The sequence below is a fragment of the Kitasatospora sp. NPDC033851 genome (genome assembly GCF_055576085.1).
Genome location: NZ_JBVIRL010000003.1, coordinates 192,381 through 247,907 on the forward strand (window position 1 = coordinate 192,381; position 55,527 = coordinate 247,907).

General features: G+C 73.2%; 51 protein-coding genes, 2 tRNA genes and 1 pseudogene (2 of these 54 running past the window's edge). 20 read left to right on the forward strand and 34 right to left on the reverse strand.

Going from position 1 to position 55,527, the window contains the following annotated elements; all coding sequences use genetic code 11:
- Both ACZ51D_RS07650 and ACZ51D_RS07655 read left to right on the forward strand, forming a co-directional pair.
- Positions 1-200, forward strand: partial view of a DUF3152 domain-containing protein gene (locus tag ACZ51D_RS07650; protein WP_465661557.1) — the end only. 592 nt of this gene lie to the left of the window's left edge; 200 of the gene's 792 nt are visible here — the last part of the coding sequence; its start codon lies beyond the left edge, outside the window; the stop codon is at positions 198-200.
- Positions 201-304: 104 nt separating this feature from the next.
- Positions 305-1,006, forward strand: coding sequence for a hypothetical protein (locus ACZ51D_RS07655; protein ID WP_465615349.1), 702 nt, complete (start codon positions 305-307; stop codon positions 1,004-1,006).
- Between the two features lie 3 nt (positions 1,007-1,009).
- Here the strand turns inward: ACZ51D_RS07655 and ACZ51D_RS07660 are convergent, their stop codons facing one another.
- The 4 genes from ACZ51D_RS07660 to purS form a co-directional block, all read right to left on the reverse strand.
- Positions 1,010-1,825 carry a maleylpyruvate isomerase family mycothiol-dependent enzyme gene (locus ACZ51D_RS07660; protein WP_465615351.1) on the reverse strand — a complete coding sequence of 272 codons (816 nt, stop codon included), beginning with the start codon at positions 1,823-1,825 and terminating at the stop codon, positions 1,010-1,012.
- 67 nt (positions 1,826-1,892) lie between these two features.
- On the reverse strand, positions 1,893-4,148 hold the full coding sequence (purL, locus tag ACZ51D_RS07665; protein ID WP_360502373.1) for a phosphoribosylformylglycinamidine synthase subunit PurL: 2,256 nt from the start codon (positions 4,146-4,148) through the stop codon (positions 1,893-1,895).
- Positions 4,148-4,825 carry a phosphoribosylformylglycinamidine synthase subunit PurQ gene (gene purQ / locus ACZ51D_RS07670; protein ID WP_465615353.1) on the reverse strand — a complete coding sequence of 226 codons (678 nt, stop codon included), beginning with the start codon at positions 4,823-4,825 and terminating at the stop codon, positions 4,148-4,150. Before purQ ends, purL begins: the two co-directional genes overlap by 1 nt.
- Positions 4,822-5,076 (reverse strand): phosphoribosylformylglycinamidine synthase subunit PurS, encoded by a 255-nt coding sequence (gene purS, locus ACZ51D_RS07675; RefSeq protein WP_030232982.1) that lies wholly within the window; start codon positions 5,074-5,076, stop codon positions 4,822-4,824. The genes purQ and purS overlap by 4 nt, the downstream gene beginning before the upstream one ends.
- A 468-nt stretch (positions 5,077-5,544) precedes the next feature.
- Between purS and ACZ51D_RS07680 the strand changes: the two genes are divergently transcribed.
- From ACZ51D_RS07680 to ACZ51D_RS07710, 7 genes are all read left to right on the forward strand, one after another.
- Positions 5,545-5,862 carry a histone-like nucleoid-structuring protein Lsr2 gene (locus ACZ51D_RS07680; protein ID WP_030056585.1) on the forward strand — a complete coding sequence of 106 codons (318 nt, stop codon included), beginning with the start codon at positions 5,545-5,547 and terminating at the stop codon, positions 5,860-5,862.
- A 164-nt stretch (positions 5,863-6,026) separates the two neighbouring features.
- A tRNA-Gly gene (locus tag ACZ51D_RS07685) sits at positions 6,027-6,099 on the forward strand.
- 39 nt (positions 6,100-6,138) lie between these two features.
- Positions 6,139-6,211: transfer RNA gene (locus ACZ51D_RS07690), tRNA-Gly, on the forward strand.
- 175 nt (positions 6,212-6,386) lie between these two features.
- Complete coding sequence (locus ACZ51D_RS07695; protein WP_465615356.1) at positions 6,387-7,412, forward strand: ABC transporter ATP-binding protein; 1,026 nt, start codon at positions 6,387-6,389, stop codon at positions 7,410-7,412.
- The gene (locus tag ACZ51D_RS07700) at positions 7,409-8,239 is read left to right on the forward strand and encodes an ABC transporter permease (RefSeq protein WP_465615358.1); all 831 of its coding nucleotides are present in this window, start codon (positions 7,409-7,411) and stop codon (positions 8,237-8,239) included. The genes ACZ51D_RS07695 and ACZ51D_RS07700 overlap by 4 nt, the downstream gene beginning before the upstream one ends.
- A gap of 90 nt (positions 8,240-8,329) precedes the next feature.
- Positions 8,330-9,562 (forward strand): sensor histidine kinase, encoded by a 1,233-nt coding sequence (locus ACZ51D_RS07705; RefSeq protein ID WP_465661559.1) that lies wholly within the window; start codon positions 8,330-8,332, stop codon positions 9,560-9,562.
- Between the two features lie 13 nt (positions 9,563-9,575).
- Entirely contained in the window at positions 9,576-10,199 is a 624-nt protein-coding gene (locus tag ACZ51D_RS07710) for a response regulator (RefSeq protein ID WP_465615362.1), read from the forward strand.
- Positions 10,200-10,232: 33 nt separating this feature from the next.
- Here the strand turns inward: ACZ51D_RS07710 and ACZ51D_RS07715 are convergent, their stop codons facing one another.
- The 4 genes from ACZ51D_RS07715 to purD all read right to left on the reverse strand — a co-directional run bounded on the left by ACZ51D_RS07715 (position 10,233) and on the right by purD (position 16,481).
- Entirely contained in the window at positions 10,233-11,132 is a 900-nt protein-coding gene (locus ACZ51D_RS07715; RefSeq protein ID WP_465661561.1) for a phosphoribosylaminoimidazolesuccinocarboxamide synthase, read from the reverse strand.
- A 111-nt stretch (positions 11,133-11,243) separates the two neighbouring features.
- A complete protein-coding gene (locus ACZ51D_RS07720; RefSeq protein ID WP_360502551.1) occupies positions 11,244-12,782 on the reverse strand; it encodes a N,N-dimethylformamidase beta subunit family domain-containing protein in 1,539 nt (512 codons plus the stop codon).
- Between the two features lie 331 nt (positions 12,783-13,113).
- Entirely contained in the window at positions 13,114-14,697 is a 1,584-nt protein-coding gene (locus tag ACZ51D_RS07725) for a hypothetical protein (protein ID WP_465661563.1), read from the reverse strand.
- 536 nt (positions 14,698-15,233) lie between these two features.
- Positions 15,234-16,481 (reverse strand): phosphoribosylamine--glycine ligase, encoded by a 1,248-nt coding sequence (purD, locus tag ACZ51D_RS07730; RefSeq protein ID WP_465661565.1) that lies wholly within the window; start codon positions 16,479-16,481, stop codon positions 15,234-15,236.
- Positions 16,482-16,849: 368 nt separating this feature from the next.
- Here purD and ACZ51D_RS07735 point away from each other — a divergent pair, with 368 nt between their 5' ends.
- Positions 16,850-17,635, forward strand: a complete 786-nt coding sequence (locus tag ACZ51D_RS07735) for an SLATT domain-containing protein (RefSeq protein ID WP_465615365.1) — start codon at positions 16,850-16,852, stop codon at positions 17,633-17,635.
- Positions 17,636-17,690: 55 nt separating this feature from the next.
- Here ACZ51D_RS07735 and ACZ51D_RS07740 read toward each other — a convergent pair whose 3' ends face one another.
- The 3 genes from ACZ51D_RS07740 to ACZ51D_RS07750 form a co-directional block, all read right to left on the reverse strand.
- Positions 17,691-18,338, reverse strand: coding sequence for a hypothetical protein (locus tag ACZ51D_RS07740; RefSeq protein ID WP_360502397.1), 648 nt, complete (start codon positions 18,336-18,338; stop codon positions 17,691-17,693).
- Positions 18,339-18,455: 117 nt separating this feature from the next.
- A complete protein-coding gene (locus tag ACZ51D_RS07745; protein ID WP_465661567.1) occupies positions 18,456-19,520 on the reverse strand; it encodes a GntR family transcriptional regulator in 1,065 nt (354 codons plus the stop codon).
- A 181-nt stretch (positions 19,521-19,701) separates the two neighbouring features.
- Entirely contained in the window at positions 19,702-20,499 is a 798-nt protein-coding gene (locus tag ACZ51D_RS07750; RefSeq protein WP_465615369.1) for a carbon-nitrogen family hydrolase, read from the reverse strand.
- Between the two features lie 173 nt (positions 20,500-20,672).
- Here ACZ51D_RS07750 and ACZ51D_RS07755 point away from each other — a divergent pair, with 173 nt between their 5' ends.
- On the forward strand, positions 20,673-21,494 hold the full coding sequence (locus ACZ51D_RS07755; RefSeq protein ID WP_360502404.1) for a maleylpyruvate isomerase family mycothiol-dependent enzyme: 822 nt from the start codon (positions 20,673-20,675) through the stop codon (positions 21,492-21,494).
- A gap of 94 nt (positions 21,495-21,588) precedes the next feature.
- Here ACZ51D_RS07755 and ACZ51D_RS07760 read toward each other — a convergent pair whose 3' ends face one another.
- The 3 genes from ACZ51D_RS07760 to ACZ51D_RS07770 all read right to left on the reverse strand — a co-directional run bounded on the left by ACZ51D_RS07760 (position 21,589) and on the right by ACZ51D_RS07770 (position 25,758).
- Positions 21,589-22,938, reverse strand: a complete 1,350-nt coding sequence (locus ACZ51D_RS07760) for an MFS transporter (protein ID WP_465661759.1) — start codon at positions 22,936-22,938, stop codon at positions 21,589-21,591.
- Positions 22,939-23,136: 198 nt separating this feature from the next.
- The gene (locus tag ACZ51D_RS07765) at positions 23,137-24,369 is read right to left on the reverse strand and encodes a M64 family metallopeptidase (RefSeq protein ID WP_465661569.1); all 1,233 of its coding nucleotides are present in this window, start codon (positions 24,367-24,369) and stop codon (positions 23,137-23,139) included.
- Between the two features lie 165 nt (positions 24,370-24,534).
- Positions 24,535-25,758, reverse strand: coding sequence for a benzoate/H(+) symporter BenE family transporter (locus tag ACZ51D_RS07770; RefSeq protein ID WP_465615376.1), 1,224 nt, complete (start codon positions 25,756-25,758; stop codon positions 24,535-24,537).
- A 206-nt stretch (positions 25,759-25,964) separates the two neighbouring features.
- Between ACZ51D_RS07770 and ACZ51D_RS07775 the strand changes: the two genes are divergently transcribed.
- A complete protein-coding gene (locus ACZ51D_RS07775; RefSeq protein ID WP_465661570.1) occupies positions 25,965-26,918 on the forward strand; it encodes an LPXTG cell wall anchor domain-containing protein in 954 nt (317 codons plus the stop codon).
- Positions 26,919-26,997: 79 nt separating this feature from the next.
- Here ACZ51D_RS07775 and ACZ51D_RS07780 read toward each other — a convergent pair whose 3' ends face one another.
- From ACZ51D_RS07780 to pdhA, 3 genes are read right to left on the reverse strand one after another with little or no spacing between them, the layout of a single operon-like run.
- The gene (locus tag ACZ51D_RS07780) at positions 26,998-28,434 is read right to left on the reverse strand and encodes a dihydrolipoamide acetyltransferase family protein (RefSeq protein ID WP_465661572.1); all 1,437 of its coding nucleotides are present in this window, start codon (positions 28,432-28,434) and stop codon (positions 26,998-27,000) included.
- Positions 28,435-28,448: 14 nt separating this feature from the next.
- The gene (locus ACZ51D_RS07785) at positions 28,449-29,423 is read right to left on the reverse strand and encodes an alpha-ketoacid dehydrogenase subunit beta (RefSeq protein WP_465615382.1); all 975 of its coding nucleotides are present in this window, start codon (positions 29,421-29,423) and stop codon (positions 28,449-28,451) included.
- Positions 29,423-30,577 (reverse strand): pyruvate dehydrogenase (acetyl-transferring) E1 component subunit alpha, encoded by a 1,155-nt coding sequence (gene pdhA / locus ACZ51D_RS07790; RefSeq protein ID WP_465615383.1) that lies wholly within the window; start codon positions 30,575-30,577, stop codon positions 29,423-29,425. The genes ACZ51D_RS07785 and pdhA overlap by 1 nt, the downstream gene beginning before the upstream one ends.
- A gap of 401 nt (positions 30,578-30,978) precedes the next feature.
- Here pdhA and ACZ51D_RS07795 point away from each other — a divergent pair, with 401 nt between their 5' ends.
- Both ACZ51D_RS07795 and ACZ51D_RS07800 read left to right on the forward strand, forming a co-directional pair.
- Positions 30,979-31,662 carry a response regulator gene (locus tag ACZ51D_RS07795; RefSeq protein WP_396289914.1) on the forward strand — a complete coding sequence of 228 codons (684 nt, stop codon included), beginning with the start codon at positions 30,979-30,981 and terminating at the stop codon, positions 31,660-31,662.
- Between the two features lie 125 nt (positions 31,663-31,787).
- On the forward strand, positions 31,788-32,828 hold the full coding sequence (locus ACZ51D_RS07800; protein ID WP_396289935.1) for a phosphotransferase: 1,041 nt from the start codon (positions 31,788-31,790) through the stop codon (positions 32,826-32,828).
- Positions 32,829-32,833: 5 nt separating this feature from the next.
- On the opposite strand, the gene ACZ51D_RS07805 is transcribed toward ACZ51D_RS07800, so the two are convergent.
- From ACZ51D_RS07805 to ACZ51D_RS07850, 10 genes and pseudogenes are all read right to left on the reverse strand, one after another.
- A complete protein-coding gene (locus tag ACZ51D_RS07805) occupies positions 32,834-34,573 on the reverse strand; it encodes a protein kinase domain-containing protein (protein ID WP_465615387.1) in 1,740 nt (579 codons plus the stop codon).
- A 112-nt stretch (positions 34,574-34,685) separates the two neighbouring features.
- Positions 34,686-36,116, reverse strand: a complete 1,431-nt coding sequence (locus ACZ51D_RS07810; protein ID WP_360502427.1) for a protein kinase domain-containing protein — start codon at positions 36,114-36,116, stop codon at positions 34,686-34,688.
- A gap of 279 nt (positions 36,117-36,395) precedes the next feature.
- Positions 36,396-37,010 carry a bacterial proteasome activator family protein gene (locus ACZ51D_RS07815; RefSeq protein ID WP_360502428.1) on the reverse strand — a complete coding sequence of 205 codons (615 nt, stop codon included), beginning with the start codon at positions 37,008-37,010 and terminating at the stop codon, positions 36,396-36,398.
- 215 nt (positions 37,011-37,225) lie between these two features.
- Positions 37,226-37,996, reverse strand: a complete 771-nt coding sequence (locus ACZ51D_RS07820; RefSeq protein ID WP_465615390.1) for a hypothetical protein — start codon at positions 37,994-37,996, stop codon at positions 37,226-37,228.
- A 172-nt stretch (positions 37,997-38,168) separates the two neighbouring features.
- Positions 38,169-39,146, reverse strand: coding sequence for an NAD(P)H-quinone oxidoreductase (locus ACZ51D_RS07825; protein WP_465661575.1), 978 nt, complete (start codon positions 39,144-39,146; stop codon positions 38,169-38,171).
- A 48-nt stretch (positions 39,147-39,194) separates the two neighbouring features.
- Positions 39,195-40,241: a potassium channel family protein gene (locus ACZ51D_RS07830; RefSeq protein ID WP_465661576.1), complete on the reverse strand. Its 1,047-nt coding sequence runs from the start codon at positions 40,239-40,241 to the stop codon at positions 39,195-39,197.
- A gap of 22 nt (positions 40,242-40,263) precedes the next feature.
- Positions 40,264-41,448, reverse strand: a complete 1,185-nt coding sequence (locus ACZ51D_RS07835) for a molybdopterin molybdotransferase MoeA (protein WP_465615396.1) — start codon at positions 41,446-41,448, stop codon at positions 40,264-40,266.
- 20 nt (positions 41,449-41,468) lie between these two features.
- Positions 41,469-42,411, reverse strand: a pseudogene (locus ACZ51D_RS07840) (NTP transferase domain-containing protein).
- A gap of 31 nt (positions 42,412-42,442) precedes the next feature.
- On the reverse strand, positions 42,443-43,429 hold the full coding sequence (locus ACZ51D_RS07845; RefSeq protein ID WP_465615398.1) for an MBL fold metallo-hydrolase: 987 nt from the start codon (positions 43,427-43,429) through the stop codon (positions 42,443-42,445).
- Between the two features lie 121 nt (positions 43,430-43,550).
- Entirely contained in the window at positions 43,551-44,183 is a 633-nt protein-coding gene (locus ACZ51D_RS07850) for an FMN-dependent NADH-azoreductase (RefSeq protein ID WP_465615400.1), read from the reverse strand.
- Positions 44,184-44,288: 105 nt separating this feature from the next.
- On the opposite strand from ACZ51D_RS07850, the gene ACZ51D_RS07855 reads away from it, so the two are divergent.
- Positions 44,289-44,699: a winged helix-turn-helix transcriptional regulator gene (locus tag ACZ51D_RS07855; protein WP_465615402.1), complete on the forward strand. Its 411-nt coding sequence runs from the start codon at positions 44,289-44,291 to the stop codon at positions 44,697-44,699.
- Between the two features lie 121 nt (positions 44,700-44,820).
- Here the strand turns inward: ACZ51D_RS07855 and ACZ51D_RS07860 are convergent, their stop codons facing one another.
- Positions 44,821-45,585: a polyprenol monophosphomannose synthase gene (locus ACZ51D_RS07860; protein WP_360502449.1), complete on the reverse strand. Its 765-nt coding sequence runs from the start codon at positions 45,583-45,585 to the stop codon at positions 44,821-44,823.
- A 328-nt stretch (positions 45,586-45,913) separates the two neighbouring features.
- Here ACZ51D_RS07860 and manA point away from each other — a divergent pair, with 328 nt between their 5' ends.
- Positions 45,914-47,113, forward strand: coding sequence for a mannose-6-phosphate isomerase, class I (gene manA / locus ACZ51D_RS07865; RefSeq protein ID WP_465615404.1), 1,200 nt, complete (start codon positions 45,914-45,916; stop codon positions 47,111-47,113).
- A 118-nt stretch (positions 47,114-47,231) separates the two neighbouring features.
- On the opposite strand, the gene ACZ51D_RS07870 is transcribed toward manA, so the two are convergent.
- Positions 47,232-48,197: a LysR family transcriptional regulator gene (locus ACZ51D_RS07870; protein ID WP_465661577.1), complete on the reverse strand. Its 966-nt coding sequence runs from the start codon at positions 48,195-48,197 to the stop codon at positions 47,232-47,234.
- Between the two features lie 107 nt (positions 48,198-48,304).
- Here ACZ51D_RS07870 and ACZ51D_RS07875 point away from each other — a divergent pair, with 107 nt between their 5' ends.
- Positions 48,305-48,577 carry a hypothetical protein gene (locus ACZ51D_RS07875; protein ID WP_465661579.1) on the forward strand — a complete coding sequence of 91 codons (273 nt, stop codon included), beginning with the start codon at positions 48,305-48,307 and terminating at the stop codon, positions 48,575-48,577.
- On the opposite strand, the gene dnaB is transcribed toward ACZ51D_RS07875, so the two are convergent.
- Positions 48,544-50,172, reverse strand: a complete 1,629-nt coding sequence (dnaB, locus tag ACZ51D_RS07880; protein WP_465615410.1) for a replicative DNA helicase — start codon at positions 50,170-50,172, stop codon at positions 48,544-48,546. The genes ACZ51D_RS07875 and dnaB overlap by 34 nt on opposite strands.
- A 451-nt stretch (positions 50,173-50,623) precedes the next feature.
- Between dnaB and ACZ51D_RS07885 the strand changes: the two genes are divergently transcribed.
- Positions 50,624-51,973 carry an MATE family efflux transporter gene (locus ACZ51D_RS07885; RefSeq protein WP_465661581.1) on the forward strand — a complete coding sequence of 450 codons (1,350 nt, stop codon included), beginning with the start codon at positions 50,624-50,626 and terminating at the stop codon, positions 51,971-51,973.
- A 72-nt stretch (positions 51,974-52,045) separates the two neighbouring features.
- Here the strand turns inward: ACZ51D_RS07885 and rplI are convergent, their stop codons facing one another.
- From rplI to rpsF, 4 genes are all read right to left on the reverse strand, one after another.
- Positions 52,046-52,492, reverse strand: a complete 447-nt coding sequence (gene rplI, locus ACZ51D_RS07890) for a 50S ribosomal protein L9 (protein ID WP_360502462.1) — start codon at positions 52,490-52,492, stop codon at positions 52,046-52,048.
- Positions 52,493-52,509: 17 nt separating this feature from the next.
- The gene (rpsR, locus tag ACZ51D_RS07895) at positions 52,510-52,746 is read right to left on the reverse strand and encodes a 30S ribosomal protein S18 (RefSeq protein WP_030059640.1); all 237 of its coding nucleotides are present in this window, start codon (positions 52,744-52,746) and stop codon (positions 52,510-52,512) included.
- A 79-nt stretch (positions 52,747-52,825) separates the two neighbouring features.
- A complete protein-coding gene (locus tag ACZ51D_RS07900; RefSeq protein ID WP_360502464.1) occupies positions 52,826-53,434 on the reverse strand; it encodes a single-stranded DNA-binding protein in 609 nt (202 codons plus the stop codon).
- Positions 53,435-53,530: 96 nt separating this feature from the next.
- A complete protein-coding gene (gene rpsF / locus ACZ51D_RS07905) occupies positions 53,531-53,821 on the reverse strand; it encodes a 30S ribosomal protein S6 (RefSeq protein WP_360502466.1) in 291 nt (96 codons plus the stop codon).
- Positions 53,822-54,139: 318 nt separating this feature from the next.
- On the opposite strand from rpsF, the gene ACZ51D_RS07910 reads away from it, so the two are divergent.
- Together ACZ51D_RS07910 and ACZ51D_RS07915 are read left to right on the forward strand one after the other, a co-directional pair.
- On the forward strand, positions 54,140-54,439 hold the full coding sequence (locus tag ACZ51D_RS07910; RefSeq protein WP_360502469.1) for a hypothetical protein: 300 nt from the start codon (positions 54,140-54,142) through the stop codon (positions 54,437-54,439).
- A 196-nt stretch (positions 54,440-54,635) separates the two neighbouring features.
- Positions 54,636-55,527, forward strand: the 5' portion of a protein-coding gene (locus ACZ51D_RS07915) for a lipid II:glycine glycyltransferase FemX (RefSeq protein WP_360502471.1). Its footprint extends 227 nt past the window's final position; the window shows 892 of its 1,119 coding nt (coding positions 1-892); it begins with the start codon at positions 54,636-54,638; its stop codon lies beyond the right edge, outside the window.

A 55,527-nucleotide genomic window follows, 5' to 3' on the forward strand; every position in this document is an offset into this window, starting at 1 on the left:
GGCCGATCGAGGAGTACCGGGCCCTGATCGTCAACCACGAGGTGGGCCACCGGATCGGCCACGGGCACGAGGGCTGCGCCGGCCCGGGAAAGCCCGCGCCCGCGATGATGCAGCAGATCTACGGCCTCAAGGGCTGCACGCCCAACGCCTGGCCGTACTCGGCGGACGGCACCTACCTGAGCGGGCCCCCGGTCCCGTAAGACCCCGTCGAGCGGAACAGCGCGGAGTCGGAACAGCGCCGATTCGGAACAGAGTTGAGGTCGAATCGGCAACCGGCGGGGCCGCGGCGCCGTAACCTGCGGCCATGACCGCTGCCCAACGCCGTAGGCTCGCCGCCGTGTTCGCGTCCGCCGGGATCCTCCTCGGCACGGCCGCCTGCTCCTCCTCCCCGGGTGGCCCGCCCGGCTCCGGCAGCGTCTCCTACGACGGCGTCCGGTCGGTCGCCCGGCAACTGCACCAGGACCAGCAGAACAGCTGCCCGTTCGGCCTCGACCTCGCCAAGGCCCTCAAGGCCGCCGGGATCCCCGGATCGGTCGGCCCCGACACCGCGGACGGGCCCGCGGCCGACGGCAGCGTCAGCGACGGCACGTCGCCACAGCCGTGGCCGTCCGGCATGAGCCACCCGCCGACCATGCCGTCCGTCCCGGCCGTGCCCCCGACCGCCGATGTCACCTGCGGCTACCGGGTCGGCGAGACCCGGATCGGCATCGAGTTGCTGGCGATCCCGCAGTACGGCGCGGTCAACCTGCTGCTCCCGCGCATCCAGGTCGCCGCACGGATCGGGGCCGCGCAGGTCCGGCAGTTCGCCACCGAGCAGCCCGACGCCGGGCAGGCCAAGCTCGTCCCCGGGGAGGGCACCGCGGCCGTCGCCCGGATCAGGGCCAGGGGCGCGGGCGACATCGCCCTGCTGCTCTCCCAGGACGTCGGCGACGGCGAACCGGACCGGGCCTTCACCGGCGAGCCGCTGCGCAAGGCCGCCCAGGCGCTGGCCGACCAGTTGGGCTGAGCGCTACCCGAGCACCGGCAGGTGGGCCGCCAGGTCGCTGCGCTCGCCGGAGGCGGACACCGCGGCCGCCTCCACCGCCGTCGGCCAGTCGGTCCGACCGGTGGCCAGCCGGATCCAGGTCAGCGGGTCGGTCTCGACCACGTTCGGCGGGGTGCCCCGGGTGTGCCGGGGGCCCTCGACGGCCTGCACCACGGCGTACGGCGGGATCCGCAGCTCGACCGCACCGCCGGGGGCGCGCTCCGCGAAGGCGTCGGCCAGCATCCGGGTGACGGCGGCGAGGGCCCGGCGGTCGTGCGGGAAGGCGTCCAGGCCGAGCGCGTCGGCCAGGTCGTCGGCGTGCACCACGGCCTCGACCAGCCGGGTCACCAGGTAGTCGGTCAGCAGCATCGACCGGCCCCCCAGGATGGTGATCCGCCGCCCCGGCTCCGCCACCAGCGGCCCGTCGAGCACGGCCTTCACGGCGTCGAGCGGCCGGTCGAACGCGGCGGCCACCTCCTCGGGCGGGCCGGCGAACCCGGTCACCGCGTGCTCGGTCACCGCGGTGTCGACGGCCTCGGCCATCGTCCTGCTCAGCTCCGCGTAGCCGGCCAGCGAGAGCACCGGCCCGTCCGGCCCCTGGTCGTCCACCGAGGCCGGCAGGTGGCCCAGCGCCAGGCCCAGGTGGGCCACCAGCTCCCGCACCCGCCAGGAGCCGAGCCGGGTCGGCCGGTCGAGGTCCGGCGCGGTCAGCCGGTGCACCACGGCACGCAGCGCCTCGTTCTGCGCCGCCAGCGCGGCGCTCGTCTTCTGCGGCTGGTACGTACGGGACTTGGGAGGCATGGGCCCCAACATACGCCGAGGGGCGGACGGTTCCGTATCGGACCGTCCGCCCCTCTGGGTGCTGCGATCAGGCCAGCAGGGCCTCGATGACGCCGGTGTGGGCGTCCTTCAGCTCGGCCAGCGAGACGCTGAACTGCCCCTGGACGTCCAGCTCCTGGCCGTCCACGACACCGATCCGGGTGGCCGGCAGGCCACGCGCGGTGCACATGTCGTTGAAGCGGAGCTCCTCACTGCGCGGCACCGCCACGACGGCGCGGCCGGCCGACTCCGAGAACAGCAGGACGAACGGGTCCGTGCCCTCGGGCACGATGATCCGCGCGCCGTGGCCGCCCTTGAGGCAGCTCTCGACGAGCGCCTGGCCGAGGCCGCCGTCGGAGAGGTCGTGCGCGGCGTCGATCATGCCGTCGCGCGAGGCGGCGATCAGGATGTCGCCGAGCAGCCGCTCGCGCTCCAGGTCCACCTTCGGCGGCAGGCCGCCGAGGTGGTCGTGGACGGCCTGGGACCAGGCCGAGCCGCCGAGCTCGTCCGCCGTGTCGCCGAGCAGGTAGAGCAGCTGCCCTTCCTCGGCGAAGGCGAGCGGGGTGCGCCGGGTGACGTCGTCGATGACGCCGAGCACCGCGACCACCGGGGTCGGGTGGATGGCGACCTCGCCGGTCTGGTTGTAGAGCGAGACGTTGCCGCCGGTGACCGGGGTGCCGAGCACCAGGCAGGCGTCGGCCAGGCCGCGGGTGGCCTCGGCGAACTGCCACATCACGTCCGGGTCCTCGGGGGAGCCGAAGTTGAGGCAGTCGGAGACGGCGAGCGGCTTGGCACCGCCGGCCGCGACGTTGCGGTACGCCTCGGCCAGGGCCAGCTGGGCACCGGTGTACGGGTCCAGCTTGGCGAAGCGGCCGTTGCCGTCGGTGGCGACCGAGACGCCGAGGTTGGTCTCCTCGTCGATCCGGATCATGCCCGAGTCCTCGCCGACCGAGAGCACGGTGTTGCCGAGCACGTAGCGGTCGTACTGGTCGGTGATCCAGGACTTGGAGGCCTGGTTCGGGTGGCTCGTGACCTTCAGCAGGTCGGCCTTGAGGCCCTCGCCGGTGGTCGGGCGGGCCAGCCGCTCGGCGGTCGGGACGTCGGCCTGCAGCGCGTCCTGCCAGCTCGGGCGGGCGAACGGGCGCTGGTAGGTCGGGCCCTCGTGGGCGACGGTGCGCGGCGGGACGTCCACCACGAGCTCGCCGTGCCAGTAGATCTCCAGGCGCTCGCCGTCGGTCACCTCGCCGATGACGTTGGCGATGACGTCCCACTTCTCGCAGATCTCGAGGAAGCGGTCGACCTTGTCGGGCTCCACGATCGCGCACATGCGCTCCTGCGACTCGCTCATGAGGATCTCCTCCGGCGAGAGCGTGTGGTCGCGCAGGTGCACGGTGTCGAGCTCGATCCGCATGCCGCCGGACCCGGCCGAGGCCAGCTCGCTGGTGGCGCAGGACAGGCCGGCGCCGCCGAGGTCCTGGATGCCCTTGACGAGCTTCTCGCGGAAGATCTCCAGGGTGCACTCGATGAGGAGCTTCTCCTGGAACGGGTCGCCGACCTGGACCGCCGGGCGCTTGGCCGGCTTGGTGTCGTCGAAGGTCTCGGAGGCCAGCACCGAGACGCCGCCGATGCCGTCGCCGCCGGTGCGGGCTCCGTACAGGATGACCTTGTTGCCGGCGCCGGAGGCCTGCGCGAGGTGGATGTCCTCGTGCTTCATGACGCCCACGCACAGCGCGTTGACCAGCGGGTTGCCCTGGTAGCAGGAGTCGAAGACGACCTCGCCGCCGATGTTCGGCAGGCCCAGGCAGTTGCCGTAGCCGCCGATGCCCGCGACGATCCCGGGCAGCACGCGCCGGGTGTCGGGGTGGTCGGCCGCGCCGAAGCGCAGCGGGTCCATCACGGCGACCGGGCGGGCACCCATCGCCAGGATGTCGCGCACGATGCCGCCGATGCCGGTGGCCGCGCCCTGGTAGGGCTCGATGTACGACGGGTGGTTGTGCGACTCGACCTTGAAGGTGACCGCGTAGCCCTGGCCGACGTCGACCACACCGGCGTTCTCGCCGATGCCGACGAGCATCGCGTCCGAATCCGGCTTCTTGTCGCCGAACTGCTTCAGGTGGACCTTGCTGCTCTTGTACGAACAGTGCTCCGACCACATGACCGAGTACATCGCGAGTTCGGCGCCGGTGGGGCGGCGGCCGAGAATCTCCCGGATGCGCGTGTACTCGTCCTCCTTGAGGCCGAGCTCGGCCCAGGGCTGGGCGGCGTCCGGGGTCTGCTCGGCGTTCTTGACGGTGTCGAGGCTCATCAGGCGTTCACCAGCTGCTTCAGGACGGAAGTGAAGAAGCCCAGGCCCTCGGTGGTCGGACCGGTGAGCGGCTCCACGGCGTGCTCCGGGTGCGGCATCAGGCCGACGACATTGCCGGCGGCGTTGGTGATGCCGGCGATGTCGCGGTACGAACCGTTCGGGTTGACGTCCAGGTAACGGGCGACGACCCGGCCCTCGGCCTCCAGCTCGTCCAGGACGTGCGCGTCGGCGACGAAGCGGCCCTCGCCGTTCTTCAGCGGGACGACGATTTCCTGGCCCGCCGAGTAATCCCGGGTCCAGGCGGTGTCGGCGTTCTCGATGCGCAGCTTCTGGTCGCGGCAGATGAAGTGCAGCGAGTCGTTGCGGGTCAGCGCACCGGGCAGCAGGTGGGATTCGCAGAGCACCTGGAAGCCGTTGCAGATACCGAGCACCGGCATTCCGAGCTTCGCCTGCTCGATGACGGTCTCCATCACCGGGGAGAAGCGGGAGATCGCCCCGCAGCGCAGATAGTCGCCGTAACTGAATCCGCCCGGCAGGACGACGGCGTCGACCTGGTGGAGATCCTTGTCACGGTGCCAGAGGGCGACCGGCTCGGCGCCGGCGAGGCGGACCGCCCGCTGGGCGTCGCGGTCGTCGAGGGAGCCGGGGAAAGTGACGACGCCGACGCGGGTGGTCACTTCGCCGCCTCCTCGACCCGGACGGTGAAGTCCTCGATCACGGTGTTGGCGAGAAAGGTCTCGGCGGCTTCGCGGATACGGGCGAGCGCCGCGTCGTCGACCGGGCCCTCCACATCCAGCTCGAAACGCTTGCCCTGGCGGACGTCGGCGATCCCGGTGAATCCGAGACGGGGCAGTGCACGCTGCACCGCCTGTCCCTGGGGGTCGAGGATCTCCGGCTTGAGCATGACGTCGACTACGACGCGTGCCACTGGCACTCCCGGTGGTGTCTTCGGTGAGGCGGGGGAACTCCAGACTACCGGTGGTTTCGGGCCGGATTGCTGGCCGGGGATAGCGACGCGCGTAGACCCGAGCCCCTTACGCCACAAGGGATCCGGCCTCCTGACCCCCCGTCCGACACCCCCGGTTTCCCCGGATTCGGCGCCCGGAACGGCCCCCTCCGAAGAACACCCGAATACGGCACTTGGGGACAGATCCGCCCGTCCCGCTCACCGGTATCCGACAGTCCCGCGAAGACACGTGAATATCCGGAAAAGAATGCCGGACTCTTCGATTTCGACCCCCTTCGGGTGCAGAATAGGGCCACCTGTCGCGGCAAGTGCTGCGTATCAGGCGGGCCACCAGGCCTGCCCGTATGCGCTTGCGCGAGTTGGTGCACATCAGGCCCCGGGCGTACCCCCGCGGACCGGTGGCCGAATTGCCCGAGAGGATTGACACCCATGGCTCAGCGTGTAGTTGTCACGCTCTCCGACGACCTGGACGGCGGCGCCGCCGCGGAAACCGTCCACTTCGGCGTCGACGGGAAGTCGTACGAGATCGACCTGTCCGTGGACAACGCGGAAAAGCTGCGGGAGGCCCTCGCCCCGTTCGTCGCCGCGGGCCGCCGCCAGAGCCGCACCGGAAAGTCCTTCCGCCGCACCGCGCTCACCCCGGACCCGGCCGCCGTCCGCGCCTGGGCCCTGTCCCGCGGGATGGAACTGCCGGCCCGCGGCCGCATCCCCAAGCACGTGTACGAGGCGTTCGCCGAGGCGAACTGACCCCGCCCCTCGGGGGCACCCGCTCCCCCGGTCGCCCTGCCTGCCCAGGCCCAATGGCCTGGACCGAAAGGGTGGGGCGACCACCCCGAACGATGCTGTAGAGTATTCCTCGTCGCCGCAACGGAGAGATCCGAAGAGGCGGCCGGTGCCCCACAAGGCACCGTGCGGACGTGGCTCAGTTGGTAGAGCATCACCTTGCCAAGGTGAGGGTCGCGAGTTCGAATCTCGTCGTCCGCTCGCAGTGCGCGAGCACAGCACAACTCAATAGTTAGACCTGCGGACGTGGCTCAGTTGGTAGAGCATCACCTTGCCAAGGTGAGGGTCGCGAGTTCGAATCTCGTCGTCCGCTCAGGAACGAAGGGCCCCCTCGATCGAGGGGGCCCTTCGGCATTCCCGCCGCGAGCCCCGAGCCTCGAACCTCGAAATGGTCCATGACATTTGTCATCGCCGACCCGTGGATCCGCACCGCGATGTCATGACGGCGCGCACTGCCCGCGCGGCCCGGGCGGCGGAAGGCTTGGGGCATGGAAACAAGCCGGCCCGCCAGCCACCGCGACACCGTGATCGAGGTCACCGACCTGCACCGCCACTACGGCAGCGGTGCCACCGGCTACCACGCCGTCCAGGGCGTCGACCTCGCCGTCGGCCGCGGCGAACTGTTCGCCCTGCTCGGCACCAACGGCGCGGGCAAGACCTCCACCATGGAGCTCATCGAGGGCCTGGCCGCCCCCAGCGGCGGCACCGTCCGGGTGCTGGGCCACGACCCCCACCGGGAGCGCGCCGCCGTCCGCCCGCGGATCGGCATCATGCTCCAGGAGGGCGGCTTCCCCGGCGACCTCACCGCCGCCGAGACCGGCCGCGCCTGGGCCGGGATGACCAGCGGCGCCCGTCCGGTCGAGGAGGCCCTGGAACTGGTCGGCCTCGCCCACCGCCGCACCGTCCGGGTCAAGCAGCTGTCCGGCGGCGAACGGCGCCGGCTCGACCTCGCGATGGCCCTGCTCGGCCGCCCCGAGGTGCTGTTCCTGGACGAGCCCAGCACCGGCCTCGACCCCGAGGCGCGCGCCGCCGTCTGGCGGCTGGTCCGCGAACTGCGCGCCCAGGGCACCACCGTGCTGCTCACCACGCACTACCTGGAGGAGGCCGAGGAGCTCGCCGACCGGCTGGCGATCCTGCACGGCGGCCGGGTCGTCACCACCGGCACCGTCGCCGAGGTGATCGCCGGACGGCCGTCCCGGATCACCTTCGAACTCCCTGAATTCGCCGGGGTCGCGCTGCCCGTCCTGGCCGGCGCCGAGGTCACCGTCGACGGCCGCAAGGTCACCGTGCAGAGCACCGGCCTCCAGGACACCCTCACCGACCTGCTCGGCTGGGCCCGGCACCACGGGATCGCACTGGGCGCCCTGGACGCCCGCAGTGCCTCCCTGGAGGAGGCCTTCCTCGCCATCGCCTCCGAGGCCGCCCACCAGGCCCCGCCGCGCACCGCACCGCCTTCAGGGCCCGCCGCCCCCGCCCGTCCCGCCCGCCGCCGCCTGATCGGATCCGCCCGATGACCACCGCCGCCCCCGCCACCCGCACGGGTGCCCCGAGCACCACCGCCGGCCGTCTGCTCGCCCTCGGCCGCGCCGAGGCCACCCTGCTGCTGCGCAACCGCACCGCCCTGTTCACCGCCGTGGTGTTGCCGGTGGTGCTGATCAGCTCGCTGCGCGGAATCCTCAAGAAGCAGGCCGAGGACAACCCCGGCCTGGACATCGACTCGATGCTGGTCTACGGCTCGGTCGGGATGGTCCTGGCCTTCGTCGTGTACTACAACCTGACCGCCGCTTACGTCGGGCGGCGCGGCGAACTGGTGCTCAAGCGGCTGCGCACCGGGGAGGCCAGGGACCTGGAGATCCTGCTCGGCACCGCCGTCCCCTCGCTCGCCCTCGGCCTGCTGATGGCCGCCCTGATCGGGGTCGGCGGCAGTCTCGGCCTGCACCTGGCGGTGCCGGTCAACCCGCTGCTGATGCTGGTCGGCCTGGTGCTAACGCTGGCCACCATGATCGCCCTGGCCGCGCTGTCCAGCGCCTTCACCAAGACCGTGGAGAGCGCGGGCATCACCACCATGCCCGTCATGCTGGTCATGCAGTTCGGCTCCGGCCTGTTCGTCCCGCTGGAGGTGATGCCCTCGCAGCTGGCCGACGTGTGCCGCCTGCTGCCGACCACCCCGGCCTTCCAGCTGATCCGGGTCGGCTGGTTCGGCACCGACGGCTCGGCCGCTCCGACCGACTTCCTCGGCAGCTGGGGCGCCGCCGCCCCGCACCTGGTCACCGGCACGGTCTGGCTCGGCCTGGCGGTCTGGGGCGCCGTCCGCTACTTCCGCTGGGAACCGCGCCGCTGAGCCCGGCAGAAGGGAATCCGAAGGATCCGCCCCCGTTCCGCCTCTGATATGAAGGCACCAACACGATCGTGATCAGACGGGGGCACTGCGATGGTCCGGGGGCCGATTCGCCGCTGGAAGGGCTACGGCAAGCCGCAACGCGCCGAGCTGTACTTCCGCTGGTCGCTCTACCTGGTGGCATGGTTCATGCTGCCGTTGAACCTGCTGGCCAGCGCCTCCTCGGTGCGGAATACGGGTACGACCCCCGCCGTCCGGGTCGCCCTGGTCCTGTCGCTCGCCTCGGTCCTGGTCACCCTCAGGGCCTACCGCACCTCGCTCGACCGCTACCTAGGGCGGCCCAGCACCTACCGGCGCTGGCTGACCGCCAACGCCCTCCTCACAGTGGCCGGTTCCTGGGCCGTGCTGCTGCTCGGCCCGTCCTCCGACGGGGTGTCGCCCCATCCCGGCCAGCCGTTCACCGTGGTGATCGCCGCCGCCCTGGTGGGCGCGACCGCAGGCCCCGCGGGGGTGGGCCTGGGGTTGCGCTGGGCCTTCCTCGCCGGAGCCGCGCTACCGATCGCGATCGCCCCGGCGATGCTGCTGGCCGGCGTCAGCCCCGCCACCACCTCGGGGTGGGTGTGCGGCGCGGTCATCGGCACGCTCATCCTGATCGGCAGCTGCCGCAGCTTCGCCTGGGTGACCGCCATCGTCTGGGAGCTGGACGCCGCCCGCGAGGCGCAGTCCCGGCTGGCCGTCGCCGAGGAGCGGCTGCGCTTCTCCCGCGACCTGCACGACGTGATGGGCCGCAACCTCACCACCATCGCGCTGAAGAGCGAACTCGCCGTCCAACTCGCCCGGCGCGGACGCCCGGAGGCCGCCGACCAGATGTCCGAGGTGCAGAAGATCGCCCAGGAGTCGCAGCGGGAGGTCCGGGACGTCATCCGCGGCTACCGCACCGCCGACCTGCACGCCGAGGCGATCGGCGCCCGCGCGGTGCTGCGCTCCGCCGACATCGCCTGCGAGATCGACCTCGGCGAGAACGCCAACGGGCTGCCGCTGCCGGTGCAGTCGGTGCTCGGCTGGGTGATCCGCGAGGCCACCACCAACGTGCTCCGGCACAGCGAGGCCGCCCGCTGCCTGATCCGGCTGCGCCAGGAGGACGGCCGGGCGGTGCTGGAGCTGGAGAACGACGGGGTGCCCGAGGTGCCGCTGCCCTCGCAGGGCGGCGGCACCGGGCTGCGCGGCCTGCGCGAGCGGCTGGCCGCCCACAACGGCGAACTGACCGTCCCGACCGCCGCACCCGGCACCTTCCGGATGCTCGCCATCGTCCCGCTGCCGGGCTGAGAGAGGCCTCCTGATGACCGAGAACCCCGCGCCCGTCCGCGTCCTGCTCGCCGACGACGAGCACCTGATCCGCGGCGCGCTGGCCGCGCTGCTCTCGCTCGAGGACGACATCGAGGTGGTCGCACAGGCCGGCTCCGGTCCGGAGGCGCTGGCGATGGCGCAGTCGCACCGGCCCGACGTCGCGGTGCTCGACCTGCAGATGCCCGGCAAGGACGGCATCGAGGTGGCCGCCGAGCTGCGCCGGCTGCTGCCGGACTGCCGCTGCATGATCGTCACCGGCCACGGCCGCCCCGGCTACCTGAAGCGGGCGCTGGAGGTCGGGGTACGCGGCTTCCTGCCGAAGACCGTCTCGGCGGCGGACCTGGCCGGCATCATCCGCACCGTACGGTCCGGCGGCCGGTACGTGGACCCGGAGCTGGCGGCGGACGCGATCAGCGCGGGCGAGACCCCGCTGACGGCGCGCGAGACCGACGTCCTGGAGCTGGCCGCCGACGGCACCCCGATCGCCGAGATCGCCGCCCGGGCCGCGCTCTCCCAGGGCACCGTCCGCAACTACCTGTCCTCGGCGGCCACCAAGCTGGGCGCGGAGAACCGGCACGCGGCGGTGCGGATCGCCCGCGAGCACGGCTGGATCTAGGACCTGCCGCGCTCGCGGGCGTCGCCGGGGGCGTTACGCCCAGGTGGTGCCGGTCAGCCGCTCGTACACCTCGATGTACTTGGCCCGGGTCTGCTCGACGATCTCGGCGGGCAGCGCCGGCGGCGGCTGCTCGCTGTAGCGGTCCCAGCCGGAGGCCGGGGAGACCAGCCAGTCGCGGATCAGCTGCTTGTCGAAGGACGGCTGCGAGTGCCCCGGCTGCCACTGGTCGGCGGGCCAGTAGCGGGAGGAGTCCGGGGTGAGCACCTCGTCGCCGATCACCAGCTCGCCGTCCAGCAGGCCGAACTCGAACTTGGTGTCGGCCAGGATGATGCCGCGGTCGCGGGCGATGTCCCGGGCGCGGGCGTAGACGTCCAGGGTGGTGCGGCGCAGCTGGGCGGCGAGCTCGGCGCCGATCCGGCGGGCGGTCTCCTCGTAGGGGACGTTCTCGTCGTGCTCGCCGACCTCGGCCTTGAGGGCCGGGGTGTAGATCGGGGCGGGCAGCTCGGAGCTGTTCTCCAGGCCCTCCGGCAGGGCGATGCCGCAGACCGTGCGGTGCTCGTTGTACTCGGTCAGGCCGGAGCCGGCCAGGTAGCCGCGGGCGACCGCCTCGACCGGGATCATCTCCAGGCTCTTGCAGATCAGCGTGCGGCCCTTCCAGTCGGCGGGGGCGCCGGCCGGGACCTCGGTGGAGATCACGTGGTTGGGGACGATGTCGGCGATCCGCTCGAACCACCACAGCGAGAGCTGGGTGAGGACGCGGCCCTTGTCGGGGATCTCGTTCGGCAGCACCCAGTCGTGGGCGGACGTCCGGTCGCTGGCGACCATGACGAGCTCACCCGACTCGGTGCGGTAGAGGTCGCGCACCTTGCCGGTGTGCAGGTGGACCAGGCCGGGCACCTGGACCGGCTCGGGCTTGGTGACAAATCCGCTCAAGGTGTCTCAGTCCTCAGGGGTCGTTCGCGGGCGTGGGGCACTGCGAAAGGGGAGGTCACTGCCCCCGCAGTCTTTCACGACCGCCCGGACGACGGTTTTCCGGTGTGGACCTCAGTTCTTGCAGAGCCGGTCCAGCAGGTTGGCGGTGGCCCGCTGGATCCGCTCGTCGGTCAGCCCGGGGCGGCCCAGCGCGGGCGACCAGGCGAAGGTGCCGGCCGCGAAGACGTACGCGCCGCTGGGCGCCCGGTAGAGCGAGGTCTCCTGGTAGCGGGTGCGGCCGGCCAGGTCCTGGTACGGGGAGTGCGCCAGCAGGACCCGCTCGGTGTGCTCGGGCAGCGCCACCTTGGGGTAGTACCGGTCGGCCTCGCCGGCGACCAGGCCGGGCAGCTCGTCGCCCTCCTGCAGGCCGGTGCCGTCCCAGAGCCAGTGCGCGGTGTGCCGGGCCACCAGCGGGACGGGCGCGGCGACCCGGCCCGAGTACTGCACCCCGAGCAGGTGCTGCTCGGGCTCCCCCGCGTCCCGCCACAGCGCGCTGGCGGCGCCGGTGGCGCCCGCGGCCGGGCTGCCGGGCGGGGCCTTCTGCCGCTTGCGGCAGTTGAGCAGCCGGTTGGGCTCGCCGGAGGCGGCGGCGGTCAGCTCGACGCGCCAGTACATGGTGTTGGCGGAGAGGAACACCAGCGAGGTCCCGCCGTCCCGGGCCCGCTCGGCGGCCCGGCGCATCGGCTCGGACCAGTACTCGTCGTGGCCGGGGAAGACCAGCGCCCGGTGCCGGGACGGGTCGACCAGGCCGGCGTGCAGGTCGGTGGCGGTGGCGTAGGAGAGGTCGTAGCCGTAGCGCTCGGCCCAGCGGATGAAGTCGTACGCGTGGCCGACGTGCAGCGGCAGCCCGGCGGTGGCGTGCGGGCGGTCGAAGGAGACGGTGACGGCCGCTTCCGGCTCGCCGACCAGGCCGCCCGTGCCGTCCCAGGCGTGGTAGAGGCTGGCGCCGGTGCGGCCGTCCTCGGGGAAGAGGTTGTACGCCTGCCAGGTCACGTCCGGGAGCACCAGGAGCAGTTCGGCGGTGTGCCCATGGTCCTCGAAGTCCCGGACGGTGAACGGGATGTGGCTGCGGTGCAGCATGTCCGCGGTGGTCAGCACGGCGACGTACGAGCCGGGCTTCCAGTGCGCCGGGACCTGCAGCCGCCAGGAGTGCCACCAGTGGTGGCAGGAGACCGTGCGGTCGACCACCAACGGGGCGGGTTGGGCGAGCCCGGCGATCAGCGGGCTGGAGGTCATGTGGCGGGCGCCGTCGCCGCCGTAGTGGCCGATCCGGTAGACGTCCACGGTGAACTCGCGGGGCGGGTTGACGGTGACCCGGAAGTCCACCGAGCCGCCGGGGCGGATCACTCCGGCCGAGGCGAAGCCCTTGATCTGTTGGTCCACGTCGTTGGAGCTCTGCGGGGTGCCGACCGGCGGCTTGGGCCGGGCGCCGGCGGTCAGCGGCTGCTGGCCGGGCGCGTCCACCGAGACGTACCAGGGGACGGCGCCCTCCGCCCCGGCCAGGTACTGGTCCGGGCTGCGCAGCCAGGGCAGCGGGCCCTGGCCGAAGGGGTCGGAGACGCTGTAGGCATGCGTTCCGGACTCCCAGCGGCGGTTGAGTTCGGTGCCCACGCGCCCCTCCCAGATGCACTTCTGTGACTCCTCGCTCACCTCCGGGCGCTCCTGGTCCGGTGCCGACGGTCCTCGCTCGCACGCTCGCTGCGCTCGCTCGTCGCTTTCGGCACCGGCGCGCCCTTCGGCCCCCGAGGCCCGGTTGGCACGTGCCCCCCGGATGTGCGTGCGGTCTAATACACCACAGAGTGCCGGCGCTCCGTCACCTTCCGGTGCCAATTGGTGCCGGGAATCTTGCGGTCCGCCCGGAGGGGGCCTCCGGCCTGCGGAGACGACCGGCGGCCGACCCGTCCGGGGGCGCGTGCGGGGGCGTCGAGCGCCGTCCCACCCGTCACAGCCGGACGGGTTTCTCCAGGCGGACGTCGGCGGCGTCCAGCCAGGCCCGCAGCGGGCCGTCCTGGCCCTGTTCGACGGCCTGGGCGACCGGGCCGGCCAGGTCGGTGCGGCGGACCCCGCCGAGCAGCAGCACCGGGCCGTCCAGCCAGTCCAGGCCGGGGACGCCGCCGGCGGTGTCCACGGCCGCGCAGCAGACCATCGCGGTGACGTGGTCGACCAGCAGGTCGCGGCCGGAGCGGTCGGGTTCGAGCAGCGGGGCCGGGGCGGTGGTGCGGTCCGGCCGGGCGGCGAGCGCCGCGGCCAGCCGCTCGCCGTCGCCCTCGGCGAGCCGGACCAGCAGCCGGGTGAGGGTCGGGGAGCCGGGGCGGGACTGCGGGGCGGGCCGGTCCAGGGCGGCCTGCAGGCCGGCGGCGCCCGCCCGCCAGCCGGCGTCCACCACCTCGGCCGGGTAGTCGGCCCACTCCAGCTCGTGCCAGGCGCCGGCCGCCGGGCGGCCGAAGAACAGCTCGGCGGCGAGCCGGGAGACCGCCCGGTCGACGGTGCCGGGCTCCTCCAGCAGGTCGCAGGCGGGGCGGTCGCCGAGCCGACTGCCGTAGCCGTCGGCCAGCCGGTCGCGGCGGGACAGCTCGGTGAGGGCGGCGACCACGCCGGCGTTGAGGTGGGCGGGGTGGCGGCCGAGCCGCCAGGCGGGCAGCGCGACCCGGGTGAGCAGCCGGTCCCAGCCGGCGTAGGCGAGGCCGACCTGCTCCTGGGCGGCGATCCGCAGACCGTAGTCGACCGTCCTGGCCTGCTCGGAGGCCCAGCTCGCGACGGAGCGCTCCAGTTCGGCGGAGTGGCCGCGGCAGGCGCCGAGCAGTCGGCGGGTGACCCGGCGGGTGACCCGGTCGGCGAGTGCGGCCGGGCCGCGCCGGGGCGGCCGGGGCGGGGCGGCCAGGGTGCCGCCGCCGAGGCCGGGGGCCGCGCCCTGGCCGGAGTCCAGGCAGGCGTCCAGGCCGCGCAGGAAGCGGCGGGCGGCGGCGATCTCCGGGTCGGCGGAGGCGGCGGTGCCGGCCACCACGGGGGCCAGCAGGGCGCGCAGCTCGCCGGCCCGCATCCACCAGAGGAAGGGCGAGCCGATGACCAGGACGGGCGCCGCAGGCTCGGCGTGCGGCCGCAGCGGGCCCGGGTGCCGCAGCGGGGGGACGTCCTCCAGCCAGCTGTCGCAGTCCGGGGTGAGGGCGATCGCGGAGGGCGCGGGGACGTCCAGCCGGTCGGCGAGTTCGTTGATCAGCCGGTACAGCTCGGGAGCCTCGGCGCGGTCCAGCGGGACGGCGGGGGTCCGGGGCGGCTCGGCCCGGCGCAGGGCGCGGGCGGTCAACCCGGCGACCAGCAGGGTCAGCGCGGCGACCGCGCAGACCGTCCAGCGGGCGGCGTCCCAGCCGGTCGCGTCGGCGGCGCCGGGCGCGCCGATCCGGCCGGTGAACCGGCCCGCGAGCAGGACCACCGCCACGGCGGTGGGCAGGACGGCGGAGGCCAGGGCGAGGCCTCGGACCCGCAGGACCGCCTGGGCGTGATGGCGCGCGGTGTCGATAGCGGCCATACGGTGCGGCACCCCCTTCGGAGCCCTCGGGTGCCCGGCTACGGGCCCTGAGCCGACTCGAACGATCAGTTCCGACCGGGAAGCGGAGGCGTCCGATCCCGGTAGTGCATGCTGCGTGGCGCTACTGACATTTTCGACGCCCGGTCCGGGTGGTCGTTCCGGATCGCCCCGGTTTCCACTCGTCCCGGTGACGTCGCCCGAATTCCGGACGCCCGCCACCGGTCCGGTGCGAAGCACCCGGCGACCGCCCGGCCGGACGCCGTCCAGCATCCCCCCGCGGGAGCGCCGCTACCCGGCGGCGCCCCCGGCGCGCGGGCCCCGTGCGCTGCGATCCAGCGCACCATAAGGCCGGGCAGCCGGTTACGTCAGCTGGATGCGGTTGCTGTCACCCGATGGGCTGGAATCCGTCGACCGAACGGTGTGTCCGCCCCTGGAATCACTCCCGTCCCGAAACGCCGGAGGCGCTGCGCCCATGGGGTTGATTCCCACGGTCCGCAGCGCCTCCCTCGAAACACCCCGGGAGCAGCCGAACTTCCCTACGCGGTGGCCGCCTTCAGCGCGATGTCGGTGCGGTGCTGGCCGCCCTTGAGCGAGATCCGGTCCACCGCGGCGTACGCGCGCTCGCGTGCCTCGGCGAGGTCGGCGCCGGTCGCGGTGACCGACAGCACGCGGCCGCCGGCGCTCAGCACCTGCCCGTCCTCGCCCGCCCTGGTCCCGGCGTGCAGCACGAACGCGGTACCGTCCGCCTCGGCCTCGGCCAGGCCCTCGACCGGGTCGCCGGTGCGCGGCGCGGCCGGGTAGCCCTCGGAGGCGACGACCACGGTGACGGCCGCGCCCTCGTCCCAGCGCAGCGGCTCCAGCTGGTCCAGGGTGCCGGTGGCGGAGGCCAGCAGCACGGCGGCCAGCGGGGTGCGCAGCCGGGCCAGTACGACCTGGGTCTCCGGGTCGCCGAAGCGGGCGTTGAACTCGATCACCCGGGTGCCGCGGGAGGTGAGCGCCAGGCCCGCGTAGAGCAGGCCGGAGAACTCGGTACCGCGGCGGCGCAGCTCGTCCACGGTCGGCTGCAGGACGCTCTCCAGGACCTCCTCGACCAGCCCGGCGGGCGCCCACGGCAGCGGCGAGTAGGCGCCCATGCCGCCGGTGTTGGGGCCCTCGTCGCCGTCCAGCGCCCGCTTGAAGTCCTGCGCGGGCTGCAGCGGGACAACGGTGGTGCCGTCGGTGATCGCGAACAGCGAGACCTCGGGGCCGTCCAGGTACTCCTCGATGACCACGCGCTCGCAGGAGGCGGCGTGCGCCAGTGCGGCCTCGCGGTCGGAGGTGACCACGACGCCCTTGCCGGCGGCCAGCCCGTCGTCCTTGACCACGTACGGGGCGCCGAAGGCGTCCAGCGCCTCGGCGGCCTCCGCGGCGGTGGTGCAGACGTAGGAGCGGGCGGTGGGGACGCCGGCGCCGGCCATCACGTCCTTGGCGAAGGCCTTGGAGCCTTCCAGCTGGGCGGCCGCGCCGGACGGGCCGAACACCGGGATGCCGGCCGCGCGCACGGCGTCGGAGACGCCGGCGACCAGCGGGGCCTCCGGGCCGACGACGACCAGGTCGGCGCCGAGCCGCTCGGCCAGCGCGGTGACCTGTGCGCCGTCGAGCTGGTCGACCGGGTGGACCGTCGCCACCTGTGCGATCCCGGCGTTGCCCGGGGCACAGTGCAGCTCGGTCACGGCGGGATCTTGGGACAGAGAGCGGCACAGGGCGTGTTCGCGGGCGCCGCCGCCGATGACGAGGACCTTCACGCCTGGAAGCGTAGTCGGTGGCCCGTTCCGGCCGCCCTCCGGTCCCGTCGGATCCTCCAGGAGAAGAGCTCCGTACGCCGACGATGCCGGAGGATCCTCCAAGCCCGCGGGGGTCCGGTGGGCGGTGGGTGCGCGAGTCACGACCGCGGGTCACCGGGCCCTCGCTCGGACGGGTGAAATCTCGCCGAGCCCCGCAACCCGCTCACCTCGGGTTCCGATGGCCTAAACCGGTAACGATCAACCGGGAAGCTCCCCCATGGTCAGCCATTTGGCGGTAAGAAGTGCTGTTGGACAACCACCGGCAGACGTCACGTCAGCCGATGCGCCGCCAGTACCCAGCCGCCCGCCCGCCACAGGGAGCCCCACAGGTGAGCCAGCCGGAAATGCAGCCCGAGGAGAGTGCCTGGGGCAAGGAGATCGGCGAGGAGGACCCGCCCGCGACCGCCGTGGTCCAGCCGGCCTCCACCCGCCGTCGGACCGATCTGAGCACCCGCCAGTTCCCGCTCGGGGACTGGGGCGAGCCGGCCGAACGGCTGGAGGAGCTCTACCGCTGGTCCGAGGAGCGGGCGGTCGAGGCGATCGAGTGGTACCGCCGGGACCGGATCTGGAAGCGCCGGTGGGCACGCCTGCTGCGCTTCGGCACGGCCGGCTTCGCGGTGGGCGGGGCGACCGCCCCGCTGGTCGACCTGGCCGGCAGCTTGGCGCACGGCACCGGCTGGGGCTACGTCGGGCTGGCGCTCTCCGCCGCCTGCTACGGCGTCGACCGGGCCTTCGGCCTCACCTCCGGCTGGATGCGGGACGTCTCCACCGCGCAGGCCCTGCAACGCCGCCTGGAGGCGTTCCAGTTCGACTGGGCGTCGGAGTGCGTGCGCGAGGTGCTCGGCCCGACCGAGGGCACCGCGGGCGAGGCCGCCGAGCGCTGCCTGGGCGTACTGCGCCGGTTCTGCGAGGACGTCTCGGACATGATCCGCACCGAGACCTCGGAATGGATGCTGGAGTTCCGCGCCTCGATGACCCAGCTGCCAACCCAGGCCCCCGGGAGCTGGGGCGGGCGCTCCGAGCCGGGGGTCGGCGCCCAGGTGCGGGTGCTGCCGCCGCCGGGCACCAGGCCCACCATGCCGCGCCAGCGGCCGCCGGAGGGGCCGCTGCGGTAGGGCGCCTCGGCGGTCGTAGCGGTGGTCGTAGCGGCCGCCGCCCAGGCCGTGGGCGCTACGCGAAGACGATCATCGAGCCCTGGGTGACGCTCCGGGCCGCCGCCGCGTACAGGCCCGACCAGGCGTGCCGTTCCCGGGCGAAGGGGTGCACGTCGTCGATCGGCGGCCCGAACGGCTGCTCCAGACCGGTCGGGCCGAGCGGCCGGGTCGGGTCCGGCGGGTTGAGCGGGTCGATGCCCAGCGCCGGTGCCACGGCCTGCAGTTCACGCAGCAGTCCGTGGCTGGAGCCGAGCGGGCCACCGGAGGCGAGCAGCGCGTCGTCCACCAGCGGCACCGCGAACTCGATCGGCACGTACGCGCCCGCGTGGTCGAAGTGCCAGACCAGGTGCGACTGTTCGGCGCTGCTCTCGAACATCTCCAGCAGCTGCTCGTAGTCGCCGCCGAGCGCGTCGACCGGGGTGATGTCCAGGCCGGTGAGGCCCAGCAGGTAGGCGCGGCGCAGGAAGTGCAGCGAGTCGTAGTCGAAGGCGGCTATCGGCTCGACCGCGCCGCTGAGGCCCGGGACGAACTCGTAGACCGGCACCTCGGGGAGCCCGTACGAGGTCAACACCGCGTTGTAGAGGGCTAGATCGTCCCGGAACGGGTTGTCGGGGCTGTGGCTCAGCACGTCCACCAGTGGGACGAGCCAGAGGTCGCAAGCCATGGCCGGCAGTTCCTCTCCGGGCGGCGGGGATCGCCCGCGGGGCGGGGCGACGACGGGGGCGGAGTCGGTACTCGGACGGCCCTTTTCGGGGGGCGCCCGGTTCGACGCCCGCTCACCCTACCGGCCCGGGGCGGTGTGCGGGTCGGGCCGTCCCCGCGGAGCCTCGGGGGCCGACGAAGGCAGCCGTCGGCCGAACCGGCCGTACGGCACCGAGCGGGGCTGCGGCACCAGGCCGAGGCCCAGGCCCAGCTCCCGGCCCAGCTCCCGGCCGACCTCGTCACCGCGCAGCGACCGCTCGCCGCGGGCCCCGCCGGGCTCGGCGGGGCCCGCGGCGGGCCGCGACAGAGGCCCGAACGCGGGCGCGGGCTCCGCGGACGACGACTCGGCCGACGAACCGGCCGACGGCTCGGACGACGACTGGGCCGGGACGGGCGGCGGCTCCGTCCCGGTGGTCTCGGCGAGCAGTCCCAGGACGGTCACCGACTCCAGCGGCTGTCCGGCCAGCTCGGCCAGCAGCCGGGCGGTGTACAGGTTGTACTCGCAGATGATCCGGTGCGCGCCGGCCAGGTCGCCTGCCTCGATCGCCTCGACCAGGTCGGGGTGGCGGTCCCAGCAGACCCCGGCCAGGCTGGGCATCTCCCGCAGGTAGGGGGCGGCGAACATCCAGGACTGCACCCGCAGCCAGTCCAGGTAGTCGGCGATCCGGCGGTTGCCGAGCAGCCCGGCGACCTCCTGCCAGAACCGGCGGTCGCAGCCCACCATCACGTCCAGGTTCCCGGCCCGGGCGGCCCGGACGGCCGCGTCGGCCCGGCGGTGCAGCGAGGGCAGCCGGCTGAGGTCGGGCAGGGACCGGCGGGCGGAGAACTGGCGGTGGAAGCTGTCGGTGAGCAGCACCCGGGACTCGAAGATCTCCAGGAAGTCGTCCCAGCACAGCTCGGGCACCGTGAAGCCGCGGTGGTGCTCGGCGCGCAGCAGTCCCTGCGCGCCGAGGTCGACCAGCGCCTCGCGGGCCGGGGTCGCGGAGACGCCGTACAGCTCGGCGATCTCCTTGACGGTGAAGTTGCGGCCGGCCTCCAGTCGGCCGGCCATCATCTCCTCCCGCAGCGCGCCGGCGATCTGCTCGCGCAGGCTGTTGCGGTGGATGACGGGGCGGGGGGAGTCGCCTGCGCCGTTGCCAGGCATGGGCGCGACCTCCTCGGGCGGGCCAACCGTGCCGGGCCTCGACGGACCGGCGGGAACACGACGAGTGCTCATCTTCTCAAACCCGCCCGGGCCACGTACGAACCAACCCTCCGAAAACGCCGGGAGCCGGGCTCCGCGCAGCGCCGGACCGGGGCCGGCGCTGCGCCGGACCGGGCTGCGCTCAGCGCTGGACCGGCGCCGGGATCCCCAGCAGGCGGTCCCGCAGCACCGGGAACTCCTGGCGCGCCTTGGCCACCTCGGCAGGGTCGAACTCGACCGTCAGCACCTGCTCCTCCGTCCCCGCCTCGGCCAGCACCCGCCCCCACGGATCCACCACGATGCTGTGCCCGGCCTGCTCCACCCCGGCGTGCGTACCCGCCGTGTTGCAGGCCAGCACGAAGGCCTGCTCCTCCACCGCTCGCGCCCGGGCCAGCAGCGTCCAGTGCTCGCGCCGCCGGGCCGGCCAGGCCGCCGGGACCACCAACAGCTGCGCGCCGGCGTCCAGCAGCGCCCGGAACAGCTCCGGGAAGCGCAGGTCGTAGCAGGTGGCCAGGCCCAGCGTGGCGAAGTCGGTGGGCGCGGTGACGATCTCCTGACCGGCGCCCATCACCACCGCCTCGCCGCTGTCGAAGCCGAAGCGGTGGATCTTGCGGTAGGTGTGCACCAGCTCGCCGTCCGGGGCGAAGAGCATCGAGGTGTTGTAGATCGGCCCGTCCGGATCGCGTTCGACGATCGAACCGGCGTGCAGCCAGACCCCGGCGGCCCGGGCGGCGGCCGCCATCGCGTCGGAGGTGGGCCCGTCCAGGCTCTCCGCGCCGTCCGACCAGAGGTCGTACGCGAAACCACCGAGCGGCCACAACTCCGGCAGGACCACCAGGTCGGCGCCCTGCTGCGCCCGTACCAGCGCCGCGGCCCTGGCCCGCCGCTCGGCGGGCGGCTCCGTGTCGGAGACCGCGAGTTGGATCAATGAAGCGCGCACAGTACCACCGTCCACGGCAAGAGACCTACGATCGTCACCCGAAAGCGCTGCCCAGCTGTCTCCCGGCAGCGTAACGTGCGGTTAGCGTGTGCGCCCGGAAGCCGGACCATCCCGACCGGCGGTGACGGCGGGGCACAGACGGCAAGGAAGCTGACGGAGGGCCGGAGATTCCCGTGACGGACAACCAGACGGTGCAGGCTTACACCGAGGCGTGGACCCAGAGCATCGAGTCCATATCGGAGCTGGTCGCCCCCCTTCCCGAGGGATCCTGGAACCGGGCCACCGAGTGCCCCGGCTGGTCCGTCCGGGACGTCGTCTCGCACGTCATCGCGGTCGAGTCCGAGCTGCTCGGCGACCCGCGCCCGATCCACTCGCTGCCGCGTGACCTCCGTCACGTGACCACCGAGTTCTCCCGCTACGTCGAACTGCCCGTCGACAAGCGCCGCTGCCACACCGCGCTGGAGATGACCGGCGAGCTGGAGTACACGATCATCCGCCGCTCCCGGGCGCTGCGGAACGCCAAGCAGACGCCCGACGAGCCGGTGCGCTGGCCGGCCGGACCGCTCGCCAGGGAGGTCCCGTACCACGAGCTGCTGCGGATGCGGGCCTTCGACGTCTGGGTGCACGAGCAGGACCTGCGCCGGGCCCTGGACGCCCCCGGCAACCTGGACGCCCCGGCCGCCCTGATCGCCCGGGACCTGCTGCTAGAGCTGCTGCCCAAGGCCGTCGCCAACAAGGCCGGCGTCCCGGCCGGGACGGCCCTGGTGCTGGACGTCACCGGCCCGGTGGAGTTCCTGCGCACCGTCCGGGTGGACGCCACCGGCCACTGCACCGTGGACGAGTCGATCAGTCTGGCCCCCGACGTCCAGCTCGCCATGGACTGGGAGACGTACCTGCGGCTCGCCTGCGGCCGCGGTCGGCCCGGGCCGGTCTCCGTCGAGGGTGACAAGGAGCTGGCCGAGCGGGTGCTGGCGAACTTCTCGGTCACCATCTGACGCCCGCGCCGCGAGAGGCCCGGGGCCGCGGTTCGGCCCCGGGCCGGTCAGCCCTGGGCCAGGTCAGCCCTGGGCCGGTTCGGCCCCGGCCGGTTCAGCCGTGGGCCGCGACCTTCCGGCGCAGCCGCAGGATCATCGCCGTGCCCACCGCCAACGGGACGTACTGCCAGCAGAACGCCCAGCGGAAAGCGGTGGCCGAGTACGCCCCGGCGCCGTCCGGGGAGAGCGCGTCCAGCAGCACGCCGATGCCGAACAGCGTGATCATCGTGCCGATGAAGCCGCCCATGTTGACGATCCCGGAGGCGGTGCCGAGCCGCTCCGAGGGGTTGCGTGAGCGCGCGTAGTCCAGGCCGACCAGCGAGGCCGGGCCGTTGCTGCCCATCACCAGGATGATTCCGACCAGCAGCCAGGTCGGCGGGTGACCGCCGGGCCAGGCCAGCACCAGCGCCCAGCCGAGCGCGGTGGCGGTGATGGTGGTGAGCACGATCGGCATCCGGGTGCGCGCCGAGGCGGAGAGCAGCCGCCCGAAGACGAAGCCGCAGGTCATGTTGGAGAGCACCAGCAGGGTCAGCAGCCCGCCGGCTCCGGCCCGGGACATGCCCTGTGCCTCGACCAGGTAGGGCAGGCCCCAGAGCAGGCCGAAGGCGTTGCCGGGGAACTGGGTGGTGAAGTGCACCCACAGGCCCAGCCGGGTGCCCGGCTCCCGCCAGCAGTCCAGCACCTGCCGACGCAGGCCCGGCCGGGTCCGCTGGTCCACCGGACGGTCCACCGATCGGTCCAGGGGCTGTACGGGGGCGGCCGGAGCCTCCTGGAGGAAGAGCGCGACCAGCGCGAACACCGCCACACCGAGCAGCGCGATCGCAGCGAAGGTGGGCGTCCAGCCCTCGCTGTGCAGCGCCTGGGCCAGCACCACGGTGGTGACCAGGTTGCCGCCCATCCCGGCCAGACCGGTCAGCTGGGCCACGAACGGGTTCCGGGCCGGCGGGAACCAGCGGGCGGCGATCCGCAGCACGCTGATGAAGGTCATCGCGTCGCCGCAGCCGAGCACCGCCCGGGAGGCCAGCGCGGGGGCGAAGGAGGAGCTGAACGCGAAGGCCAGCTGGCCGGTGCTCAGCAGCAGCACGCCGAGCAGCAGCACCCGGCGCGGACCGAACCGGTCGACCAGCAGGCCGACCGGGATCTGCATGGCCGCGTACACCAGGACCTGGAGGATCGAGAAGGTGGAGAGCGCCGAGGCGCCGATGCCGAAGCGGTCGGCGGCGTCCAGCCCTGCCACGCCGAGGCTGGTGCGGTGGATGACGGCCAGGACGTAGACGCTGACGCCCACGGACCAGGCCAGCCAGGCCGCACGGCCACCGGGCGGCGCGGGCGCGGAGACAGCCACGGGGACCGGCGCGGGGAGGGCCGGGGGCCCGGCGGCGGGGAGGGGAGCGGAGGCGGACAGGGGCGCTGCTGAAGGGGCGGGCTCCACGGTCATAGTGCGACCCAGATTAGTCATCCCATGATGGGAGGCCCAGGGCGGGGTTCGGTCGTCCGGGCGCGAACCCGCGCCCCCTCGGACCCGTGGATCCGCCGGTGCGCCACCCCGGCCTCAGCCGGTCGGCGGCCTCAACCGGGCAGCATCCTCAGCCGGTCAGCGGCCTCAGCCGGTCAGCGTCCAGGACACCGACCGGGTCATGAAGCGGTCCCGGAAGGCCTCGTCCCGCACCCAGTCGGTGGTGTCCCGGACGGTGGCCGTCACGGTGGCCGTCCGGCCCGGGGCCAGGTCCAGCCGCGCGGTGTCCAGCCAGGAGCCGTCGGCGGACTGCGACGCCACCGGGACGCCGTCCACCTTCCACTCCACCTTCAGCTGCCGCGGTCCGGTCAGCGGCAGCGGCCGGACGTCGAGCCGGGGCCGCCCGGTCACCTCGCCGGGCGGCGGCAGCGGGGCGTCGGTCGGGCGGATCTTGCGGTACAGCTCCTCGATGATCGCCTCGCGCGAGGGCAGGTTGTAGGTGCTGCCCAGGGTGCGCATGACCGAGTCCGGGGTCGGCCGGTAGAGGCCGTTGCCGCTGCGGTACGCCCCGACGGTCCCGGCGCCGTCCGGGGACACGGCGCCCAGCCAGCGCCACCACTTGGTCTGCTTCTTGCGCATGTCGTCGGCGTTGAGGGTGGAGAGGTTCGGGTAGTCGGCATCGTCGGGGGCGCTGTCGTACTCGTCGCCGAGGTCCCCCACGGTGTGCCCGATCTCGTGCTGGATGATCCGTCCGGCATCCTGGCTGCCGCCCGCCAGGGTGGTCACCCCGGTGCCGCCGGCGCCGCCGTACTCCGTGGAGTTGGCCAGCGCGATCAGGTACTGCGGCCCGGCGCCGTCCCCCGCGTACCGGGCGGTGGCGGCCTCGTCGGCGCAGAGCAGCCGGGCGGTGCCCTCGCACCAGAAGTGCATGCCGAGCGGGGTGGCCGGGTTGCGGCCTCGGCTCTCGGTCTCGGCTATCCCGGAGACCGGGGAGACCACCTCGACCCGCCTTATGTTGAAGAAGCCCTGGTAGGTGCGGAAGGGCTCGATGTCCATCAGTGCGTGCCAGGCCTTGTCGGCCTGTTGCCGGAACACGTCCTGCTCGCCCGCCGTGTAGCCGTCGCCGAGCAGGACCAGGGTGATCCGGTTGGCCGGGTCCCCGGTGCGGCGTATGTCGACGGTCGGGGCGGCCGCGGGTATCCGCTGGTCGGCGCGGAGGGCGGTGTGCGGTGGCACCGCCCGGTCGGCCGGGGCTCCCGGCCCGATCACGCCGAACGGCGAGGGGCCGGCCAGCTCCAGGGCGGCGGGGAGCAGGGCGGTGGACACCAGCACGAGCGCGGCCAGACTCCGGACGAGACGGCCAGGGTTGCCAGGCGGCATACGGGTGCGTCCTCGGGGCTCCGGTCACCCGGCGTCGCCCGGGTGGTGGAGCGGAGACGTACCCGGACCGGCGTGTCGCCCCCACCGGAGGACGCAAATGTCACCGACCTGGCCGAACGATCCGCATCCTCCCAGTCATACGGGTCATACCAACCACATCCCCGCTCAGGCCTTCCGGAAGCCCAGCACCAGATGGGTGCCCAGCCCGAACAGCAGCCCCCAGAAGGCCGAGCCGATCCCGAACAGGCTCATCCCCGAGGCGCTCGCCAGGAAGGTCACCACCGCCGCGTCCCGCCCGCGCTCCTCCGCGACCGCCGCCGCGAGGCTGCCCTGCAGCGAGGCCAGCAGCGCGACCCCGGCGATCACCGCGATCAGCTCCTTCGGCAGCCCGGTGAACAGGCTGACCAGCACCCCGCCGAAGCTGCCCACCAGCACGTACAGCACGCCCGAGGACATCCCGGCGACGTACCGGCGGCGCGGGTCCGGATGGGCCTCCGGGCCCGAGCAGATCGCCGCCGTGATCGCCGCCAGGTTCACCCCGGGCGAGCCGAACGGCGCCATCAGCATCGACACCGCGCCGGTCGAGCCGATCAGCAGCCGGTCGTCCGCCCGGTAGCCGGAGGCCCGCATCACCCCGAGGCCGGGCGCGTTCTGCGAGGCCAGCGCGACGATCGTGAGCGGCAGCGCCAGCCCCACCAGGGCCGACCAGGAGAACGCCGGCACCGTCAGCACCGGCACGGTCGGCCCGCCCGAGCCCAGGTGCAGCGGCAGCCCGACGGTGAGCGCCGCCAGCACCCCGCCGACCAGCAGCGCGACCGGTACGGCGTACCGCGGCGCGAACCGCTTGGCCAGCAGGAAGGCCGCGAAGCCGCCCACCACCAGCACCGGCGCGCTGTGCACGGCGCCGAAGATCCCGGCACCGAAGGAGAACAGGATGCCCGCGAGCATCGCGTTCACGATCCCCACCGGCACCGCCGCGATCAGCCGGCCGAACCAGCCGGTCACCCCGAACAGCGTGACCACCACCGCGCTCACCAGGAACGCCCCGACCGCCTCCCGGTACGGGTAGTCGCCCAGGCTGGTCACCAGCAGCGCGGCCCCCGGGGTGGACCAGGCGGTGATCACCGGCGTCCGGGTCCACCAGCTCAGCGCGAAGCCGCTCACCCCGCTGCCGATCGCCACCGCCCAGATCCAGGACGCGGTGTGCGCCGGATCCAGCCGTCCGGCGGCCGCCGCCGCGAGCACCACCACCAGCGGTCCCGAGAAGGACACCGCGACGCACACCAGCCCGGCCAACAGCGCCGGCCCCGACACGTCCCGCCGCAGCGACCGACGTTCCCCGCTCCCGACCGGCGCCGTTTCCGGTCTGATCGTCAGTTCATCCGTCATCCCGGAAGTATCCCGAAGCGGCCTTCCGAAGACTCCCGAAAAAAGTTTTGAATCCACCTGCAACCCCCGGCGGGGATGCGCGTCTATACGGATGAAGGCACGGAGAGCAAGACCGGCAGAGCCGGGGGGCGCTTCCGCTCGGTAAGAGCGGGGCCGGTCGTCTTCACCAACACACCGTCAGTCACATGACCCTGGGGAGTCACGTCATGCGCACGTCCGTTATCACCCGTTTTGCGAAGAACGACCGCGCCTTCTCCGGCCGCCGCCGCATCGCCGTCCTCGCCGCCACCACCGTCCTCGCCGGCGGCATCCAGTTCCTCGCCACCGACACCGCCTGGGCCTGCGGCGACAGCGACGGCGACACCACCGCCGTGACGGCCCCGGCCGCCCCGGCACAGCACGACGGCGCCTACACCGTCGGCTTCCACATGACCCCGGACGGCCAGACCATCACCGCGGGCGGCCCCAAGGTCGAGGTCGGCGTCGGCGTCACCAACTTCACCGGCGCCCCGTACCAGAACGTCTCCGCGATGCTCTCGCTGTTCAACCCGAAGGGCGGCACCAACCTCCAGGACTTCACGGTCGAGGTCGCCACCGCCGGCGGTTGGAAGCCCGTCGCCCTCCGCCACGGCTGCGACCCGACGCTCTTCACCGTCACCTCCCCCGCCACCACCACCCCGCGCCTGGAGAACGGCCGGGCAGCCGACTTCATGTTCCGCGTGGGCCTCTCCGCGAAGGCGCCGAAGGACGTGGCCGAGATCCAGGTCGGCCTGGTCGCCAAGGCTCCCGGCTTCCCGGACGTGGTCGGGGACACGCACACCTACCACGTGGCCCGGACCGCCGCCCCCGCCCAGCCGACCGCCCCGGCCACGCCCAAGCCCGCGCACACCGAGACCGCCAAGCCCGCCCCGGCCAAGCCCGCCCCGGCCGAGCCCGCTGCGGCCGAGCCCGCTGCGGACAAGACCCCCGCCAAGGCCCCGGCCGCGCCCGTCGCCACCCCCTCCGCCGCGCCGGCCGCCACCGCCCCCACCGGCACCCCGGAGCTGGCCCAGACCGGCGCATCCTCCACCAACACCTTCCTCGCCCTCTCCTCCGCCGCCCTGCTCGCCCTCGGGGCCGGCGTCCTGATCGCCGTCCGTCGACTCCGTCCCCAGCGCTGACGTCGGACGGGCGCAAACGAAGGGGCCCTCCCCCGCACGATGGTGCGGAGGAGGGCCCCTTTCGGCGTGCTGTGCGCGATCAGCCCCAGGTGATCAGGCGCTTGGGACGCTCCAGCAGGGCAGCCGTGTCGGCCAGCACCTTGGAGCCCAACTCCCCGTCCACCAGGCGGTGGTCGAAGGAGAGCGCCAGCGTGGTCACCTGACGCGGGACCACCTTGCCCTTGTGCACCCACGGCAGTTCCCGGACCGCGCCGAAGGCGAGGATGGCGGCCTCGCCCGGGTTGAGGATCGGGGTGCCGGTGTCGACGCCGAAGACGCCGACGTTGGTGATGGTGATCGTCCCGCCCTGCATGTCGGCCGGCGAGGTCTTGCCCTGGCGGGCGGTCTCGACCAGCTCGCCGAGCGAAACGGCCAGCCCCGACAGGGTCTTGGACCCGGCGTCCTTGATGTTCGGGACGATCAGGCCGCGCGGGGTGGCCGCGGCGATGCCGAGGTTCACCTGGCCCCGGATGACGATCTCCTGGGCCGCCTCGTCCCACTGCGCGTTGATCTCGGGGTGCCGCTTGACCGCGGTGAGCAGCGCCCTGGCGACCAGCAGCAGCGGGCTGACCCGGACGTCCCGGCCCAGCTCGCCGCTCTCCTTGAGCCGGCGGACGAACTTCATCGTGCGGGTCACGTCGACCTGGACGAACTCGGTGACGTGCGGGGCGGTGAAGGCCGAGGCCACCATCGCCTGCGCGGTCGCCTTGCGGACGCCCTTGATCGGCACCCGGACATCGCCCGTGGCGGACCCGGCCACGGGCACCGGCGCCGCGACCGGCTCGGTCACGGCGGCCACGGCGGCCTCCGCCACCGGGGCGGCCGGAGCGGCCTTGGCCGTGGCGTGCGCGTGCACGTCCTCGCGGGTGATCACGCCGTCCCGGCCGGTCGGGGTCACGTCGCGCAGGTCGACGCCCAGGTCCTTGGCCAGCTTGCGGACCGGCGGCTTCGCCAACGGCCGGTCCCCGGTGGGCGCTTCGGCCACCGGCGCCGGAGCAGGCGGAGCGACCGGAGCAGCCGGTGCCGGGACCGGCGTGGTCGCGGTGACCGTGGTGGTGGTCGTCCGCCGGGCCCGACGCTGGGCGACGCCGGTGCGCGGGCCGTACCCGACCAGCACCTCGCGGCGCTCCGGCTCGGCCTCCTCGGCGGGAGCCGGCGCGGCAGGCGCCGCCGCGGCGGGGGCGGGGGCGGGGGCGGCCGGAGCCGCGGCCCCCGCCTCCCCGGCGACCGCGACGGAAATGATCACGGTGCCGACGTCGACCGTCGTGCCCTCGGGGAAGTGCAGTGCCTCGACCACCCCGTTGAACGGGATGGGCAGCTCCACGGCCGCCTTGGCGGTCTCCACCTCGCAGACGACCTGCCCGTCGGTGACGGTGTCACCGGGCTTGACGTACCAGCTGAGGATCTCGGCCTCGGTGAGGCCCTCGCCCACGTCGGGCATCTTGAACTCGCGGAGCGAGCGAACTTCGGTGGTCATCTTCGCCCCCTGGATCAGTACGCGAGTGCGCGGTCGACGGCGTCGAGCACGCGGTCCAGGTCGGGGAGGAAGGCCTCCTCGACCCGGGACGGCGGGTACGGCGCGTGGTAGCCGCCGACCCGCAGGACCGGCGCCTCCAGGTGGTAGAAGCACTTCTCGGTGAGCCGGGCGGCCAGCTCGGCGCCCATGCCCAGGAAGACCGGTGCCTCGTGGACCACGACGGCGCGGCCGGTGCGCTTGACCGACTCCTCCAGGGTGGTGAAGTCCACCGGGGAGAGCGAGCGCAGGTCGACGACCTCCAGCCGGCGGCCGTCCTCCTCGGCGGCCGCGGCGGCCTCCAGGCAGACCTTGACCATCGGGCCGTACGCGATCAGCGTCGCGTCGGTGCCGGGCCGGACGATCCGGGCGTCGTGCAGGCCCAGGTCGGCGGCGTCGCCGACCTCGCCCTTGTCCCAGTAACGGCGCTTGGGCTCCAGGAAGATGACCGGGTCGTCCGACTCGATCGCCTGCCGCAGCATCCAGTGCGCGTCGTGCGCGCTGGACGGGCTGACCACGCGCAGACCGGCGGTGTGCGCGAAGTACGCCTCGTGCGACTCGCTGTGGTGCTCGACCGCGCCGATGCCGCCCGCGTACGGGATGCGGATGGTGACCGGCATCTTCACGTGTCCGAGCGCGCGGGCGTGCATCTTCGCCAGCTGGGAGACGATCTGGTCGAAGGCCGGGTAGACGAAACCGTCGAACTGGATCTCCACCACCGGGCGGTAGCCGCGCAGTGCCAGGCCGATCGCGGTGCCGACGATGCCGGACTCGGCGAGCGGGGAGTCGATCACCCGGCCCTCGCCGAAGTCCTTCTGCAGGCCGTCGGTGATCCGAAAGACGCCACCGAGCTTGCCGATGTCCTCGCCCATGAGGAGGGTCTTCGGGTCGTTCTCCAGCGACTTGCGCAGCGCCCCGTTCAGCGCCTTCGCGATGCTCAGCTGACCGGCCATCAGAGGTTCTCCCCCGCCTCGAAGGAGGCCGCGTACTCGACGTACTCGGCCCGTTCCTCATCGACCAGTGTGTGCGGCTCGCTGTACACGTGGTCGAAGATCAGGGTCGGGTCCGGGTCCGGCATGCTGCGCACGCCCTCGCGCACCCGCAGCCCCAGCTTCTCGCTCTCGGCGTCGACGGAGGCGAAGAACTCCTCGTCGGCCAGGCCCTCCTTGTCCAGGTGGGCCCGGAGCCGGGAGATCGGGTCCTTGGCCTTCCAGGCCTCGGTCTCCTCGGAGTGCCGGTAGCGGGTGGGGTCGTCGGAGGTGGTGTGGGCGCCCATCCGGTAGGTGAACGCCTCGATCAGCACCGGGCCGTTGCCGCTGCGGGCGTGGTCGAGCGCCCAGCGGGTGACCGCGAGGCAGGCCAGCACGTCGTTGCCGTCGACCCGCACGCCGGGGAAGCCGAAGCCCGAGGCGCGACGGTACAGCGGGATCTTGGTCTGGGTGGTGGTGGGCTCGGAGATCGCCCACTGGTTGTTCTGGCAGAAGAACACCACCGGCGCGTTGTAGACCGAGGCGAAGGTGAAGGCCTCGTTGACGTCGCCCTGGCTGGAGGCACCGTCGCCGAAGTACGCGATCACCGCGTCGTCGGTGCCGTCCTTGCTGATGCCCATCGCGTAACCGGTGGCGTGCAGGGCCTGCGCGCCGATCACGATGGTGTACAGGTGGAAGTTCTTCTCGTTCGGGTCCCAGCCGCCGTGGTTCACGCCGCGGAACATGCCGAGCAGGTTCAGCGGGTCGACGTCCCGGCACCAGGCCACGCCGTGCTCGCGGTAGGTGGGGAAGGCGTAGTCGCCGGTGCGCATGGCGCGGCCGGAGCCGACCTGGGCGGCCTCCTGGCCGAGCAGCGAGGCCCACAGGCCCAGCTCGCCCTGGCGCTGCAGCGCGGTGGCCTCGGCGTCGAACCGGCGCACCAGCACCAGGTCGCGGTAGAGGGAGCGCAGCTCCTCCGGAGTGGTGGTGAGGGGGTAGTCCGGGTGCTCGACCCGCTCGCCTTCCGGCGTGAGCAACTGGACGAGCTCCGGCTGGGCGTCCGTACCCGTGGCGCGGAGGGTGTCAGGAACAGCGGGGGCCGCCTTCTTGCGAGCCCTCGCCGTGCTTTTGACGGTCACGTTCACTCCTCGGTCTGTCCGGCCGCCCGGGGTCGCCGGTGACCGGTCCGGTCACCGCCTCGCGGGGCGCGCGTGGGTGTGCGCACCTACTGCGGGGCAGGTGGTGATCCTGTTCCGACGGCGTCCCTCACGAGAACGTTACCCAGCGTCCGCCCTTGGCGCGCTTGCGCTAGGACGTCCTACTTGTTCAGGGCCTACAACCCCGAGGGTGCCGCGCTCGGACCGCCGTCGGAAGGGTGGGGGTGACGGGCGACGTGACGCAGCTCTCAATTCGAGCGCCTTCAGGACACCAGCGCACGTTATCCGGGCAGACGCCCGTACGTAAGGGGGTTCTCGGTATCGGTTTCGGTGACTCTGGCCGGATCACGTCGTCACGGCGTTGCGAGTGATAGGTCTTTCGTATGGCGATATGGGAGGCTTTGGACGTGACTGACAACGGACAAATCAGGGTATTCCTGCTCGATGACCACGAGGTCGTCCGGCGGGGTGTGCACGATCTACTCTCGGTCGAGGACGACATCGAGGTGGTCGGCGAGGCCGGCACGGCCGCCGAGGCGCTCACCCGGATCCCCGCGGTCCACCCCGACGTCGCGGTGCTCGACGTCCGGCTGCCGGACGGCAACGGGGTCGAGGTCTGCCGCGAGATCCGGTCCCGGCTGCCGGACATCAAGTGCCTGATGCTGACCTCGTTCTCGGACGACGAGGCGCTGTTCGACTCGATCATGGCGGGCGCCTCCGGCTACGTCCTGAAGGCGATCCGCGGCACCGACCTGATCACCGCCGTCCGGGACGTCGCGGCCGGCCGCTCGCTGCTCGACCCGGTCGCCACCAGCCGGGTGCTCGCCCGACTGCGCGACGGCGGCGAGAAGGAGGACGAACGGCTGGCCCAACTCACCAAGCAGGAGCGGCGGATCCTCGATCTGATCGGCGAGGGGATGACCAATCGTCAGATCGGCAACGAGTTGCACCTGGCCGAGAAAACGGTGAAGAACTACGTCTCCAGTCTGCTCGCCAAGATGGGCATGGAGCGACGCACCCAAGCGGCGGCCTTCGTGGCGCGGCACCAGGCCGACCACCAGCACTGACGTGGAAGTTTCACAGGTCTGACGGTTTGTCAAGGGCCCCCGCCAGGGGGCCATAACCTCTGGCTGTGACTTTCAGCCAGACCCTCGCCTGCGCCCCGGCCCGCCCCGACCTCTCCGCACCGCCGATGGGGACCCTCAGCCCGCCCGTCCCGCACACCGCGCTCGCCGAGGTCCTGACCCGCTACCGGGTGGGGCGCCTGCTGACCGCCGAACCGGTCGCCGAAGGCCTGCTGAACCGGGGGTACCGGGTCATCACCGAGGCCGGTCCGTACTTCCTGAAGTGCTACGTCGACACCGCCACCGCCAGCCGTCCCAAGATCTTCGCCCACCACCGCGCGATGGCCGCGCTGAACACCCTCGGACTGCCCGTCGCACCCCCGCTGGCCTGCGCCGGACGCTCGGGCACGATGGCCGGCTGGGGCGGCCGGCTGTTCGCGCTGTTCCCGTGGACCGACGGCCGACACCGGCACGGTACCGAGCTCGACCTCCCGCAGTGCGAGGCGCTCGGCGCGCTGCTCGGCCGGCTGCACGGCGCGCTCGACGATGTCTGCGCCCCCTTCGACCCGCCCGCCGGCTACCGCAGCGCCGACCCCGCCGACAGCGCCGAACTCGCCCGTGACCTGCGGCGCCGCGCCCGCGAGCACCGCCCGTACGGGGAACTGGACGCGCTCGTCCAGCAACGGCTCACGGAACGGCTGGAACTGCTCGCCGAACACGCCCACCGCCGCCCCGCCCCGCAGGCCGCCCCGCCCACCGGCTGGACCCACGGCGACTTCCACGGCCTCAACCTGCTGTACGACGACGACCCGGCGGGCGGCCGGGTGGCCGCCGTCCTGGACTGGGACAAGCTCGGCCCGCAGCCGCGCGCCGAGGAGGCCGTCCGGGCCGCCACCCTGCTGTTCAACGACCGGGCATCGGGCGTCCTCGACCTGGTCCGGGTCCGCCGCTACTCCCAGGCCTACCGGGCCTCCGGCGCCGCCACCTCCGAGCACCTGGCCGCCGCCGCCCACCGGGTGTGGTGGGAGCGGCTGAACGACTTCTGGATGCTGCAGTGGCGCTACCAGCGGGCCGACCACCGGGCCGACCCGCTCTACCCCGCCTCGGCGGGCCAGCTGGCGTGGTGGTGCCAGGAGTACGAGCAGGTCCTGGACGCCTTCGCCAACTGACCGGCTCAGCCGAGGGTCGGCGGCGAGATCGGCCCCTTCGTGGAGCTCGGCGGGGCCGGGTTGGTGGGCGTGCCGCCCCCGCCGCCCGGGGTCGACGTGGACCCCCCGGTCGACCCGCCGGTCGGAGTCGCCGACGAGCTGCCCGTCGCGGAGTGGGTGGGGGTCGGCGTCGGCGTCGGAGTCGGCGTGTGCTTGCCCGAACTCGCCGACGGCGACATGTTGTTGCCGCTGTTCCCGGTGTTGTTCCCGCTGTTGTTGCCGGGCTCGGTCGGCTGCTGCGGCTTCCTGCTGCCGGAGACCGACGCCGGCGGGCTCGGCAGACCGCTCTGGGTCGGCGTGGTCGGCTCGGTCGTGCTGACCACCGGCTCGGGCGTCGGAGGCAGGACGTGGTCCTTGGTGCCACCGTTGTCGGCGCCGCTGAGCGCGAACGCGATTCCGGCACCGGCCGCGACCAGCACCGCGATGGCGCCGGCCACCCAGGCCCACGGCCCGCGCCGCCGACCGTGCCCGTCGTCGCCGTCGCCCTCGCCGCCACCGCCGTACAGGCCGCCGCCCCCCGAGTAGGAGGTCGCGGGGGTGGAGCCGCCCGCCCCCTGGTAGGGCAGCACGGAGGTCTGGTCGCCCGGGCGGACCACGCCGAAGGCCGCCGTGGCCGCCGCCTGGTCCGGCCGGAGCACCTGGGTCGCGCCGGTGTCGCCGGGGGCCCCGCCCGCGCCGACCCAGCCGGCCCCGGCCGCGCCGTGCATCTCGCGCAGCGCGTGCTGCAGGTGGGCACGGAACTCGTCGGCGTCCTGGAAGCGGTCGTCCGGGTTCTTGGCGAGCGAGCGCAGCACCAGCGGGTCGAGGCCGACCGGCACCCGGCCGTTGGCCTGCGAGGGCGGCATCGGCAGGTCCTGGACGTGCTGGTAGACCACCGAGAGCGGGGTGTCGCCGGTGAACGGCGGGCGCAGCGTGAGCAGTTCGAACAGCATGCAGCCGGCCGCGTACAGGTCGGAGCGGTGGTCGACCGGCTTGCCCAGCGCCTGCTCGGGCGAGAGGTACTGCGGGGTGCCCATGACCATGCCGGTCTGGGTCATCGTGGTGGCCCCGCCGGTCAGCGCCCGGGCGATGCCGAAGTCCATCACCTTGACCGCGCCGGCGGTCGTGATGATCACGTTGGCGGGCTTGATGTCGCGGTGGACGATGCCGTGCCGGTGGCTGTAGGCGAGCGCCTCCAGCACCCCGGCGATGATGATCAGCGCCTGGTCGACCGGCGGCGCCTCCTCGTCCGCCAGCAGCTCGCGGACGGTCCGGCCCTCGACCAGCTCCATCACGATGTACGGCGTGGACTCGTCCCCGACGTACTCCTCGCCGGTGTCGTAGACCGAGACGATCGAGTGGTGGTTGAGCGCCGCGACCGCGTGCGCCTCGCGGGTGAACCGCAGCCGGGCGACGTCGTCCTGGGCCAGCTCGCCGCGCAGCAGCTTGACGGCGACGGTGCGGCCCAGCCGCACGTCCTCGGCGGCGAACACCTCGGCCATGCCGCCGCGGCCCAGCCGGTGGGTCAGCCGGTAGCGGCCGTCGCCGACGGTGCCCAGCGGTGCGGCGGTGCCGCGACCGGGGGTGTGCGGGCCGCCGGAGCCGAAGACGGGCGGCAGCGCCGAGGTCGCGGCATCGCTGCCGGGCTCGGGAATCCTCGGCGTCCCGCCGGTCCGGCCGGCCGCTCGGGCACCCGCGTCGTCATCCGGCTGCTGCGTCTGTGCCATCGCTCCTCGCCCCGGGCGTTCGCTCGGATCGCGGTGCCCTGTCGCCTACGTATCCCCGAACGCTACCGCTTCCGGCGCGCAGCCGTGGCACCCGTGAACCGGTCGGAATCCGTCAGAGCCGGCCATTCCGGTCGGCCGGCAGGTCGACCACCAGGACGTTCGCCGGACGCTCGGCGTGGCCGAACTTGCCATTCGTCTTCTTGTCGGCGTTGTTGACCACGATCGCGATGATGATGCCGGCCAGCACGAGCACGCCGACGATGATCCCGACCACGACCACGGCCGTCGAGCAGCCACCGCCGCCGGACGCCTTCGGCTGCTGGTACGGCGGCATCGGCTGCGGCGGCGGGGTGTGCGCCTGCTGGGCGAAGGGGTGCGGGGTGTGCGGGGCCTGCGGACGCGGCGTCTGGTAGGCCGGCGGCGGCGTCTGGTACTGCGGCTGCTGCCCCTGCTGGAGGTACTGCGGGTGCGGGGTGTGCGGGGCCTGCGGACGCGGCGTCTGGTAGGCCGGCGGCGGCGTCTGGTACTGCGGCTGCTGCCCCTGCTGCGGGTACTGCGGCGGCGGCGTGTGCGGAGCCTGCGGGGCGGCGTGCACCGAACGCGGGCCCTCGTTGATCACCAGCGGGGTGCTGGCCTGCAGCTTGTGCCCGCTGCCGCCGCCCTTCGCGGCCTCGATCAGCCGCTCCGCCTCGTCCCGCATCGCCGCCGCGCTCTGGAACCGGTGCGCCGGGTCCTTGCGCAGCGCCTGGGCGACGAAGGCGTCCACCTCGGGGGTGACCGAGCGGTTGAGGGCGGAGGGCGCCGGCGGCTCCTCCTGGACGTGCTTGTAGGCGATCGAGAACGCCGAGTCGCCGTCGAAGACCAGCTGGCCGGTGAGCATCTCGAAGAGCATCACGCCGACCGAGTACAGGTCGGAGCGGGCGTCCACCGGCTTGCCGAGCGCCTGCTCGGGCGAGAGGTACTGCGGGGTGCCGACCACCATGCCGGTCTGCGTCATCGACGTGACGCCGGACTCCAGCGCCCGGGCGATGCCGAAGTCCATGACCTTGACATTGCCCTTGCGGTCGAACATGACGTTGCCGGGCTTGATGTCGCGGTGCACCAGGCCCATGTCGTGCGAGGCCTCCAGCGCGTTCAGCACGCCGACGGTGACCTTCAGGGCCGCCTCGGTCGGCATCGCGCCGTACTGGCCGATCGCCTCGTTGATCGCCTCGCGCAGGCCCTGGCCGTCGATCAGCTGCATGACGATGTACGGCGTGCTGGAGCCGTCCGGGGCGATGTCCTCGCCGCTGTCGTACACCGTGACGATGTTCGGGTGCTCCAGCCGGGCCACTGCCTGGGCCTCGCGGCGGAACCGCTCCTTGAACGAGTCGTCCCGGCCCAGTTCGCTGTGCATGCTCTTCAGCGCGACCTGCCGGTCCAGCACGCTGTCGTAGGCGAGGTGCACGGACGCCATGCCGCCTTCGCCCAGCAGCCGCTGCAGCACATAACGGCCGTTGCCCAGGGAGAAGCCCTCGACCGCCGCGTTGCCGTGCTCGCTCATGGTCCTCTGCTCCCCCTCGGCGCGGCCGTGCTGCCGCAACCCGTGACGTTCGGTCTCGTCCGTGCTGGTGGGCCCGGCCCGCTGGCCTGGCGGACCCCTGTCGCGGCGGCCCGACCGGCCTGCGACAGGGGTCAGGGTATCGGCTCGCGCCGACGGTGATCGGCCCAGGGCCGCTCCTGGGCCCGGGCCGTCGGCGCCGGATCCCGGCGACGCGGCCCGGGACGGGTCGTCGTGGTACGTCCGGTCCGGCGGCCGCCGGACCTGCCGCCGGGTACCGGACTACAGGTACGGGCCGGAGCGGATGCCGCGGCCCTGGCCCGGCTCGTCCTCGTCCTGGTCCCCGCCGTGCAGACCCGGCGGCAGCGCCCGCCGCATCTGCTCCAGCTGGGCCCGGGCCGCCATCTGCTGGGCGAACAGCGCGGTCTGGATGCCGTGGAACAGGCCCTCCAGCCAGCCGACCAGCTGGGCCTGGGCGATCCGCAGCTCGGCCTCGGTCGGGATGGTGTCCTCGGTGAACGGCAGCGACAGCCGCTCCAGCTCGGCGACCAGCTCCGGGGCCAGGCCGAGTTCGAGCTCCTTGATCGAGCTCGCGTGGATGTCCTTCAGCCGGACCCGGCTCGCCTCGTCGAGGGGCGCCGCCCGGACCTCCTCCAACAGCTGCTTGATCATGCTGCCGATGCGCATGACCTTGGCGGGCTGCTCGACCATCTCGGTCACCGGGAGCTCGCGCGGCATGTCGATGTCGTCGTCCCCCTCCCCCGCCGGGCCGGCGAAGCCCTGGCCCACGGGCATCCCGTCCGGTCCGACGATCAGCACCTTCTGGCCGTCCTGCGACTGCCCGCCGGCGGCCTGGTAGGGCTCCTGCGACGAGCGCTCGTTCATCGGATTCGTCATGAACAACATTCTCTCTCACTGGGGTTGGTCGGGCGGAAGCCCCCGTTCGTCCCGCCGTCCTGCGCCACCCCTGACGACGGTACGCCCCCACGCGCCGCGCGGGAATCCGTACGGGTACTCAGATCCCGCGCCCCGCGGGCCGGCCGCCCACCACCGCCCCCACCCCACGGAACCCGCACCGAACCTCCACCCCCACCGGAGGCCGCCGCCCCGGCTCAGCCCTTCCGCAGCCGCACGCCGATCAGCCCCAGGCCGCAGCCGATCAGCCCGAGGCCGACGCCGAGCGGGAGCTGGGTCGTGGAGGCGTCCTGCCAGCGGGCGGGGAGGACGATCGGGAGGCCGGCGGCCGCGACGGGCCGACCGGAGGCGGCCGTGACGGCGTCCGGTGCGACGGCGTCGCCGGGGGCCGCCGACTCCGGGGCGCCCGGGTCGGCCTGGTCGGCCACCGGCTGGTCGGCCTTGACGCCCTGGTCCGGGGCCTGCTCGGGAGCCTGGTCGACGGCCTGGCCAGGGGCCTGGTCGGTCGCCTGGTCCGGGGCCTGGTCCGGGGCCTGTTCCACGGTGGCGTCGGGCCGTTCCGGCAGGGACGCCGGGCGGTGCCGGTGGGCTCGGGGGCCGTCGCCGTCCTGGTGCGGGCGGGGTGCCGGGTGCTGCGGCGGCGCGGCCGCCGGCCTGGGCGCGGTCGAGGACTCCGGCGCCGTCGCCGCCGCGCTCGGCGCCCCTGCCGCGAGGTCCGGGGTCGGAGCAGGGGCGGAGGAACGAGGCGGGAGAGGAAGTGAAGGAGAAGGCGAAGGGAAAGGCGTCACCCCCGTCGAGGGCGAGGGCATCGCCACCGCCGCCGACGCGGCGGCCAGGGGGAGCGTGAGCCCCAGCACGGCCGCCGCGAACAGCCGCTGGGCGCGGCCCGGGCCGGAGCGGCGACGGGTACGACGGTGGTGCGGCGCTACGGGCAGCGGCCCGAGGTGTGCGTGCGGTGATGCGGCCACGGTCGGAGTCCTTCCGACGGCCGGCCGCGCCCGGGGGCGGGGTCGGCGGCGGGACAGCTCCGGACCAGCCTCGCACGATCCGATAATTCAGGCATTTCGGACATTCGAAGAGCCGCCCGCCCATCACCCAGGCCACCGCATCACCCCGGCCGCTCCTCAGACCGGCCGCCCCTCAGGCCCGCAGCACGACCTTCCCGACCTGCTCCCCGGCCTCCAGCACCCGGTGCCCCTCGCCCGCGTCGGTCAGCGGCAGCACCCGGTCCACCACCGGCTTCACCACCCCGGACTCGACCAACGGCCACACGTGCTCCCGCACCGCCGCCACGATCGCCGCCTTCTCCGCCAGCGGCCGCCCGCGCAGGTTGGTGGCGATCACCGCCGCCCGCTTGCGCAGCAGCGCGTTGAGGTCGAGCTCGCCCTTCACCCCGCCCTGCAGCCCGATGATCACCAGTCGCCCGTTGACCGCCAGCGCGTCCACGTTCCGCTGCAGGTACTTGGCGCCCATGATGTCCAGGATCACGTCCGCCCCGGCTCCGTCGGTGGCCTCCCGGAGCGCCTCGACGAAGTCCTGCTCGCGGTAGTCGATCGCGATGTCCGCACCCAGTTCGGTGCACCGGGCCAGCTTCTCGGCGCTGCCCGCGGTGACCGCGACCCGCGCGCCGATCGCCTTGGCCAGCTGGATCGCCATGGTCCCGATGCCGCTCGCGCCGCCGTGCAGCAGCACGGTCTCGCCGGGCCGCAGGTGCGCGGTGAGGAAGACGTTGGACCACACCGTGCAGGCGACCTCCGGCAGCGCCGCGGCCTGCTCGGGGCTCAGCCCCTTGGGCACCGGCAGCAGCTGCCCGGTCGGCACCGCGACCCGCTCCGCGTAGCCGCCGCCGACCAGCAGCGCGCACACCTCGTCGCCGACCGCCCAGCCGGACACCCCCGGCCCGAGCGCGACGATCCGCCCGGCGCACTCCAGCCCCGGGTAGGGCGAGGCGCCGGGCGGCGGGTTGTAGAAGCCCTGCCGCTGGAGCAGGTCGGCACGGTTGACGGCGGTGGCCGCCACCTCGACCAGGACCTCGCCCTCGCCGGGCACCGGGTCGGGCACCTCGGCCCACACCAGTGCCTCGGGGCCGCCGGGTACGGGAATCGTCATCGCATGCATGTCCCGAACCTACTGCGCGTCAGGGCGCTCCGCGGGGCAGGGCCCGCGTCAGCCGGTCGACTTGATGACGATCACCCGGTCGGTGAGCTGCGGCACGGCGGCCTCCGGCTCGGTGTAGTTGATCACCCGCCGGCCGCGGACCACCGCGACCACCAGGTCCTCGCACCGGCGCGGGCTCTGCCCGGCCTCGGCCCGGGTGACCGGGCGCTCCACCACGTCCAGCCCGTTGCCGTACGTCAGCAGGTCCTCCATCACCGCCCCGGCGTGCGGACTGGGCATCGACAGCCCGAGCAGCCGTCCGGCCGAACTGGAGCTGGTGACCACGACGTCGGCGCCGCTCTGTCGCAGCAGCGGGGCGTTCTCGTCCTCCCGCACGGCGGCGACCACGGTGGCGTTGCGGTTCAGCTGGCGTGCCGTCAGCGTGATCAGCACGGCGGTGTCGTCCCGCTCCGGTGCGACCACCACCCGGGCCGCCGTGGGCAGGGCGGCGCGCACCAGCGTGTCGGTGCGGGTGGCGTCGCCGACCACCCCGACCAGGCCGTGCTGCGCGGCGTGGTCGATCACCTTGCGCTGCGGGTCGACGACGACGATCTCCTCCTTCTTCACCCCCTGCCCGAGCAGGGTGTCGACGGCGCTGCGGCCCTTCGTCCCGTACCCGATGACGACGGTGTGCTCGCGCACGGTGGACCTCCAGCGGTTCAACCGCCATTGCAGGCGGGTCCGTTCGGTGAGCACCTCCAGCGTGGTGCCGACCAGGATGATCAGGAACAGCACGCGCAGCGGGGTGACCACGAAGATGTTGGTGAGCCGGGCGCCGTCGCTGAACGGGGTGATGTCGCCGTACCCGGTGGTGGAGAGCGTCACGGTCGCGTAGTACGCCGCGTCGAGGAAGCTGAGCCCGCCGCCGGCGTTGTCGTTGTAGCCGTCCCGGTCGACGTAGACGATCAGCGTGGTGGCGACCAGGACGGCGAGCGCCAGCAGCAGCCGGAAGCCGACCTGCCGTACGGCGGGCTCGGACCGGCGGGCGGGCAGCACGATCCCGGCGTCCGCCCACGGCTCGGTGCCCGGCGCCCGAGTGCCCCGCAGGCGGCTCATGCGCCGGCCCGGCTTTCCCCGCTCACGGCACCTCCAGCAGCTCGACCGTCCCCCCGGCCGCCACTCCGCCGGGCGGGACCACGGCCAGCGCCTCGGCCCGGGCGAGCCCGCGCAGCATCGCGGGCCCGTCGAAGGCGAGCGGGACGACGCCCTCGGCCGTGCGCCGGACGGGCTGCAGCCGGGTGTCCGCCGGGTGCCCGGGCAGTGCGGCCGCGGCGGGCGCGAGGGCGGGGGCACCGGCGGCCCGTCCGCTGCGGGCGTGCAGCAGGGGCAGGGTGAGCGTGACCATGCCGGCGACGGCGGCCAGCGGGTTGCCCGGCAGGCCGACGAGGTGGCGCCCGCCGGGGAGTTCGGCCAGCAGCATGGGGTGCCCCGGCCGGACCGCGACGCCGTCCACCAGCAGCCGGGCGCCGGCCTCGTCGAGCGCCCGGTGCAGGAAGTCGACCGGCCCGGCGGCCGTCCCGCCGGTGGTGACCACGATGTCGGCGGTGGAGTGCCGCAGCGCGTCCCGGAGCAGTCCGAAGTCGTCGCGCACGTACCGCACGTCGGCGACCTCGGCGCCGGCGGCCCGCAGCCAGGGCAGCAGCAGCGGCCCGAGCGCGTCCCGGACCAGGCCCGGGCCGGGGATCCCGGATGCGAGCAACTCGTCACCCAGGACGAGCAGTTGGACGACCGGACGGCGGCGGACGACCAGTCGGTCGTGGCCGCAGGCGGCGGCCAGGCCCAGCACGGCCGGCCCGACCAGGGTGCCCTCCGGCAGCAGCTCCTCGCCCCGGCGGCACTCCTGGCCGCGGGGCCGGACGTCCTGGCCGGTGGTCAACTGTCGGGGGCCGCAGTCGCGCAGCAGCGTGCCGTCCGTCCGCCCGTGCTCGCGGCGCAGGACGGCGGTGGCCCCGGACGGCAGTTGGGCGCCGGTGGCGATCTCCACGGCGGTGCCGTCGGCCAGCGGCGCCGGCTCGGCCGGTCCGGCCAGCACCCGGCCGGCGACCCGCCACGGGCCGGGCCCGGCGACCGCCCAGCCGTCCATCGCGGAGGTGTCGAAGGCGGGCAGGTCGGTCAGCGCACCGAGCGGCTCGGCGAGGGTGTGGCCGAGCGCCTCGGCCAGCGGCAGCCCGATCCCGGGCAGCGGGCGCAGCCCGGCCCGGCGCGCGGTCTCGCGGGCCCGGGGCCAGCCGGACACGGCGGGGCCGGTGGACGGGGCGGTCACGGTCGTCTGCCCGACGGCGCTCACCGCTCGCCCGGCCGGTCGGCGGCGCCCCACCCCTCGGCGAGGGCCTCGGTCCGTCGGGCGGCCTCGGCGACGGCCTCCGACCCGCCGCCCCGCTGGGCGGCGGCGTAGCCGATCAGGAAGGCGGTCAGCGGCGCGGCCGGCCGGGCCACCCCGTGCGCGACCACCCGGGCCATGTCGAGCAGACCTCGGACGTCCACGTCCAGGTCGATGCCCAGGTCGGCCTTGACCTCGGCGATCCAGTCATCCAGCGTGCGCTCCATGCGCCCATGCTGCCTGATCGGCGGTTTCCCGGAGGTGTTCGCCCCGTGTGCGGGGCGCGTCATTTCGCTCACAGCCCGGTGACCGGCGTCGTGCGGCTCAGTTCCGGTCGCGTTCCCGGGCCTGCTCCAGGTCCTCCCAGGTGTCGCAGTCGTACGCGACGTTGTCGGTGTCGGCGACCCGCAGGTGCGCCAGCCCGCCGACCAGGCGGCGCAGCGGCCGGCCCGCCGGGTCGCCGAGGGCGGCCAGCGCGGCGCGCAGCGGGGCGGTGCGGTACGCGGCGGCGAGCGGCTGGTCGCGGCCTCCCGCGTCGACCAGCACGGCGGCGTCCACGGTCGGCCCGGCCCCGTCCAGGGCGGCGGCCAGCCGGTGCACGGTCCGCCGGTCCAGGAACGGCAGGTCGGCGGCGAGCAGCAGCACGGTGTCCGCGGTGACCAGGTCGAGCCCGGCCGCGACGGCGGCGACCGGCCCGCCGCCGGGCGGCTGCTCCCTGGTCCAGCGGACGCCGGTGCGCGCGGTCGGCCGGACCGGGCCGACCACGACGGTGGTGCGGGCGTCCGCGCAGGCGGCGAGCACCCGGTCGAGCAGGGTGGTCTCGCCCACGGTCAGGCCGGGCTTGTCGGCCCCGCCGAGGCGCCGGGCGGCCCCGCCCGCCGGAACGATCACGTCGTACGGCGTCATGCGGCCAGTATCCGCCCGGCCGCGGCGGACCCTAGTCGGCCGGGTCGTCCTCGACGATCTCGGCGTCGATGATCTCCGACTCGACGATCTCCGCGTCGACGATCTCCGCGCCGATGGTTCCGTTCTCCTCCGCCGACCGGGCGGTGTTGGCCGCCGCGCCCAGTTCCAGGATGGCCGGCAGCGTCAGCTCCCCGTACCGCCGGTTCATCGCGGTGACCAGCGCCTCCGGGTCGTGCGGGTGCTCGGCCAGCAGCCGGTCGAAGTCCTGCAGGTACTCGCCGGTGAAGGCGAGCACCCGGGCCGTGTCGTCGCCCTGGTCGGGGGCCCGGTGCCCGGCGATCACCCGGTCCGCGCCGAGGTCGGCGATCCGGCCGAGGTTGTGCCCCCAGGTGGTGCGCTGGGCCGGGGTGGTGTCGGCGGTCCAGACGTGGGTGCCGTTGTAGACGAAGTCCCCGGCGATCACGGTCCGGATGCTCGGCACGTGGACGACCGTGGAGTTCCCGCAGTCGCCCTGGCCGAGCAGCAGGACGGGGATCACCTGGCGGTCCAGCATGAGCGGCTGCGGCAGCAGCGGGGCGGGGATCAGCGGGTGGTCCGGGATGTCGTCGCCGTACACCGGCTTCCACTGCGCGACCTTGGCGGCGGCGGTGCGCCGGATGCCCTCGACCACCGCCGGCGCGGCCAGCAGCCGTGCGTCGGGGAAGAGCTTCAGCACCTCCTCGGCGCCGAAGTAGTGGTCGGGGTGCTGGTGGGTGACCACGATGGCGAGGAGCCGGCGGCCCTTGCCGGCGATCCACTCGGCCAGTTCGCGTCCGGCGCTGCGGGTGAGCTGGGCGTCCACCAGGATCGCGGCCTGCTCGCCGAGGATCAGCGCGGAGGTGGCGAAGAAGGCCGACTCGGGGCCGGTGAAGACGGCGACCTCCAGCGGCCGGGCGGGCCGCTCGGCCTCCGGGAACGCTGCGGGTGAGGTGTCCGCGGGCTCCGCGCCGGCGCTCTCCTCGGGCGGGGACGACGTCACGGGCTGCTCCCTCTGCACGGCGGTCGGATTTCCTGCGCCCTCAGCATGGGAGTACCGGTGCCCGATTCCACGGAAGGCGCGCCCGGCTGGGCGCGCCATCCGGCTCACGTCACGCCGTGGCTCAGGCGGCGAGCTCCTTGGCCCGGCGGGCGGCCTGCTCCAGGGCCCGGGCCTTGGACTCGGCGGCGTTCGGGATGAACTCGGCCAGCGCCGGGACGACCGGGGCCATGGTGAACTCCGGGACGATGAAGTCGACCTCCAGGCCGAGCGCGGTCAGCACCTTCTCCAGGTAGGTGGTGACGAACTCGAACGGCTCGCGCGGGGCGCCGGGCGCGTACGAGCCGCCACGGGAGGCGACCACGGTGACCGGGGTGCCCTTGGCGGAAGGCGCCTCGCCGGCGGTGCGGCCGACCAGGATCACCTGGTCCAGCCAGGCCTTGAGGGTCGACGGGATCGTGAAGTTGTACATCGGGCTGCCGATCAGCACGGCGTCGGCCCGCTCCAGCTCGCCCATCAGCTCCTCGCGCAGCGCGAAGGCGGCGGCCTGTTCGGCGCTGTGGGTCTCGGCCGGGGCGAATCCGGCACTGATGCCGTGCACGTCCAGGTGCGGGATCGGGTCGGCGGCGAGGTCGTGGTAGATCACCGTGCCCTCGGGGTGCTGGGCCTGCCAGGCGGCCCGGAAGGCGGCGGTGACCTCGCGGGAGACGGAGCCGTCGGCGACCGCGGAGGAGTCGATGTGCAGAAGCGTGGGCATGGCTGACCTCCAGAGAATTAGTAGCTGCTGTTTTCGCTGCAGCTGCAAGTAAGGTAGCAGCTTACTTTTCTGCAGTCACTAGTGACGGTCGAGTACGCTGGATCCATGGCCCAGCACGAGGTAGTCACCGACGGAGCCCCGACCGCCACCGACGCGTGCGACGTCGCGGCCCACGGCGCCTGCCAGAACATCGACCTGGCCCTCGGCCGGGTGTTCACCCTGCTCGGCAAGCGCTGGACCGGCATGCTGCTGGGCGTGCTCAACAACAGCGGCCCGGCCTACTTCTCCGAACTGCGCCGCGCCGTCCCGGGCATCAGCGAGCGGATGCTCTCCGACCGGCTGACCGAGTTGGCCGAGGCCGGGCTGCTGGTCCGCGAGGTCGACGCCGGCCCGCCGCTGCGAGTCAGCTACCGGCTCACCGAGAGCGGCGTCGCGCTCAAGCCCGCCCTCCACGAACTGGCCGTCTGGGCCGACCGCCACCTGCCCGAGAGCGCCCTCAAGAGCGGCGGCTGCTGACCCTCGGGGCCGTCCGCCCCCGGACGTCCCGCCCCTGGAGATTCCGTCCCCGGACATGCGGAAGGGCCCGCCTGCTGTCACCAGCAGACGGGCCCTTCACCCGAGCGAATCGGTCAGTCGTTCAGCGCTTCTTCGCACCGCGCAGCCGGGCCAGCCGGTCGGCGAGACCCCAGGAGGTCACCCGCCACAGCGCCTCGACCACGATGCTGCGGCTCATCTTGGACGCGCCCAGCTCGCGCTCGACGAAGGTGATCGGCACCTCGGCGACCTTGAACCCGGCCTTCACCGTGCGCCAGGCCAGGTCGACCTGGAAGCAGTACCCGGCCGAGGCGACCTCGTCCATGCCCAGGCCCAGCAGGGTCTCCTTGCGGAACGCCCGGTAGCCGCCGGTGACGTCCTTGATCGGCACGCCCAGCATCAGCCGGGAGTACGTCGAGCCGCCGCGCGAGAGCAGCAGCCGCGACTTCGGCCAGTTCACCACCCGGCCGCCCGGCACCCAGCGCGAGCCCAGCACCAGGTCGGCGCCGCGCAGCGCGCCCAGCAGCCGGTCCAGCTCCTCGGGCTGGTGCGAGCCGTCCGCGTCCATCTCGACCAGGACGTCGTAACCGTTGTCGATGCCCCAGCGGAAGCCCGCGAGGTAGGCGGCGCCCAGGCCCTCCTTGCCCTTGCGGTGCATGACGTGCACGTGGGGGTCCTCGACGGCCAGCTTGTCGGCGAGCTCACCGGTGCCGTCGGGGCTGTTGTCGTCGGCGACCAGGACGTGCGCCTCGGGCACCGCGGCACGGACCCGGCCGACGATCCGCTCGACGTTCTCCGCCTCGTTGTAGGTCGGGATGATCACCAGGACCCTGCCGAGATCAGCAAAACTCTGCTGGTTCACGGTCACGTACAAACCTCTCGGCCGATGGCGGGGAATCTCAGAACACCGTCGCCCGCACTCTGGAACGCGGCTCCACCGGCAGCCCTCCGGCGGGGTGACCACGATGGAGAACTGCGCGCAGGGCGGAGACTACTGCGTCCTGGCATCCTACTACCGCGCCCGGGAACCACCGGTCCGACCACGGCACTCCCACCTGACGCCCACCGTTTCCCCGTGGGTGACACCGTTCGGCTAGGGTCGATGCCCTTGCCCGTGCCCGGACCGCCCGCACCGCCGGGCCCGCCCCCGGCGATCCGGCACACCCGCCAGACAGCGAAGGAGTAGGACCGCGCGCATGGACAGGCTCGTCAACACCGTCCGCCCGTACGCCTGGGGGTCGCTCACGGCCCTGCCCGAGCTGCTCGGGCAGCAGCCGACCGGGGAACCGCAGGCCGAGCTGTGGATGGGCGCCCACCCCGGCGACCCGTCCCGCGCCGACCGCGGGGACGGCCCGCGCCGGCTGGACGAACTGATCGCGGCCGACCCCGAGGGCGAGCTGGGCGCCGCGAGCGTGGCCCGGTTCGGCCCGACCCTGCCGTTCCTCTTCAAGGTCCTCGCCGCGGGCACCCCGCTGTCCATCCAGGCCCACCCCACGCTCGACCAGGCCCGCGCCGGCTTCGCCGCCGAGAACGCCCTCGGCATCCCGCTGGACGCCCCCGAGCGCAGCTACCGCGACGCCAACCACAAGCCCGAAATGGTCTGCGCGCTGGGCGAGTTCGAGGGCCTGTGCGGCTTCCGCCGGCCCGCCGAGGCGGCCGAGCTGATGGCCCGGCTCGGGGTGCCCGGACTGGACCCGCTGATCGACCTGCTGTGCGTCGAGGACGAGTCCGAGGCGCTGCGCGGCACGCTGGCCGCCATCCTCACCATGGACGACGAGACCGCCCGGAAGACCGTCCGGGAGACCGCCGAGGTGCTGGCGGAGTGCGACGCCCGCGATCCGGACTGGTACTACGCGCCGTACGCCCGGATCGCCGAGGACTTCCCGGACGACCGCGGCCTGATCGCCGGCATGCTGCTCAACCACTTCCGGCTGCGGGCCGGCGAGGCGCTCTACCTGGGCGCCGGGGTGCCGCACGCCTACCTGTCCGGCGTCTGCGTCGAACTGCAGGCCAACTCCGACAACGTGCTGCGGGCCGGCCTCACGCCGAAGCACATCGACGTGCCGGAGCTGCTGAAGGTCGTGGTCTTCGAGGCCGGCGACCCCGAGGTGCCGGCCCCCGTCCCGGTCGAGGCCACCCCGGGCGAGGAGCTCTACCCCGTCCCGATCGACGAGTTCCGGCTGTCCCGCTTCGCGCTGGACGGCGTCGAGCGCGCGATCGACGGCCGCACCCCGCAGATCCTGCTCTGCACCGAGGGCAGCGCCCGCCTCACCGCCACCGACGGCACCGTCCTGGACCTCGCCCGCGGCCAGTCCGCCTTCGTCCCCGCCACCGGCACCGCGACCCGCCTCTCCGGCACCGGCACCACGCTCTTCCGCGCCACCGTCACCGTCTGAGTAACCGTCTGAACCACCCTCCGGCCGCCCCGGCCGCCCCGGCCGGGGTGGTCGTGGCGGCCGCCGTCCGTCTCGCGAAGGTGTCGGAGCCTTCGGGGACGTCCGAGCCGGGGCTTCGTCAGGCTCCGCCCGGTGGGTCGGGTGTGCGTTGCGGGGGTGCCTCCCAGGTGGCGGTGGTGTCGCGGGCGACGTCGTGCAGGAGGTCGACGAGCTTGTCCGCGAGGGGGGTGAGGCCGGCGTCGGACTTGGTCACGGCGTAGATCTGGCGGTAGGGCCTGGGCCGGGCCAGTTCGCGGTGGGTGGTGCCGGGGGCGTGGGTCAGGGCCAGGCGGGAGACCAGGGCCACGGCGATACCGGTGCCGACGAGGGCCTGGGCGACATCGTAGGACTCCGTCTCGAACCGCACGGTGGGAGCGAAGCCGGCCTCGCGGGCGGCGTCGTGGAACTGTTCGCGGGCGGCGTGGCCGGCCAGGATGGACACCCACGACTCGTCGCGCAGCTGCTCCAGGCGGAGTCTGGTGTCCGCGGGCTGTCCGGTGGCCAGTGGGTGGTCGTCGGGCAGGACCACCACCATCGGGTCCAGCAGGAGCGGGTGGGCTCGTACCTGCGGGGGCGGTGCGAGTGGCTTGCCCCAGGACGCGACGAGGGCCACGTCCAGGTGCCCCGCGCTGATCTCGTCCGCTCCGAGTCCGGAGACCACGTCCACGACGGACACGTCGGCGTCCGGATGGCGGTGCCGCAGAGCCGTCAGGGCCGGCGGGAGGAGGTGCAGGGCAGCCGCCTGGAACGTACCGATCCGCAGGCGCAGCGAGAGGTGGCCGAGCAGTGCGGCCAGTTCCGTCTCGGCCTTGTCCGAGGCCTCCTCCACAGTGCGGCCGTGGGAGGCGAGCAGCGCGCCGGCCGGGGTGAGCGTTGCTCCGCGAGGACCACGGACGACCAGCGGCACCTGCCAGTCGCGCTCGGCCCTGGCCACCTGCTGGGTGATCGCCGCGGGTGTGAGCCGGAGCGCGTGGGCCGCTGCCGTCAGGGAGCCGTGGCGCTCGATCAATGCGAGAAGCCGCAGCTGTCCCGGGTCCACCACCATTCACCGATCTTAACGCTGCACCAATCGCTCTCAACTTCTCTTAGGACTGCCTGGGAGGAAGCCTGGCGTGCACCCGTCGACCGCAATCCCGGAAGGGCTCGTTGCCCATGCCCACGCACGTGCCCGTTCTCATCGCCACCACGCTGCTGCTGGCGATGCTGCCCGGCGCCAGCCAGGCCCTGATGATCCGCCAGGTCCTGGAAGGCGGCCGACACACGCTCCGAGGCACGCTCGCGGGCGACGCCACCGGCTTCCTGCTGTGGTCCACGGCCGCTGCGGCCGGGCTGTCCGCCGTTCTGGTGAAGCACTCCCCCGGAACCGCGCCGAAGCAGAGCTCGAACCCGGGTCAGTCCCGGGTCATGTCGACGAAGCGCGAGTAGTGGCCCTGGAAGGCCACCGTGATGGTCGCGGTCGGACCGTTACGGTGCTTGGCGACGATCAGGTCGGCCTCGCCGGCGCGCGGGGACTCCTTCTCGTAGGCGTCCTCGCGGTGCAGCAGGATGACCATGTCGGCGTCCTGCTCGATCGAGCCCGACTCACGCAGGTCCGAGACCATCGGCCGCTTGTCGGTGCGCTGCTCGGGGCCACGGTTCAGCTGGGAGAGCGCGATGACGGGGACTTCCAGCTCCTTGGCCAGCAGCTTGAGGTTTCGGGACATGTCCGAGACCTCCTGCTGGCGGTTCTCGGCCCGGCGGGAGCCGCCGGACTGCATCAGCTGGAGGTAGTCGATGACGACCAGCTTGATGTCGTTGCGCTGCTTGAGCCGGCGGCACTTGGCGCGGATCTCCATCATCGACAGGTTCGGCGAATCGTCGATGAACAGCGGCGCCTCGCTGACGTCGGGCATCCGGCGGGCGACCCTCGTCCAGTCGTCGTCCGTCATGTTCCCGGAGCGCATGTGGTGCAGCGCCACCCGGGCCTCGGCGGAGAGCAGACGCATGGCGATCTCGTTGCGCCCCATTTCGAGCGAGAAGATCACGCTCGGCAGCTTGTTCTGGATCGAGCAGGCCCGGGCGAAGTCCAGCGCGAGGGTGGACTTACCCATGGCGGGGCGGGCCGCGATGACGATCATCTGGCCGGGGTGCAGGCCGTTGGTGAGCGCGTCGAAGTCGGCGAAGCCGGTCGGCACGCCGGACATCTGGCCCTGCCGGGAGCCGATCGCCTCGATCTCGTCGAGGGCGCCCTCCATGATGTCGGCGAGCGGCGCGTAGTCCTCGTTGGTGCGCTGTTCGGTGACGGCGTAGATCTCCGCCTGGGCGGCGTTGACGATCTCGTCGACGTCGCCCTCGGCCGCGTAGCCCATGCCGGCGATCCGGGTGCCCGCCTCGACCAGGCGGCGCAGCACGGCCCGCTCGTGGACGATCTGGGCGTAGTACTCGGCGTTGGCCGCGGTCGGGACGGAGTTGACCAGGGTGTGCAGGTACGAGGCGCCCCCGACCCGCTGCAGCTCGCCGCGCTTGGTCAGCTCGCCGGCCACGGTGATCGGGTCGGCCGGCTCGCCCCGGGCGTAGAGGTCGAGGATCGCGCCGTGGACCATCTCGTGCGCGGGCCGGTAGTAGTCGGCGGGCTTGAGCACCTCGACCACGTCGGCGATGGCGTCCTTGGAGAGCAGCATGCCGCCGAGGACGGACTGCTCGGCGGCGAGGTCCTGCGGGGGGACGCGCTCGAAGCCGTCCACGCCGCCTTCGCCGTCGCCCTCGCCACGGCGCTGCCAGCCGCCCTCCCGCTGGCCGCCCTCGCGCGAGGAGCCGTTCCGGCCGCCCTTGCCGCCCTGGGAGCCGCCCTTCTGGAAGCCGTCGCGGCCGCCGCCCTTGCCACCCTGGCCGCCGCGGCTGTGGGAGACCGGGAGCCGGTCGCCGGGGCCGTCCGGGAAGGGCGCGTCATCGAAGGCGGTGGCCGGGAAGGGGTCCTCTGCGGTCTGCCAGTCCTCCTCCGGCGGCGGGGCGTCGTGGTCGTCGTACTGGGGGCCGGTCACGCGTGTTCCCCGATCAGCGAGTGGTGCGAGTTTGGAGCGGGCTTGCCGGTGGCTGGGTGGATCGGATCCGCTCCTCTTTGTACGCCACGGCCCCGACAAATCGGACGCCGGGGCGGTGGGAGTGTCGGGCGGAGAGCCCACGCTAAGGCGCCGGACGGCCTTGCGCCAAGGCGGTTATCCACAGGGGGTGTGGATGAGCGGCCCCGACCTGTGGAGAACTGCCGCAAAGCTGTGGACACCCCTGTGGACGTCCCTGTGGATAACCAGACGATCGATCCACCGTCAACTTGCTGACCTGGGATTACCCCTTCCGAGGCCTGTGCATGAGAAATTCTTCACACACCTCCGAACGGCTGTGGGCACGGAGCGTGCGAACAGCGTCGCTCAGGACTTCGAGTAATGGTCACGACCCACTGTCATCAATTACCTGTGGATGAGTAGCCTGGAGCCCATGACCGCCTCGCCGCCCAACGACACATCGTCGGCCCCCGACCGGCGCCGGCACGACCGGGAGATCCTCGCCCTGGCCGTCCCGGCCTTCGGCGCACTGGTCGCCGAGCCGCTCTTCCTGATGGCCGACTCGGCGATCGTCGGCCACCTCGGCACCCCCCAGCTGGCCGGGGTGGGCGTCGCCTCCGCCGCGCTCACCACCGCGACCGGCGTGTTCGTCTTCCTCGCCTACGCCACCACCGCGGCAGTCGCCCGCCGGATCGGGGCCGGGGACCGCCGGGGCGCCGTGCAGCAGGGCATCGACGGCATCTGGCTCGCCCTCGGCCTGGCCGTCCCGGTGGTCCTGCTGACCGTGCTGGCGGCTCCCTGGGTGGCCGACGTCCTGGGTGCCTCGCCGACCGCCGCGCCCTACGCAGTGACGTATCTGCGGATCAGCTCCCTGGGCATCCCGGCGATGCTCATGGTGCTGGCCGCCACCGGCGTGCTGCGCGGACTCCAGGACACCCGGACGCCCCTGCTGGTGGCCGTCGCGGGCTTCACCGCCAACATCGGCCTGAACGTCGGTCTGGTGTACGGCGCCGGCCTCGGGGTGGCCGGTTCGGCCTGGGGCACCGTGCTCGCGCAGACCGCGATGGCCGCCGTCTACCTGGTCGTGGTGGTCCGCGGCGCCCGCCGGGAGCGGGCCTCACTGCGGCCGGACGCGACGGGCATCCAGGCCTGCGCCAAGGCCGGCGGCCCGCTGCTGGTCCGGACGATCAGCCTGCGCGCGGTGCTGATGATCGCGACCGCGGTGGCCGCCCGGCTGGGCGACGACCAGGTGGCCGCGCACCAGATCACCATGACGCTGTTCAGCTTCCTGGCGTTCGCGCTGGACGCCATCGCGATCGCCGGCCAGGCCATCATCGGCCGCTACCTGGGCGCCTCGGACGTCCCGGGTGCCAGGGCCGCCACCCGGCGGATGGTCGAGTGGGGCGTCGGTTCCGGGGTGGTGCTCGGCCTGCTGGTGGTCGCCGCCCGCCCGCTGTACGTCCCGCTGTTCACGCCCGATCCGGCCGTCCGGGCGCAGCTGGACACCGCCCTGCTGCTGCTGGCGCTGAGCCAGCCGGTCGCCGGCCTGGTCTTCGTGCTGGACGGGGTGCTGATGGGAGCCGGGGACGGCCCGTACCTGGCCTGGGCGGCGCTCGCGACCCTGGCGGTGTTCGCCCCGGCGGCCTTCGCCGTCCCGGCCAACGGCGCCGGGCTGGCTGGGCTCTGGTGGGCGATGAACCTGTTCATGCTGGTCCGCGCCGCCTTCCTGGTCTGGCGCGCCCGTGGCGGCAAGTGGCTGGTCACCGGGGCCGTGCGCGGGTAGCCCGCGCGCCCGGGAACGACCGAGGGCCGGACTCCCGGAGGAGTCCGGCCCTCAGGCCACTGCGGGGGGAACTCAGGCAGCGACGACCGCGATGTCCAGGTTGGCCTGGACGTCGGAGTGCAGCTTGACCGAGATCTTGTGGGTGCCCACGGTCTTGATCGGCGAGGCGATCGCGACAGCGCGCTTGTCCACAGCCGGGCCGCCGGCGGCCTTGATGGCCTCGACGACGTCGGCCTGGGTCACCGAGCCGAACAGACGGCCGGCCTCACCCGAACGGACGGCCAGCTTGACCTGGACGCCCTCCAGCTTGCCCTTGACCTCGTTGGCGGCCTCGAGGGTCTGGATCGCGTGGATCTTGCGGGCGCGACGGATGGCGTCGACGTCCTTCTGGCCGCCCTTGGTCCAGCGGATGGCGAAGCCACGCGGGACCAGGTAGTTGCGGGCGTAGCCGTCCTTGACCTCGACGACCTCGCCGGCGGAGCCGAGACCCGGCACCTCGTGCGTGAGGATGATCTTCATTACTTGGTCACCCTCTCTTAGCGCGCGGTGCTGGTGTAGGGCAGCAGCGCCATCTCACGGCTGTTCTTCACGGCCGTGGCGACGTCACGCTGGTGCTGGGTGCAGTTGCCGGTGACCCGGCGGGCACGGATCTTTCCGCGGTCGGAGATGTACTTCCGCAGCAGGTTCGTGTCCTTGTAGTCAACGTAGTTGACCTTGTCCTTGCAGAAGACGCAAACCTTCTTCTTCGGCTTGCGAGCAGGCGGCTTCGCCATTGTGTGCTCCATTTGGGGTTCACGGCCCGGCCGGCGTCCGGGGACGCCTGCGGCCGGGCCGCACGAAATCTGTCAGCTCTTAGAACGGGGGCTCTTCCGAGAAGCCGCCGCCACCGCCGGACGGGGCGCCCCAGCTGCCGCCCTGGTTTCCACCGGACGGGGCGCTGGAGGCCCAGGGGTCCTCGGAGGGGCCGGACTGGCCACCGGAGTTACCACCCCAGTTGCCGCCCTGCTGGCCGCCACCGCCGCCCCAGTTGCCACCGCCCTGGCCGCCGCCCTGCTGGCCGCCGAAGCCGCCACCGGGGCCGCCAGGACCGCCGGAGCGGTTGGCCCGGGTGACCTTGGCGGTCGCCGAGCGCAGGCTCGGGCCGACTTCGTCGACCTCGACCTCGAAGACCGTCCGCTTCTCGCCTTCCTTGGTCTCGTAAGACCGCTGGCGCAGTCGGCCCTGCACGATGACGCGCATGCCGCGCTGCAGCGACTCGGCCACGTTCTCCGCCGGCTGCCGCCAGACGTTGCACGTGAGGAAGAGGCTCTCGCCGTCCTTCCACTCGTTCGTCTGACGGTCGAAGGTGCGGGGGGTGGACGCGATGCGGAACTTCGCGACCGCCGCACCCGACGGGGTGAAGCGCAGCTCGGGGTCGTCGACGAGATTGCCGACGAGGGTGATGACGGTCTCGCCTGCCATGGTGGTGATGACCTCTCGGGAAGATGTCCGTTCACCGCTGTTTCACGTGAAACAGCGGACGCGAGCTACCCGAGACCCGAAGGCCTCAGAGGTGGCTCAGTGGGTGTCCGGGCGCAGGACCTTGGTCCGCAGAACCGACTCGCTCAGGCCCATCTGGCGGTCGAGCTCCTTGACGACCTCAGGCGTGGCCTTGAGGTCGATGACCGAGTAGATGCCCTCGGACTGCTTGTTGATCTCGTAAGCCAGACGGCGACGACCCCAGGTGTCGACCTTCTCCACCTTGCCGCCGCCGTTGCGGACGACAGTGAGGAAGTTCTCGATCAGGGGGGCGACAGCGCGCTCCTCGACCGAGGGGTCGAGGATGACCATCAGCTCGTAGTGACGCATGAGTAACCCACCTCCTTTGGACTCAGCGGCCACGGTCTCTCCGTGGCAGGAGGGTTGTGCGTAGCGTCGGCACCGGCGCGGTGACGACTCCGGCCCACCGTAGCGGCCGGGTCCGACAATCGGCCCCCGTCCACCCCGGAGGGGTGTCGCCCGAAAGAGGGCGCAAGGGGGCACAACTACACCAGTGCAGACGGCACAGCCTACCCGCACCCGGACGGCCGAACAAAACGCATAGGGGTTGTGAGACCGACCCAACCGCCGCAATCTGGACGGAACGGGATTCCTGCCCGTTCGTCTCCACGCCAGGAGGTGGGACTCATGGCCCAGTCCGTCCACCGCATGCCCGCGCTCACGCTGAACACCGACGGCCACCCGCACCCCCGCGAGAACACCCTGGTGGCGCTCACCGCCGTCCTGGGCGTCATCGCCTTCACCACCTCGTTCTTCCACAACCTGCATCTGATGACCTCGTGGACCGGCCTGGCCGGCATCATCACGGGGCTCTGGGGGATGTTCGTCTCGGTCACCACCGCCGAGCGCTTCGTCCTGATGATCACGCTCGGCGCCTCCGCGGTCGGCTTCTACCTCGGCATCGCCCGGGGCGGCCTCTGGGGCTGAGCCGCCGCCTCCGGGGCCGGACCGCCCCGGCCCCTCCGGAACCCTCGGCGCCCCCGCCGCGTATCTGCAAGAGGACAGGTACCCGACGGGGGCGCCGTCGTGCCCGCCGCGACGGGGGCACCGAGGGCCCCGGACGGTAGGGTCAGCCCGAGAACCCGGGGCCCACCGCAGCCCGACCGACGAGGAGCACCGAGCAATGAGCCTGCGCCTGAGGACGATCACCCGCGAGGAGCACCTCGCCTTCATCAGGAGCCGCGCCTCGGCCAGCCACATGCAGGTGCCGTCGTGGGGCGACGTCAAGGCCGAGTGGCGGTCCGAGTCGATCGGCTGGTTCGACGACGCCGACCAGCTCGTCGGCGCCGGCCTGGTCCTCTACCGCCAGCTGCCGAAGCTCAAGCGCTACCTCGCCTACCTGCCCGAGGGCCCGGTCATCGACTGGTTCGACCGCGACCTCGACCGCTGGCTCTCCCCGATGCTGGCGCACCTGAAGTCGCAGGGCGCGTTCTCGGTGAAGATGGGCCCGCCGGTGGTCATCCGCCGCTGGAACGCCCCCACCATCAAGGAGGCCATCGCCGCCAAGCAGGCCAAGCGCCTGCGCGACGTCGAGGCCGACTGGTACGAGGCGCGCGCCTTCGAGGTGGCCGACCGGCTGCGCAAGGCCGGCTGGCTGCAGGGCGAGGACGGCGGCGCCGGCTTCGGCGACGTCCAGCCGCGCTACGTCTTCCAGGTGCCGCTGGCCAACCGCTCGCTGGACGACATCCACAAGAACTTCAACCAGCTCTGGCGCCGCAACATCAAGAAGGCCGAGAAGAGCGGCGTCGAGGTGTTCCAGGGCGGCTACGACGAGCTGCCGATCTTCCACCAGCTCTACCTGGTCACCGCCGAGCGCGACCGCTTCACCCCGCGCCCGCTGTCCTACTTCCAGCGGATGTGGAAGGCCCTCACCGCCGAGGACCCGAACCGCATGCGGCTCTACATCGCCTACCACGAGGGCGAGCCGCTGGCCGCCACCACGATGCTCGTGGTCGGTGAGCACGTCTGGTACTCCTACGGCGCCTCGGCCAACCACAAGCGCGAGGTCAAGCCGT

Excerpts from the sequence above, each read along its gene's own strand:
- ACZ51D_RS07655 (WP_465615349.1), top strand. The coding sequence starts at position 305 with ATGACCGCTGCCCAACGCCGTAGGCTCGCCGCCGTGTTCGCGTCCGCC.
- ACZ51D_RS07660 (WP_465615351.1), bottom strand. The coding sequence starts at position 1,825 with ATGCCTCCCAAGTCCCGTACGTACCAGCCGCAGAAGACGAGCGCCGCG.
- purL (WP_360502373.1), bottom strand. The coding sequence starts at position 4,148 with ATGAGCCTCGACACCGTCAAGAACGCCGAGCAGACCCCGGACGCCGCC.
- ACZ51D_RS07680 (WP_030056585.1), top strand. The coding sequence starts at position 5,545 with ATGGCTCAGCGTGTAGTTGTCACGCTCTCCGACGACCTGGACGGCGGC.
- ACZ51D_RS07695 (WP_465615356.1), top strand. The coding sequence starts at position 6,387 with ATGGAAACAAGCCGGCCCGCCAGCCACCGCGACACCGTGATCGAGGTC.
- ACZ51D_RS07700 (WP_465615358.1), top strand. The coding sequence starts at position 7,409 with ATGACCACCGCCGCCCCCGCCACCCGCACGGGTGCCCCGAGCACCACC.
- ACZ51D_RS07705 (WP_465661559.1), top strand. The coding sequence starts at position 8,330 with ATGGTCCGGGGGCCGATTCGCCGCTGGAAGGGCTACGGCAAGCCGCAA.
- ACZ51D_RS07710 (WP_465615362.1), top strand. The coding sequence starts at position 9,576 with ATGACCGAGAACCCCGCGCCCGTCCGCGTCCTGCTCGCCGACGACGAG.
- ACZ51D_RS07725 (WP_465661563.1), bottom strand. The coding sequence starts at position 14,697 with ATGGCCGCTATCGACACCGCGCGCCATCACGCCCAGGCGGTCCTGCGG.
- ACZ51D_RS07740 (WP_360502397.1), bottom strand. The coding sequence starts at position 18,338 with ATGGCTTGCGACCTCTGGCTCGTCCCACTGGTGGACGTGCTGAGCCAC.
- ACZ51D_RS07745 (WP_465661567.1), bottom strand. The coding sequence starts at position 19,520 with ATGCCTGGCAACGGCGCAGGCGACTCCCCCCGCCCCGTCATCCACCGC.
- ACZ51D_RS07765 (WP_465661569.1), bottom strand. The coding sequence starts at position 24,369 with ATGCCGCCTGGCAACCCTGGCCGTCTCGTCCGGAGTCTGGCCGCGCTC.
- ACZ51D_RS07770 (WP_465615376.1), bottom strand. The coding sequence starts at position 25,758 with ATGACGGATGAACTGACGATCAGACCGGAAACGGCGCCGGTCGGGAGC.
- ACZ51D_RS07775 (WP_465661570.1), top strand. The coding sequence starts at position 25,965 with ATGCGCACGTCCGTTATCACCCGTTTTGCGAAGAACGACCGCGCCTTC.
- ACZ51D_RS07780 (WP_465661572.1), bottom strand. The coding sequence starts at position 28,434 with ATGACCACCGAAGTTCGCTCGCTCCGCGAGTTCAAGATGCCCGACGTG.
- ACZ51D_RS07785 (WP_465615382.1), bottom strand. The coding sequence starts at position 29,423 with ATGGCCGGTCAGCTGAGCATCGCGAAGGCGCTGAACGGGGCGCTGCGC.
- ACZ51D_RS07795 (WP_396289914.1), top strand. The coding sequence starts at position 30,979 with ATGGCGATATGGGAGGCTTTGGACGTGACTGACAACGGACAAATCAGG.
- ACZ51D_RS07800 (WP_396289935.1), top strand. The coding sequence starts at position 31,788 with ATGGGGACCCTCAGCCCGCCCGTCCCGCACACCGCGCTCGCCGAGGTC.
- ACZ51D_RS07805 (WP_465615387.1), bottom strand. The coding sequence starts at position 34,573 with ATGGCACAGACGCAGCAGCCGGATGACGACGCGGGTGCCCGAGCGGCC.
- ACZ51D_RS07810 (WP_360502427.1), bottom strand. The coding sequence starts at position 36,116 with ATGAGCGAGCACGGCAACGCGGCGGTCGAGGGCTTCTCCCTGGGCAAC.
- ACZ51D_RS07815 (WP_360502428.1), bottom strand. The coding sequence starts at position 37,010 with ATGACGAATCCGATGAACGAGCGCTCGTCGCAGGAGCCCTACCAGGCC.
- ACZ51D_RS07825 (WP_465661575.1), bottom strand. The coding sequence starts at position 39,146 with ATGCATGCGATGACGATTCCCGTACCCGGCGGCCCCGAGGCACTGGTG.
- ACZ51D_RS07830 (WP_465661576.1), bottom strand. The coding sequence starts at position 40,241 with ATGAGCCGCCTGCGGGGCACTCGGGCGCCGGGCACCGAGCCGTGGGCG.
- ACZ51D_RS07850 (WP_465615400.1), bottom strand. The coding sequence starts at position 44,183 with ATGCCCACGCTTCTGCACATCGACTCCTCCGCGGTCGCCGACGGCTCC.
- ACZ51D_RS07855 (WP_465615402.1), top strand. The coding sequence starts at position 44,289 with ATGGCCCAGCACGAGGTAGTCACCGACGGAGCCCCGACCGCCACCGAC.
- manA (WP_465615404.1), top strand. The coding sequence starts at position 45,914 with ATGGACAGGCTCGTCAACACCGTCCGCCCGTACGCCTGGGGGTCGCTC.
- ACZ51D_RS07870 (WP_465661577.1), bottom strand. The coding sequence starts at position 48,197 with ATGGTGGTGGACCCGGGACAGCTGCGGCTTCTCGCATTGATCGAGCGC.
- ACZ51D_RS07875 (WP_465661579.1), top strand. The coding sequence starts at position 48,305 with ATGCCCACGCACGTGCCCGTTCTCATCGCCACCACGCTGCTGCTGGCG.
- ACZ51D_RS07885 (WP_465661581.1), top strand. The coding sequence starts at position 50,624 with ATGACCGCCTCGCCGCCCAACGACACATCGTCGGCCCCCGACCGGCGC.
- rplI (WP_360502462.1), bottom strand. The coding sequence starts at position 52,492 with ATGAAGATCATCCTCACGCACGAGGTGCCGGGTCTCGGCTCCGCCGGC.
- rpsR (WP_030059640.1), bottom strand. The coding sequence starts at position 52,746 with ATGGCGAAGCCGCCTGCTCGCAAGCCGAAGAAGAAGGTTTGCGTCTTC.
- ACZ51D_RS07900 (WP_360502464.1), bottom strand. The coding sequence starts at position 53,434 with ATGGCAGGCGAGACCGTCATCACCCTCGTCGGCAATCTCGTCGACGAC.
- rpsF (WP_360502466.1), bottom strand. The coding sequence starts at position 53,821 with ATGCGTCACTACGAGCTGATGGTCATCCTCGACCCCTCGGTCGAGGAG.
- ACZ51D_RS07910 (WP_360502469.1), top strand. The coding sequence starts at position 54,140 with ATGGCCCAGTCCGTCCACCGCATGCCCGCGCTCACGCTGAACACCGAC.